57 protein-coding genes and 3 pseudogenes (1 of these 60 cut by a window edge) are annotated in these 56,197 nt (G+C 56.4%); 35 read left to right on the top strand and 25 right to left on the bottom strand.

What is annotated here, in order from left to right; all coding sequences use genetic code 11:
- From TSA66_RS26635 to TSA66_RS00485, 4 genes are all read left to right on the top strand, one after another.
- On the top strand, window positions 1–411 hold a 411-nt coding region (locus TSA66_RS26635), incomplete at its 5' end, for a hypothetical protein (RefSeq protein WP_157691532.1).
- A 316-nt stretch (window positions 412–727) separates the two neighbouring features.
- Window positions 728–1,084: a hypothetical protein gene (locus TSA66_RS00475; RefSeq protein ID WP_052451962.1), complete on the top strand. Its 357-nt coding sequence runs from the start codon at window positions 728–730 to the stop codon at window positions 1,082–1,084.
- 22 nt (window positions 1,085–1,106) lie between these two features.
- The gene (locus tag TSA66_RS00480; RefSeq protein WP_157691533.1) at window positions 1,107–1,748 is read left to right on the top strand and encodes a hypothetical protein; all 642 of its coding nucleotides are present in this window, start codon (window positions 1,107–1,109) and stop codon (window positions 1,746–1,748) included.
- 407 nt (window positions 1,749–2,155) lie between these two features.
- Entirely contained in the window at window positions 2,156–3,613 is a 1,458-nt protein-coding gene (locus TSA66_RS00485) for a Ppx/GppA phosphatase family protein (RefSeq protein ID WP_040038544.1), read from the top strand.
- Between the two features lie 284 nt (window positions 3,614–3,897).
- Here TSA66_RS00485 and TSA66_RS00490 read toward each other — a convergent pair whose 3' ends face one another.
- Window positions 3,898–4,920 carry a DUF5996 family protein gene (locus tag TSA66_RS00490; protein ID WP_232429362.1) on the bottom strand — a complete coding sequence of 341 codons (1,023 nt, stop codon included), beginning with the start codon at window positions 4,918–4,920 and terminating at the stop codon, window positions 3,898–3,900.
- A 170-nt stretch (window positions 4,921–5,090) separates the two neighbouring features.
- On the opposite strand from TSA66_RS00490, the gene TSA66_RS00495 reads away from it, so the two are divergent.
- The 7 genes from TSA66_RS00495 (at window position 5,091) to TSA66_RS00525 (ending at window position 10,333) form a co-directional block, all read left to right on the top strand.
- Window positions 5,091–5,570, top strand: coding sequence for a HipA domain-containing protein (locus TSA66_RS00495; protein ID WP_332309920.1), 480 nt, complete (start codon window positions 5,091–5,093; stop codon window positions 5,568–5,570).
- Window positions 5,571–5,655: 85 nt separating this feature from the next.
- A complete protein-coding gene (locus tag TSA66_RS00500) occupies window positions 5,656–5,847 on the top strand; it encodes a hypothetical protein (RefSeq protein ID WP_040038546.1) in 192 nt (63 codons plus the stop codon).
- Between the two features lie 183 nt (window positions 5,848–6,030).
- Window positions 6,031–6,432, top strand: a complete 402-nt coding sequence (locus TSA66_RS27505; RefSeq protein WP_040038547.1) for a hypothetical protein — start codon at window positions 6,031–6,033, stop codon at window positions 6,430–6,432.
- A gap of 323 nt (window positions 6,433–6,755) precedes the next feature.
- Window positions 6,756–7,610 carry a UDP-2,3-diacylglucosamine diphosphatase gene (locus TSA66_RS00510; protein ID WP_040038548.1) on the top strand — a complete coding sequence of 285 codons (855 nt, stop codon included), beginning with the start codon at window positions 6,756–6,758 and terminating at the stop codon, window positions 7,608–7,610.
- On the top strand, window positions 7,592–8,629 hold the full coding sequence (locus TSA66_RS00515; protein WP_040038549.1) for a glycosyltransferase family 4 protein: 1,038 nt from the start codon (window positions 7,592–7,594) through the stop codon (window positions 8,627–8,629). The genes TSA66_RS00510 and TSA66_RS00515 overlap by 19 nt, the downstream gene beginning before the upstream one ends.
- An 83-nt stretch (window positions 8,630–8,712) precedes the next feature.
- On the top strand, window positions 8,713–9,867 hold the full coding sequence (locus TSA66_RS00520) for an MGDG synthase family glycosyltransferase (protein WP_040038589.1): 1,155 nt from the start codon (window positions 8,713–8,715) through the stop codon (window positions 9,865–9,867).
- Window positions 9,854–10,333 carry a hypothetical protein gene (locus TSA66_RS00525; protein WP_040038550.1) on the top strand — a complete coding sequence of 160 codons (480 nt, stop codon included), beginning with the start codon at window positions 9,854–9,856 and terminating at the stop codon, window positions 10,331–10,333. The genes TSA66_RS00520 and TSA66_RS00525 overlap by 14 nt, the downstream gene beginning before the upstream one ends.
- A 149-nt stretch (window positions 10,334–10,482) precedes the next feature.
- On the opposite strand, the gene TSA66_RS00530 is transcribed toward TSA66_RS00525, so the two are convergent.
- Window positions 10,483–10,950 (bottom strand): SixA phosphatase family protein, encoded by a 468-nt coding sequence (locus tag TSA66_RS00530; RefSeq protein ID WP_040038551.1) that lies wholly within the window; start codon window positions 10,948–10,950, stop codon window positions 10,483–10,485.
- 25 nt (window positions 10,951–10,975) lie between these two features.
- On the bottom strand, window positions 10,976–13,063 hold the full coding sequence (gene ppk1, locus TSA66_RS00535) for a polyphosphate kinase 1 (RefSeq protein ID WP_040038552.1): 2,088 nt from the start codon (window positions 13,061–13,063) through the stop codon (window positions 10,976–10,978).
- Window positions 13,064–13,329: 266 nt separating this feature from the next.
- Between ppk1 and TSA66_RS00540 the strand changes: the two genes are divergently transcribed.
- From TSA66_RS00540 to TSA66_RS28150, 3 genes are read left to right on the top strand one after another with little or no spacing between them, the layout of a single operon-like run.
- A complete protein-coding gene (locus TSA66_RS00540; RefSeq protein ID WP_084199133.1) occupies window positions 13,330–15,693 on the top strand; it encodes a putative bifunctional diguanylate cyclase/phosphodiesterase in 2,364 nt (787 codons plus the stop codon).
- Window positions 15,686–16,330: a phosphate/phosphite/phosphonate ABC transporter substrate-binding protein gene (phnD, locus tag TSA66_RS00545; RefSeq protein ID WP_052451963.1), complete on the top strand. Its 645-nt coding sequence runs from the start codon at window positions 15,686–15,688 to the stop codon at window positions 16,328–16,330. The genes TSA66_RS00540 and phnD overlap by 8 nt, the downstream gene beginning before the upstream one ends.
- Window positions 16,323–16,607 (top strand): PhnD/SsuA/transferrin family substrate-binding protein, encoded by a 285-nt coding sequence (locus tag TSA66_RS28150; protein ID WP_157691534.1) that lies wholly within the window; start codon window positions 16,323–16,325, stop codon window positions 16,605–16,607. The genes phnD and TSA66_RS28150 overlap by 8 nt, the downstream gene beginning before the upstream one ends.
- On the opposite strand, the pseudogene tnpA reads toward TSA66_RS28150, so the two are convergent.
- Window positions 16,532–17,023 (bottom strand): annotated as a pseudogene (gene tnpA, locus TSA66_RS28100) (IS200/IS605 family transposase). The gene TSA66_RS28150 and the pseudogene tnpA sit on opposite strands and share 76 nt — an antisense overlap.
- A gap of 23 nt (window positions 17,024–17,046) precedes the next feature.
- Between tnpA and TSA66_RS00555 the strand changes: the two are divergent.
- Window positions 17,047–17,844 carry a hypothetical protein gene (locus tag TSA66_RS00555; protein WP_052451964.1) on the top strand — a complete coding sequence of 266 codons (798 nt, stop codon included), beginning with the start codon at window positions 17,047–17,049 and terminating at the stop codon, window positions 17,842–17,844.
- A gap of 28 nt (window positions 17,845–17,872) precedes the next feature.
- Here TSA66_RS00555 and TSA66_RS00560 read toward each other — a convergent pair whose 3' ends face one another.
- The 5 genes from TSA66_RS00560 to TSA66_RS00575 all read right to left on the bottom strand — a co-directional run bounded on the left by TSA66_RS00560 (window position 17,873) and on the right by TSA66_RS00575 (window position 23,425).
- The gene (locus TSA66_RS00560) at window positions 17,873–18,433 is read right to left on the bottom strand and encodes an IS630 family transposase (RefSeq protein WP_232429364.1); all 561 of its coding nucleotides are present in this window, start codon (window positions 18,431–18,433) and stop codon (window positions 17,873–17,875) included.
- Window positions 18,379–18,882 carry a helix-turn-helix domain-containing protein gene (locus tag TSA66_RS25935; RefSeq protein ID WP_084199137.1) on the bottom strand — a complete coding sequence of 168 codons (504 nt, stop codon included), beginning with the start codon at window positions 18,880–18,882 and terminating at the stop codon, window positions 18,379–18,381. The genes TSA66_RS00560 and TSA66_RS25935 overlap by 55 nt, the downstream gene beginning before the upstream one ends.
- Window positions 18,883–19,027: 145 nt before the next feature.
- Complete coding sequence (locus TSA66_RS00565; protein ID WP_040038593.1) at window positions 19,028–20,335, bottom strand: ABC transporter ATP-binding protein; 1,308 nt, start codon at window positions 20,333–20,335, stop codon at window positions 19,028–19,030.
- Between the two features lie 10 nt (window positions 20,336–20,345).
- Window positions 20,346–22,079 (bottom strand): ABC transporter permease, encoded by a 1,734-nt coding sequence (locus TSA66_RS00570; RefSeq protein WP_040038553.1) that lies wholly within the window; start codon window positions 22,077–22,079, stop codon window positions 20,346–20,348.
- Window positions 22,080–22,096: 17 nt separating this feature from the next.
- Complete coding sequence (locus TSA66_RS00575) at window positions 22,097–23,425, bottom strand: carbohydrate porin (protein ID WP_052451965.1); 1,329 nt, start codon at window positions 23,423–23,425, stop codon at window positions 22,097–22,099.
- Between the two features lie 880 nt (window positions 23,426–24,305).
- On the opposite strand from TSA66_RS00575, the gene TSA66_RS00580 reads away from it, so the two are divergent.
- The 3 genes from TSA66_RS00580 to TSA66_RS00585 all read left to right on the top strand — a co-directional run bounded on the left by TSA66_RS00580 (window position 24,306) and on the right by TSA66_RS00585 (window position 26,149).
- Window positions 24,306–24,917: a DUF4337 domain-containing protein gene (locus TSA66_RS00580; protein WP_040038554.1), complete on the top strand. Its 612-nt coding sequence runs from the start codon at window positions 24,306–24,308 to the stop codon at window positions 24,915–24,917.
- Window positions 24,918–25,203: 286 nt separating this feature from the next.
- The gene (locus TSA66_RS25225; RefSeq protein WP_052451966.1) at window positions 25,204–25,401 is read left to right on the top strand and encodes a hypothetical protein; all 198 of its coding nucleotides are present in this window, start codon (window positions 25,204–25,206) and stop codon (window positions 25,399–25,401) included.
- Window positions 25,379–26,149 (top strand): hypothetical protein, encoded by a 771-nt coding sequence (locus TSA66_RS00585; RefSeq protein ID WP_052451967.1) that lies wholly within the window; start codon window positions 25,379–25,381, stop codon window positions 26,147–26,149. Before TSA66_RS25225 ends, TSA66_RS00585 begins: the two co-directional genes overlap by 23 nt.
- 152 nt (window positions 26,150–26,301) lie before the next feature.
- Here TSA66_RS00585 and TSA66_RS00590 read toward each other — a convergent pair whose 3' ends face one another.
- Together TSA66_RS00590 and TSA66_RS00595 are read right to left on the bottom strand one after the other, a co-directional pair.
- Window positions 26,302–26,589 (bottom strand): PsiF family protein, encoded by a 288-nt coding sequence (locus TSA66_RS00590; RefSeq protein ID WP_040038555.1) that lies wholly within the window; start codon window positions 26,587–26,589, stop codon window positions 26,302–26,304.
- Between the two features lie 48 nt (window positions 26,590–26,637).
- On the bottom strand, window positions 26,638–26,901 hold the full coding sequence (locus tag TSA66_RS00595) for a hypothetical protein (protein ID WP_408639465.1): 264 nt from the start codon (window positions 26,899–26,901) through the stop codon (window positions 26,638–26,640).
- Window positions 26,902–27,185: 284 nt separating this feature from the next.
- Here TSA66_RS00595 and TSA66_RS00600 point away from each other — a divergent pair, with 284 nt between their 5' ends.
- From TSA66_RS00600 to TSA66_RS00610, 3 genes are read left to right on the top strand one after another with little or no spacing between them, the layout of a single operon-like run.
- Window positions 27,186–28,007 (top strand): DNA/RNA non-specific endonuclease, encoded by an 822-nt coding sequence (locus TSA66_RS00600; protein WP_040038557.1) that lies wholly within the window; start codon window positions 27,186–27,188, stop codon window positions 28,005–28,007.
- A gap of 2 nt (window positions 28,008–28,009) precedes the next feature.
- A complete protein-coding gene (locus TSA66_RS00605; protein WP_052451977.1) occupies window positions 28,010–28,261 on the top strand; it encodes a hypothetical protein in 252 nt (83 codons plus the stop codon).
- A gap of 15 nt (window positions 28,262–28,276) precedes the next feature.
- Complete coding sequence (locus TSA66_RS00610; protein ID WP_084199139.1) at window positions 28,277–28,795, top strand: chlororespiratory reduction 6 domain-containing protein; 519 nt, start codon at window positions 28,277–28,279, stop codon at window positions 28,793–28,795.
- Window positions 28,796–29,397: 602 nt separating this feature from the next.
- On the opposite strand, the gene TSA66_RS00620 is transcribed toward TSA66_RS00610, so the two are convergent.
- The 3 genes from TSA66_RS00620 to mgtA form a co-directional block, all read right to left on the bottom strand.
- The gene (locus TSA66_RS00620) at window positions 29,398–30,036 is read right to left on the bottom strand and encodes a hypothetical protein (protein ID WP_157691536.1); all 639 of its coding nucleotides are present in this window, start codon (window positions 30,034–30,036) and stop codon (window positions 29,398–29,400) included.
- Window positions 29,996–30,487 carry a poly-beta-hydroxybutyrate polymerase N-terminal domain-containing protein gene (locus TSA66_RS00625; RefSeq protein WP_040038562.1) on the bottom strand — a complete coding sequence of 164 codons (492 nt, stop codon included), beginning with the start codon at window positions 30,485–30,487 and terminating at the stop codon, window positions 29,996–29,998. Before TSA66_RS00625 ends, TSA66_RS00620 begins: the two co-directional genes overlap by 41 nt.
- A gap of 111 nt (window positions 30,488–30,598) precedes the next feature.
- Window positions 30,599–33,181 carry a magnesium-translocating P-type ATPase gene (gene mgtA, locus TSA66_RS00630; protein ID WP_052451968.1) on the bottom strand — a complete coding sequence of 861 codons (2,583 nt, stop codon included), beginning with the start codon at window positions 33,179–33,181 and terminating at the stop codon, window positions 30,599–30,601.
- A 165-nt stretch (window positions 33,182–33,346) separates the two neighbouring features.
- Between mgtA and TSA66_RS00635 the strand changes: the two genes are divergently transcribed.
- From TSA66_RS00635 to TSA66_RS00645, 3 genes are all read left to right on the top strand, one after another.
- Window positions 33,347–34,819, top strand: a complete 1,473-nt coding sequence (locus tag TSA66_RS00635) for a phospholipase D-like domain-containing protein (RefSeq protein WP_084199141.1) — start codon at window positions 33,347–33,349, stop codon at window positions 34,817–34,819.
- 146 nt (window positions 34,820–34,965) lie between these two features.
- Window positions 34,966–35,775: an ATP-binding cassette domain-containing protein gene (locus TSA66_RS00640; protein WP_040038597.1), complete on the top strand. Its 810-nt coding sequence runs from the start codon at window positions 34,966–34,968 to the stop codon at window positions 35,773–35,775.
- Window positions 35,732–36,586, top strand: a complete 855-nt coding sequence (locus TSA66_RS00645; RefSeq protein ID WP_232429365.1) for an ABC transporter permease — start codon at window positions 35,732–35,734, stop codon at window positions 36,584–36,586. Before TSA66_RS00640 ends, TSA66_RS00645 begins: the two co-directional genes overlap by 44 nt.
- A gap of 273 nt (window positions 36,587–36,859) precedes the next feature.
- Here the strand turns inward: TSA66_RS00645 and TSA66_RS00650 are convergent, their stop codons facing one another.
- Entirely contained in the window at window positions 36,860–39,055 is a 2,196-nt protein-coding gene (locus TSA66_RS00650) for a heavy metal translocating P-type ATPase (RefSeq protein ID WP_232429366.1), read from the bottom strand.
- 448 nt (window positions 39,056–39,503) lie between these two features.
- On the opposite strand from TSA66_RS00650, the gene TSA66_RS00655 reads away from it, so the two are divergent.
- Both TSA66_RS00655 and TSA66_RS00660 read left to right on the top strand, forming a co-directional pair.
- Window positions 39,504–39,866, top strand: a complete 363-nt coding sequence (locus TSA66_RS00655; protein ID WP_040038563.1) for a hypothetical protein — start codon at window positions 39,504–39,506, stop codon at window positions 39,864–39,866.
- Between the two features lie 68 nt (window positions 39,867–39,934).
- Complete coding sequence (locus tag TSA66_RS00660; RefSeq protein WP_040040454.1) at window positions 39,935–40,999, top strand: lysylphosphatidylglycerol synthase transmembrane domain-containing protein; 1,065 nt, start codon at window positions 39,935–39,937, stop codon at window positions 40,997–40,999.
- A 37-nt stretch (window positions 41,000–41,036) separates the two neighbouring features.
- Here the strand turns inward: TSA66_RS00660 and TSA66_RS00665 are convergent, their stop codons facing one another.
- The 4 genes and pseudogenes from TSA66_RS00665 to TSA66_RS26640 all read right to left on the bottom strand — a co-directional run bounded on the left by TSA66_RS00665 (window position 41,037) and on the right by TSA66_RS26640 (window position 43,249).
- Entirely contained in the window at window positions 41,037–41,936 is a 900-nt protein-coding gene (locus TSA66_RS00665; RefSeq protein WP_040038565.1) for a GGDEF domain-containing protein, read from the bottom strand.
- Window positions 41,933–42,570 (bottom strand): annotated as a pseudogene (locus TSA66_RS27510) (ABC transporter permease); the annotation flags it as partial. The gene TSA66_RS00665 and the pseudogene TSA66_RS27510, both read right to left, overlap by 4 nt.
- A pseudogene (locus tag TSA66_RS27515) lies at window positions 42,564–42,683 on the bottom strand (ATP-binding cassette domain-containing protein); the annotation flags it as partial. The pseudogenes TSA66_RS27515 and TSA66_RS27510, both read right to left, overlap by 7 nt.
- 119 nt (window positions 42,684–42,802) lie before the next feature.
- On the bottom strand, window positions 42,803–43,249 hold the full coding sequence (locus TSA66_RS26640) for a hypothetical protein (protein WP_198358654.1): 447 nt from the start codon (window positions 43,247–43,249) through the stop codon (window positions 42,803–42,805).
- 204 nt (window positions 43,250–43,453) lie between these two features.
- Between TSA66_RS26640 and TSA66_RS25950 the strand changes: the two genes are divergently transcribed.
- Window positions 43,454–43,804 (top strand): TCP-1/cpn60 chaperonin family protein, encoded by a 351-nt coding sequence (locus TSA66_RS25950; protein ID WP_040040453.1) that lies wholly within the window; start codon window positions 43,454–43,456, stop codon window positions 43,802–43,804.
- Between the two features lie 97 nt (window positions 43,805–43,901).
- On the opposite strand, the gene TSA66_RS00695 is transcribed toward TSA66_RS25950, so the two are convergent.
- A complete protein-coding gene (locus TSA66_RS00695) occupies window positions 43,902–44,741 on the bottom strand; it encodes a universal stress protein (RefSeq protein WP_040038570.1) in 840 nt (279 codons plus the stop codon).
- An 84-nt stretch (window positions 44,742–44,825) separates the two neighbouring features.
- Window positions 44,826–45,521 carry a hypothetical protein gene (locus TSA66_RS00700; RefSeq protein WP_052451973.1) on the bottom strand — a complete coding sequence of 232 codons (696 nt, stop codon included), beginning with the start codon at window positions 45,519–45,521 and terminating at the stop codon, window positions 44,826–44,828.
- Window positions 45,522–45,808: 287 nt separating this feature from the next.
- Between TSA66_RS00700 and TSA66_RS00705 the strand changes: the two genes are divergently transcribed.
- Together TSA66_RS00705 and TSA66_RS00710 are read left to right on the top strand one after the other, a co-directional pair.
- Window positions 45,809–46,036, top strand: coding sequence for a hypothetical protein (locus tag TSA66_RS00705; RefSeq protein WP_040038571.1), 228 nt, complete (start codon window positions 45,809–45,811; stop codon window positions 46,034–46,036).
- On the top strand, window positions 46,037–46,384 hold the full coding sequence (locus tag TSA66_RS00710) for a hypothetical protein (RefSeq protein ID WP_040038572.1): 348 nt from the start codon (window positions 46,037–46,039) through the stop codon (window positions 46,382–46,384).
- Between the two features lie 105 nt (window positions 46,385–46,489).
- Here the strand turns inward: TSA66_RS00710 and TSA66_RS00715 are convergent.
- Window positions 46,490–47,628 (bottom strand): IS3 family transposase gene (locus TSA66_RS00715; protein ID WP_408639464.1). Its coding sequence is split into 2 segments (ribosomal slippage): window positions 46,490–47,370 and window positions 47,370–47,628, totalling 1,140 coding nucleotides; the frame shifts between segments, so codons are not numbered across the junction.
- Between the two features lie 259 nt (window positions 47,629–47,887).
- Between TSA66_RS00715 and TSA66_RS00725 the strand changes: the two genes are divergently transcribed.
- Window positions 47,888–48,364 (top strand): NuoB/complex I 20 kDa subunit family protein, encoded by a 477-nt coding sequence (locus TSA66_RS00725; protein ID WP_040038601.1) that lies wholly within the window; start codon window positions 47,888–47,890, stop codon window positions 48,362–48,364.
- Between the two features lie 338 nt (window positions 48,365–48,702).
- Entirely contained in the window at window positions 48,703–49,104 is a 402-nt protein-coding gene (locus tag TSA66_RS00730; RefSeq protein ID WP_040038575.1) for a GYD domain-containing protein, read from the top strand.
- Here the strand turns inward: TSA66_RS00730 and TSA66_RS26645 are convergent.
- The 3 genes from TSA66_RS26645 to TSA66_RS00740 form a co-directional block, all read right to left on the bottom strand.
- Window positions 49,098–49,361 carry a hypothetical protein gene (locus tag TSA66_RS26645; protein WP_157691539.1) on the bottom strand — a complete coding sequence of 88 codons (264 nt, stop codon included), beginning with the start codon at window positions 49,359–49,361 and terminating at the stop codon, window positions 49,098–49,100. The genes TSA66_RS00730 and TSA66_RS26645 overlap by 7 nt on opposite strands.
- Before the next feature lie 396 nt (window positions 49,362–49,757).
- Window positions 49,758–51,041, bottom strand: a complete 1,284-nt coding sequence (locus TSA66_RS00735) for a c-type cytochrome (RefSeq protein ID WP_084199153.1) — start codon at window positions 51,039–51,041, stop codon at window positions 49,758–49,760.
- A gap of 14 nt (window positions 51,042–51,055) precedes the next feature.
- Window positions 51,056–51,565: a c-type cytochrome gene (locus tag TSA66_RS00740; RefSeq protein ID WP_332309919.1), complete on the bottom strand. Its 510-nt coding sequence runs from the start codon at window positions 51,563–51,565 to the stop codon at window positions 51,056–51,058.
- Between the two features lie 670 nt (window positions 51,566–52,235).
- On the opposite strand from TSA66_RS00740, the gene TSA66_RS00745 reads away from it, so the two are divergent.
- The 4 genes from TSA66_RS00745 to TSA66_RS00760 all read left to right on the top strand — a co-directional run.
- Complete coding sequence (locus tag TSA66_RS00745; RefSeq protein ID WP_040038577.1) at window positions 52,236–53,897, top strand: nitrite/sulfite reductase; 1,662 nt, start codon at window positions 52,236–52,238, stop codon at window positions 53,895–53,897.
- Window positions 53,898–53,916: 19 nt separating this feature from the next.
- On the top strand, window positions 53,917–54,432 hold the full coding sequence (locus TSA66_RS00750; RefSeq protein ID WP_040038578.1) for a DUF934 domain-containing protein: 516 nt from the start codon (window positions 53,917–53,919) through the stop codon (window positions 54,430–54,432).
- An 80-nt stretch (window positions 54,433–54,512) separates the two neighbouring features.
- Complete coding sequence (gene ccoG, locus TSA66_RS00755) at window positions 54,513–55,910, top strand: cytochrome c oxidase accessory protein CcoG (RefSeq protein ID WP_040038579.1); 1,398 nt, start codon at window positions 54,513–54,515, stop codon at window positions 55,908–55,910.
- A gap of 46 nt (window positions 55,911–55,956) precedes the next feature.
- On the top strand, window positions 55,957–56,197 hold the beginning of the coding sequence (locus TSA66_RS00760; protein WP_198358648.1) for a cytochrome c oxidase subunit 3 family protein. The gene runs 407 nt beyond the window's last position; only the first 241 of its 648 coding nucleotides appear in the window; its start codon is at window positions 55,957–55,959; its stop codon lies off the right edge, out of view.

The following is a 56,197-nucleotide window of genomic DNA, read 5'->3' on the forward strand; positions in this document are numbered from 1 at the left end:
TCCGGCGAATATCTTGTTGATTTCTTCTTCATGGCTCCATTTTCTCAAATATTGGAGCCTCCTCGATTTCCGGGGCGGTTCATAGCGAGCGGCGACCGTCAAATGCGTTCCATCTCGCGGCAAGGCGCGGGCTACGGCCTCATGCCCCACCCAACTGTTGGGCTATTCGGCGCGACAATACGCTTCCCAAGACTTGCGATGCAGGAACGTAACGGCCACTTAGGCCAAGCCGATGATCAGCAAGGCGGAGACCACCCTTCCAAGGCGGGATGTCATGTCGACCCTGGCAGCAAGACCAACGCATCGCAAGAGTTCCACATCGCGCATTCGCCGTTGGGTGACAAGCCTCATGAACAGAACACAGGAAATCCCTGCCCCACCGTGCGAAAGGAACAGGAATCGCTGAATTAGTTGCGCGGCCGTCATTCCGATCAACAGGAAAGCCGCTATGCAGGTGGACCCGGCCAAGGCCATCATCGACAACGTGTCCGGTTCTGGTCGGATGACACGCTAATGTGATCCGAGCAATGCACCTAATGCAATGGAAAGCAGCACTCTGAGCAAGAGCGCAACGTCCTCGTCGAGATTGAGCACGGGAAGCCTGGCCCAAGCCCTTTGATGCCTGCGCTTCGCAAAGATCGGAAGGCTTATCCGGTTGCGAGATTGAATTCTTTATGGCACCTCTCGGTATAGGGCGGTCATATGGAAGAAATATTTCCAAAATACAATGACCTTCATATTGTGCATCTACCGATGCTTCCTTGAGTTGAACGCAAACCTTACCAAGATGCGCGCCCATCTGCCGGTGGTCACTACAGACTATGTATTGAACGACGGTGACATTATCGTCACGAAGCCAGATTTAAAAGGAAAGCGTACTTACGTTAATCGTGACTTCTTGAAAATCAGCAGGTGTGCTGTGCTGGAATCGATAGGTGCGCCACACAGTCTCATGCGTCATTCCGACATGCCGCAAGACACCTTCGAAGATGTGTGGCGCTCGCCCAAAAGCGGCAAGTCTTGGAACGGAGGGAGAAAATTCGCGGTAAAAATGGTGACTGCTACTGCGGCGAGGCGACGGTGACCGTGCATGGGCAAGAATAATCATGGTGATGACCGAAGATCATTCATTGCGACAAGCACGTACCCGGGCGGACAGGTTATTTTTCTTCCTGCTTGCGGCATTAAGCCCACTGATTAGCAGCGTAGCTTATATTTACGGACACGGCCAAACGCTGCCACCGGCCTGTTCTGATACAGGCGCTTCCCCGATGCTCATCGCCGGTAATTGGACTGACGCCTTGCTCTTCACGAGCCCTGTTGCATTCGTGGCCGCGCTGCTCTGGCGATACCGTCCAGGACGGGCAATAGGAGGCATATATAGCGCTATGGCGAGCGCATGGTTTTCGACACTGTTGATCCACTTTAGCGGCGGACACGTCCTGGCATATTTTCTGTTCTTTATCATTACCTTGCTTTTGCTGCTTTACCGAAGCACGTGGCCCCTCGTCACAGCCTGCAGCCTGATGACTTCCTGCTATCTCGGTGGGTATGGACTGCAAGGGCTCGGCTTTCCCGTGGTTGCCTTTTCGTGCCTCAACAGCACGAGTTTGTGGATGAATGTCCTTGTCGTAATTGGATATTGTTTACTGCTCATTTACATGGTCGCGAAAACGCAAGCGCGGGATGCGCAGGCGGGAGATTGCCCCCCGCCGAGGCATAAAGTTCCATCGTGGCGCACTCACTGATTGCACCGCACAGAACAGCGCATGTCAGACCGAATGCCCAGGAGGGGCGGGGCTGCGTCCATACCCGCGGCGACGGAAGATCACGCGTGCTTGGCAGGGCTGAACAAATTCCGCCGGATACTGATGCGCTAGTAGGATAATGGCCATCGTTTTATCGGCGTCGTTCCTGTCGCGTGTTTTATGATTGTGCGCCGTCGCTATTGATGAATGAGTTCTTGTGGCAAACGTTGCATGCAGCGCGGCCCCTATCCAAAGGGAGGCATGGCCTCCGGCCAGGCAAGCGATCAATGTTCGCGATAGCCCCCCGGGGGTACATCAGATTTGATGGTAGAGTCGCCATATTCAGGGCTCGAGTTATTCAGGTATTTCCGCAGCGGTATCGCTGATCGCTAGAAAGAGGAATTGGGATGTTTGCTGCAGTAGATTTAGGTTCCAACAGTTTTCGCCTGCATGTTGGGCTGTACGATGGAGAGGCAATCCGCATAGTCAAGAGCGCACGGGATCCGATTCGCCTTGCTGCAGGTCTCGACAATGACGGAAACCTGACTGGTGAGGCGATGCAGAAGGCAGTGCAGTGCCTCGCAAATTTCAAGTCCATTCTTGACGGCTACAAGCTCGATGCGGTGCGAGTCGTCGCGACCAATACCTTGCGTATCGCGAAGAATGGCGTCGCATTCCTGCCCGCGGCGGAACGAGCAATTGGATATCCGATCGAGATCATCTCGGGCGAGGAGGAGGGACGGCTGATCTACATGGGCGTTGCAAGCACGCTTGATTCTTCGAGCGAGACGCGACTGGTCGTGGATATCGGTGGAGGTTCGACGGAATTAATTCTTGGTCGTGGCCATGATGTGCTTCAGGTCGAATCATTTAGCATCGGAACCGTCGGGCAGGCGCAAGCGTTCATCAGGGATGCGCAGATCGACGCTGCTGGGCTTAATGCGGCGGTTTTGTCGGCACGTTCAGTGTTTGAAGATGGGGCAGAGCCATTCCGCCACCAACAATGGGGCCACGTTTACGGTTCCTCCGGAACGATACGGACGATATCCGACGCCTTGTCAAAAAATGCGATCGGGGATCGCACGCTGTCGCTGGACAATCTCGAGGCACTGAAGGTCCGTCTACTACGAATTGGCCATGTCAGTCAGGTCGACCTGCTGGGCATCAAGCCGGAGCGTGTCACTCCAATGATAGGTGGGTTGACCATTCTGATCGGCATAATGCAGGAACTTGGTATTGAATCCCTTACGGCCGTGGATGCCGGCCTTCGCATGGGAGTGCTGTGGGACTTGCAGCTGCGCGCCACGAGACGGGACCGACGCGAACAGTCGGTGCTTGAGTTCATGCACCGTTTTCATGTCAATGAGGATCGCGCCTCGCGCGTTGCGACGCTCGCAACCACGTTGTACAGCCAGCTCAAGCCGCAGGACGATACGTTCGCGAAATATCTTTACTGGGGCGGCTTGCTACATGAAATCGGACTTGCGGTCTCACATACCGGGTACCACAAACACGCAGCATATATGCTCGAGAATGCCGACCTTCCTGGATTTACGGCACGCGAGCAGCGATTTCTCAGCACATTGGTTCTTGCGCACAAGGGCAACCTGCGCAAAGTATCGGAGGCCCTGCGTGATGCCGATTTCACCAAAGCGGTTCTGGCATTGCGGCTCGCGATCACTTTCATGCATGCACGGATCGACACTGAAGTGAGCGGCCTACGTCTAAAAATGAAGAGCCGCATCGAACTGGAGTTCAAGCGAGAATTAGCTGTCCAGCATCCGACGGTTTTGTATTGGATTGAAAAAGAGAAAGGTTGGTGGAACGAGGTGGGCATGGAGATGACGGTGAAGTCCGGCGGATAATCAGTCACTTCCATTCTGGCATGACACCAGGCCGACGCAGCCCTGCACGTGGAAAGAGTTCGGCACATTTATACCCGGCGACAGGAAGTGACGCTGATGACCAGAAGCGTGGCAAGCCGCGGCGTTCAGGGCTTGTCATTACCCACAAATCCTGATCGCAGGGGATACAAGGCAGTCCTGATAACTGCCCGCTTTCTATCGATCACTCTGGGCGTGCCGTGTCAACGCGGGTTCGGGGGCAGCCGGGGAACGTGAGCGACTACTCGGTGATGGCACGCTTTTCGTCAAGTATGGTAGATGGGCTCAGTCGTTTCTAACGCCTGACGGTCCCACTTACCCAGCGTAGCTGCCGCGGCATAGGCATCCTCCAAAAATTCCAGCAACATCTGATCCGGCGAGGATGCATGCCTAACCTCTTCGTAGGGCAAGATGAATTCGCGAAAATTGGGGTCATACCGTGCCGTTTCTGGCATGACCCGATGGGTATTGAAGCCGGCCGGCTCAGGGTAAGCGTAGGTGTAAAAGATCGGCAAAGGCAACGCATCGCTGCCTGGCCAGAAGCCACAACTGCAGACTTCATGCGAATAGGCTTCGCGCATCACCCAGTCCGGGCAGTTCGGCACGCTGCCGGAGAACGCGGGCGCCCGCCGCCCGGAAAAGCGCGTCAATGCCAGATCGAAGCTGCCCCAGAAGAAATGTACCGGACTGCATTTGCCAATGAAGCGGCCACGGAATTGCTTGAATACCCGATCCGCTTGGGCCAGAACCTGCCAGAACCGATTGGCTGCCTCCGAATCATAGGAGGCGTGTTTGGTGTCTTCCTGGAATGGAACCGGATTCAGAACTTCATTGGGAGCGCCATGAATTTTGATGTCCAGGCCAAGTGCTGACAATCGGGAAAACAATTGGTGGTAAAAATCCGCTACCGAACGGGGCACCAAGGGTATCACTTCGGTAGGGGCATCGCTGCATTGAATCGCAAGTTGATGGTCTACAAAGTCGAAATCGATCTGGAAGAGGCGATTCCCGTAGGGAATCGGTGAGGTGGTTAAGCCATGGGCCGTCACATACAGCGGGACATTCCATGAGTGATTGACCCAGGGGGATTGGACCTTACGGATTTTGCCGACGATCTGCGTCCACATATGCAAAGTTTCGCAGGTGTCTCGCCAGGCTTCGTATGGCAACTCGGGCCAACCTGCGGGGCCGGTCGGACTGGATAATGAACGTATGGGCATTACAATGGCCTCCGAGCAGGTAACGTTGGGGTACAAAGGTGCCTGGGCGAGTCCGATGCGGACGATCATTAAGACTGCTGAGCGTCGTCGCGGTTTCCACGTCTGAGCGTGAAATGAAGGCGATCCGTAGCAATTCGTGAGGTGAACGCACGTGTCATCATCACCTTCATGACCCTGCCAATGTCGATATTGCGTCGTACATGACCGCTCAACTGTCTAAGATGTGATCGCCGAAAACGATAGATTGCAATCAGCTGTTTCGCCGCATGGTGTTTAACATCCTGGTCGGCAACGTCGACGGTCACATGCGCCATCATGCGCGGCTGATGCGCTACCCCAGCCGGTTCGTGTTGTCGCCGGCATTCGATATCGCCCCCCACGTGGACGCCAGCGCGGCGGCGCAATCCATCGGCGTGGGCGCTTATGGCCCGGCAAACAATTGGGAGAACGCGTTGTCCCAATGCGGCCGGTTTTTTCTCACTCGCGACGAGGCTGGCATGAACATGCGCGACATCCACACGCTGGCCGCGTGCTTTACTGCTGCCGAAGAGGTCGGACGGATGGCGATCTCGATACCGGGGGGGCGCAATCGAGCCGAAGCGGGTGCTCAGCACTCCCAGACCGACGGAGCCCAACCGGGGACCTCCCGCCCAACAACATCCAGCATCCGCCTGCCAGAAGCTGCGCATGCTCAACAGAGTGCCTATTGCTGCGCCTGAACGGCGTGCGGCGGCACGCCGCAATAGATCTGCAAGCATGAGTGATCGGTTCATTCCCGCCACACAAACGGACGATGGCGACTGATTGATCGTCAGCGGCCTTGATCGCTTTCGTGAACAACTTGACGAATACGGCAACGCTGAGGTGTATTCGGCCAACGGCAACGGACGATTGTTCGTGCACGAGGTGGGTGACGAAGTTGTTTCGCTAAGTGCTACGTCACAAGCGACCCTGGAAATGGCTGCGGCAGAGATTATCCATCGCGTCAAATATTGACCCCAGGAGCTCACGCCGGTCGTGATGGAGCGTTGGCGCAGCAGATGCAGTCCGATCCTATTGGTTGGTATGGTTTTATGGGGGCTGCAGATGTTGTTTGTTATGCCATGCTCAATTCCCCGATTTGAAAAAATGAGATAAACGATATATATTATTTATACAATTTAAAACTAGAGGAAAATTATGGCAAAGACATCTGCATCCACACCTGTTGCTGCAACCGAAAAGAAGCCAGTGCGCAAAAAAACCGAAGCTGCGGCCGACCTGGCAACGCCGGCCAAGGCCGTGAAGGCTGCTACACCCGTTAAGCCCGCTGCAAAGGCGGTAGCCACGGACAAGGCGGCGCAAAAAGAGAAGGTCAAGAAAATCAAGCTGGTCCGGGATAGCTTCACCATGCCGGAAGATGAATATGCCATTCTTAGCGACGTAAAAAAGGCGTGCCTGAAGGCAGGCATTGAAGTCAAAAAAAGCGAACTCCTCCGTGTTGGCGTCGCATTGATTCGTCAACTGCAAATCGAAAAGCTTAGGGAAGTGCTGACCGGTCTGCCAGCGTTAAAAGCAGGACGGCCGAAGAAAAGCAAGTAACACTCGGCGGTGCTGCCGGGGCGCCCGTTCCGGTTTTCTCCTGGCTGCATGTCATCCAGATGACATGCAGCTGTCATTCGCATGCAGTAATCCACAGTTACGCTTCCATTGTCGAATCAATGAGGACATTGGATGCGATCCCATCCCACCGCAGTTGACAGCGTGCAGTTGGTCTCGAGACTTGTTCGAGGCTGTGCGCTCGCCCATGGAAGTCAGCACGAAGAACATCGATCCGGCTTGCCGCAGTCGCTTTGGCTTGCAGGCGGGTGCCTTGCATCGGATGAGCGCAAGGCGTGCCATGCATTCGGTAAAGCGAGGTCGCGATGAAACCGGCAGACGATTTCCTCGATCCGCACTTCTTGAAATCGCGCGGGAAGCGGGCGGTAACGCGATTCAGAGCCATCTGGATATCCGACGTGCACCTTGGGACGACAGGATGCCAGGCAGCGCGCTTGCTGGAGTTCCTGCAACATACCGAATCCGACACGCTCTACTTGGTCGGAGATATTGTCGACGGCTGGCAATTGAAACGTCGTTGGTACTGGGACCAGATACACAATAACGTGGTGCAAAGCGTGCTGAAGAAAGCAAAAAAAGGCACCGAAGTCATCTTCATCCCCGGGAATCATGATGAAGCGATCCGCCAATTTATCGATCTTGATTTTGGCGGAATCCGGATTCGCGACGAACTGGTGCATGTGACAGCGCAGGGGAAACGGATGCTGGTTCTACACGGTGACCGCTTTGACGGCGTCATCGCGTGCGCAAAATGGCTTGCGTACGTGGGCGATACCCTCTACACCCTGATCCTGAAGATCAATCAGGTATTTAACAAATGGCGAGCACGTGCTGGCTTGCCGTACTGGTCGCTCTCCCAGTACCTGAAGCTGAAAGTCAAGAACGCCGTCAGTTACATCAGCTCGTTCGAGCATGCGCTTGCAAGCGAAGCGCGGAAGAGAAATGTCGATGGCGTTATTTGCGGCCATATACACAAACCGGAAATCCGGGATATCGAGGGCATTACTTATTGCAATGACGGTGACTGGGTCGAGAGCCTAACGGCGCTCGTCGAGGATCTTTCCGGCGAACTTCGCCTGGTGACTTGGCACGAAATCGTCATGCCGCCGATTCACGCTAAACAAGAGGAATTAGGTGAAGTATGCGTATTGCCATCGTAACGGATGCCTGGTCACCGCAAATCAATGGGGTCGTTAGCACGCTGGTCGCTACGCGTCAGTGCCTGCGTAACGCCGGACACGAGGTCGAAGTGGTCAGCGCAGCGGGTATGAAGACGTTCGCTTGCCCAACCTATCCTGATATCCGCCTCGCATGTAATCCCTACCGCAAGGTGGCGTCAATCCTGGAGAATCTTGAACCGGATTGTATCCATATCGCGACTGAGGGGCCAATCGGGCTGGCTGCGCGCCGCCATTGCCTGAAGCACGGGCTGGCCTTCACCTCCTCTTACCATACGCGCTTTCCGGAATACGTGCGGGCCCGTTCGCTCATTCCCATGACGCTCACCTATCGCTGGCTCAAGTGGTTTCACGGGCCATCTAAAGCAGTGATGGTGCCCACTCCCGGTATCCTGCGCTCCCTTGAAAAACGGGGCTTTCGCCATCTCGTCCTGTGGGGGCGTGGCGTCGACACCGGCTTGTTCCGTCCAGCCCAGGTGGACCAAACCGGCATTGCGCGTCCGCTTTACCTGTATGTCGGCAGGATCGCGGTGGAAAAGAATGTCGAGGACTTCCTGCGGCTCGACCTGCCTGGTTCCAAATGGGTGATTGGTGACGGGCCCATGCGTGAAGAGCTGCAGCGCCGCTATCCCGGAGTTCGCTTCCTTGGCGCGCGTAACAACGACGAGCTTGTGCCGTATTACAACTGCGCCGACGTCTTCGTGTTCCCTAGCCGTACAGACACGTTCGGCCTTGTCATGGCTGAAGCGATGGCATGCGGCACACCGGTGGCTGCGTATCCAGTAGACGGGCCTCTCGACGTCGTCTCGCATGGGCGGTCCGGCGTGCTGGACCACGACCTGGAACGCGCCTGCCTTGCGGCACGCCAACTGTGCCGCAAGGCTGTGCGACTACATGCGCTGCAGTATTCGTGGAGCGCCGCCACACAGCAATTCCTGGCCAATCTGCATCTCGCCCGTACTGCCCAGGGGGGTGAGGCGGCACAGTCGTCGTTGGCTTGAGATGGAAGACCATGCAAACGATATATCGTAAGCAGTGCTTGTCAGATGCCGCACCGAACGTGGGAGTGCTTGCCCCTGCTTCGCTGCGCAGGAGGCGGATCTTGCTGTTGAGCGTTTCCGCCGGCGCAGGCCATGTGCGTGCAGCCGAATCAATCCGTGCGCATGCCGCGATGTATGGGGCTGATATAACGGCGATGCACCTCGATGTGATGAGCGTCGTGCCATCGCTCTTTCGCCGCTTGTACACGGATTTCTATATTTTTCTTGTTCAGCGGTATCCGGCTATCTGGGGATATCTGTACCGGATAAGCGATAAAGTGCCGTCGGACAGCCCGTGGCAAACCGTGCGACGGGCAATCGAGCGGATGGCGTCGCGCCGCCTGATGGAAAAAATCGCATTATTTCGGCCGGATGCGATCATTTGCACGCATTTTATGCCCGCAGAGTGGCTGGCGAACCCCGGAGGGAAGCGACATTTCGGCTCTCCGGTATGGGTACAGGTAACTGATTTCGACTTGCATGCAATGTGGGTGCAACCGAATATGGCGGGCTATTTTGCGGGCAACGAGGAAGTGGCCTTTCATATGCGCGCACAAGGTATCGCGCCAGACGCCATTCATGTCACTGGTATTCCAGTCATGCCGGCGTTCGGGCAGCATCATAGCCGAACCGAATGTGCTGCAGAATTTGGACTTGTTCCACAGAAAACGACGCTCTTGCTGATGGGAGGAGGCGCTGGGCTTGGGCGTTTGGATGAGACCGCGGCCGACCTGCTAGCGCTCGATCCGGATCTTCAACTCATTGTCATGGCCGGAAAAAACGCGGTCGCCTTGTCCGCTCTGCAGCGCCTGGCGGTGCTGCATCCCGGTCGCATACTGGCACAGGGATTTACCGATCGTGTCGAGCGCTTGATGGCTTGCGCCGACCTGGCGATTACCAAGCCGGGCGGGTTGACTACATCGGAATGCTTGGCCATGGGGCTGCCAATGATTCTGACGGCCCCGATCCCGGGGCAGGAAGAGTGTAATGCCGATTTTTTGCTGGAGCAGGGCGTCGCCTTCAAGGCGAACGACGCTGCATCGCTCGCCTACCGCGTCCGTTATCTGCTGCAGCATCCCGAAAGACTCGCGGAGATGCGCGACAAGGCCAAGGCAATCGCCCGCAGTGCGGCGGCCGATCATGTACTGGATGTCGTTCTCGGAAAATCAATGCCACGCGATTCACATGCAACGCACTAATCGTCGCCTGCACCTGGTGCTCACGCTGGCATGGGTCATTCTTCTCGCCTATTTTTTTGCAAATATCGAAATTCAGATCGAAGGTGCCGCCGGCTGGGCTGCCAACCTGCCGACCTGGCGTATCGAGCAGCACTGGTTGCTTGATATCTTCTGGGGCGGCCGTCCTATGACCGGCTATCACGCCTGGGTATTCCCCTTCGTCGCGCTGTTCTTTCATTTCCCACTGTTTTTTATGGGACGCTGGTCGTTAAAGGCAGAACTCCGTGTCCTTGCCTGCATCATGCTGTTTTGGATTGTCGAAGACTTCCTTTGGTTCGTGCTCAATCCTGCGTATGGATTGTCACGCTTTCATCCGGAGTCGATTGCGTGGCACAAGCATTGGTTTTGGCGGGCACCGATCGATTATTGGATTTACAGCGGTATCATGCTCGTAATGCTGTGCCTCTCCTGCAGGAAATTGAAATAGGAAGGCGTTCGCCATTGTTCGCCATAACGAACGCTGCAGGGAAATGGGCCTGCCGCATCACGGCGTCAACCAATGGCCAATGGCTTCTGTGTTCGGTGTTGCAAAGAGCTTCATGACGTCCCGGGGCTATTTCTTCTGCATCGTGGGCATCACTTTCCGACCAAGTCGGGACCCATGACCGCCCTGATGAAATTGGCATCCGTCTCATCTTTTACCCGCTGCGCGATCCAGCAGATGGCCCCCTTACGCAAGGTCCACTCATCGCGCTGACCTGTAATCAGCAACGCGGCGATTTGGCCAAGAAACGGCTGATGTCCGACTATTAATACCGGCTCTCGGCTGGTCGGCCAGTGAGCGGCTTCTAATACCTCTTCGGCCGTGGAATCCGGCCCGAGGTGAGGCATGATCTTGAATTTGCGTCCCAGCGCTGATGCGGTTTGTACAGTCCGCGTGGTTGGGCTGGTCAGGACGCGGCAGGTATTGGGTAAAACGCGATCCAGCCATTCGGCCATCTTTGCTGCCTGCTTCTGTCCTTTTGGCGTGAGAGCCCGCGCGGCATCGGGTTGGTCGATGTCGCCTGCTTCAGCCTCAGCATGACGCCATAAAATGAGTTCCATCGCATCTCCTTTCTCGCCATACGCTTTAGGCGCCGAGTGTCTGCGCGAGGTATTGCTGCGCGCAGAAAGCACGTTGCTTGCCGATGGGCTTGCGCTTGCGGTAGCTTCCGTCGGATACCAATTCCCAGGAGTTGGTGTTGTCCTTCAAGTAGGGATTCAAGCCTTGGGCGATTACTTGCCGTTTCAGTTTCGGATCCAATACCGGAAATGCCACTTCAACGCGTCGGAAGAGGTTGCGGTTCATCCAATCGGCACTGGCAAGATAGACGTCATTCTTTCGATCGTTACGGAAAAAATAGATGCGGCTATGTTCCAGAAACCGGCCGACAATCGAACGTACGCGTATGTTTTCCGATAGATGCGGCACTCCGGGGCGGAGTGCACATGCGCCGCGTACGATCAAGTCGATTTTGACGCCGTCGGCAGAGGCTGCATAAAGCGCTCGGATCACTGACTCGTCCAGCAGCGCATTCATCTTGGCAATAATGCGGGCAGGGCGACCTTCGCGCGCAATTGCCGCTTCATTTCGAATGGCGCGGATGATTTCCTTTTGCAAGTCAAATGGCGCCAGCCAAAGGTAGTTCAGTTTTTTCGGCTTGGTAAGGCTGGTCAAGTGGATGAAGACTTCATTGACTTCCGCCGTCAGCGCCGGATGTGCAGTCAGCAAGCCAAAATCCGTATAAAACTTGGTCGTCGTCGGATGGTAGTTGCCGGTGCCAAGGTGCGCATAGTGACGCAATTCGCTGGCTTCGCGGCGCAAAACTAGTGCGAGTTTGGCATGCGTTTTCAGCCCTACCACCCCATAAACCACCTGGGCACCGACGCGCTCGAGCCGCTCGGCCCAGTTGATATTTGCCTCTTCATCGAAGCGCGCCATCAACTCCACAATTACGGTCACTTCCTTGCCACGCTGCGCCGCGATGATGAGTGACTCCATCAGCGAGGAATTCATGCCGGTACGATAGATGGTCTGCTTGATTGCGACGACATTCGGGTCGAGCGCGGCGCAACGGATAAATTCGACAATCGGCTGAAACGACTGGAACGGATGATGCAGCAACACGTCGCGCTTGCGCAGCAATGCAAACATGTCACCGTCAACCAGCGTCTGCGGCAGCCCGGGCTGGAAAGCGGGGAAATGCAGTATCGGCTGCTGGACGCTATTGATCAATTCCAACAGGCGGACCATATTAACAGGACCGTCTACGGCGTATAACCGGCTCTTGTCGATGGAGAATTGTTCGAGCAGGAAGGAAGCCAAATGCGGAGGACAATTCCGTGCGACCTCGAGGCGGACAGCAAAACCGAATTGACGACTTTGCAGCTCACTCTGCAATGCCTGTCGCAAGTTCTTGACCTCTTCCTCGTCGACCCACAGGTCGCTGTTGCGCGTCACACGGAACTGGGAATAGGCAACGACTTCGCGCCCGGTAAATAGATCTGCAATATGTGCATGAATGACGGACGACAGGAGGCAAAATACAACACCGTTCGTTGATAGATGGTCAGGCAGGCGAATTACCCGCGGCAATACTCGTGGAGCCTTTAAGATGGCAATGCCTGTGCCACGGCCGAAAGCATCTTTTCCAGATAACTCGACAATAAAGTTAAGACTCTTGTTAACGACTTGCGGAAAGGGGTGTGCCGGATCGAGGGCAATTGGTGTTAGCAGGGGGCGTACTTCGCGATCAAAGTACTCTTTTACCCAGGCGCGTTGCGCATCATTTCTCTCGTGATGCCGTAATAAATGCACTCCCTTTTCAGACAACTGCGGCAGGATATCCCGATTGAGCAACTCGTATTGGCGTTCGACGAGTTGGTGGCATTCGATGCTCGTTCTCTCCAGTGCGGCAGTCAACGCCGGGGGCTCGGACTTTCTACCCTCCATGCGATCATGGGCCAACAGACTGGCGATACGAACCTCAAAGAACTCGTCCAGATTGCTACTGACAATACACAGATAGCGCAGGCGTTCGAGCAGAGGAAGAGTCGCATCCTCTGCTTGCGCTAAAACCCTGCGGTTAAACGCCAGTTGCGAAAGCTCCCGGTTTAAATATATGTTGGTAGACGGTAGAGTCAGCACTGGTGCTACTGCTTTTATTTTTGCGCTCATAGAAGGAATGATCCCTAGGGCCCTACAGTTTAGGATGCATATATGACAATTCAATGACAAGCCAAACACGTGTTCGTGTTTTTGTCATATTCCTCCTGCTTAAGCCTGGATAGGCTCCATCACATTGCCGCGCCGAAGCAGCGGCAATCTGTCCGCTTTACACGTGATTGATGACTATTTGCGCTGCTACGGAGATGGCAATAATGTAGTCCTCCGGAAATATTTCAAAAGTAAAATCGACTGCATTTCTGCTTCTCCCTAGGGCGATGATTTTGTATCAGCCGTTCAAGTTCAGTACCTTAAAATCAATTGCGCAAGAGGGGCGCTGGCTTGTCGTCGGCACTATCCTCCTCGCCGTACTTTGTCTTGCAATCATATGGCTGATCACCATTTCTTTAGTGCTGGGCGAAAGGCGGCAAGCGGTAGAGCAATCGATTCTGGCGAGCCAAAATATCTCTTCTATTGTCGCCGCCGACATCGACGAGGTCTTTGGACGTGCGCTTCTGTACGCACAGTTAAGCAGCAGTGCACTGAAACCGAATGGCGACACGCCATCGATTCCTGCACCCCTTACCTTTGGGGACTCCGCGTATTTGCGGCTTGCGGTTTTCGGTTCGAACGCCGAGCTGAAGTACGTATCATCACGTGGCGAGATAGAGCCTGAAATGCGGGAGCTAGTCCGTGTCGTCCTGCAGGACAGCAGCGCGCTCCACAGGCAACGTCGTCCTTTCATCGGGCGGCCAGCGGCAAATTGGACCATTCCCGTCGCGGTACCAATTGTCTCCGGCGACGAGCCAATCGGTGTATTCGCCGCAAATATCGATCTTGGCTATCTTCTACGCTTATATAAAGAGTCGACCAGTAGTAAAGATACCGCATTGGAAGTGCTGGATTTTCATGGGCAGCAGCTGTTTGAAATACGCGGTGGAATGGTGTCAGATAGCGACCATGATGCCCTGTCGAGTTACAGCGGCGTCATTGGCCGCGGCAAGAAATTGGGACGCATCGAAGTAGCATCGCAGGCAAATAATATTACCCGCATTGGGAGCTACCACATATTGGATCGGTTTCCGATCGCAGTTGCCATTACACGAGACAGTGTTGCCGTGGAGGGGGAGTTGACGGAGCGTCACCGAAGCTACCTTTGGCGAGGCATACTTATGTCGGTCGTAACCATTCTGCTTTCAGCGGGCCTGACAGTTTTGGCTCAACGCCAGCGCAGGCTGTATCAGGAACTCACAGAGTCGGAAGTGCAAAAGCAGGCGCTCATCGAACAGCTTGAGCAGGAAAAGGCACGAGCCTTCCAGCTTGCGTCGCATGATTTTTTGACAGGCCTTCCGAATCGCATGATGTTTTATGAGCTTGCGACAGTTGAGCTGGCGCGCGCGCGGAGAAGCCGAAATTTATATGCGGTCTACTTCCTGGATTTGGATAAATTCAAGGCAATTAACGATACGCTTGGGCATGCCGTCGGTGATCTTCTTCTCAAGGCAGTGGCAGAACGCCTGCGTGGCGCATTGCGCGAGTACGATTTGGTGGCCCGATTTGGTGGAGATGAATTCATCATCCTCGTTTCTGAATTGAACTCGGAGGAGCGGGCGAGCAAGATTGCGGAAAAGCTGGTTGATTGCCTGTCGGCGCCATATCTTGAGATGAATGGACATAGTGTTGATACGACACCCAGTATCGGCATTGCCCTCTGCCCAAGGGATGGACAGGACATCGATACCCTGATTTTGAATGCCGATGCGGCAATGTACAGTGCGAAGCGGAGTGGTCGAGGAAAATATCGCTTCTATGACGATTCACTTAATACGTCCTCCGCACGTTCCCTGGAACTACTCACGCGTTTCCGACGTGCGATCAGGGACAACGAGTTCTGTCTTCATTATCAAATGCGCATTTCCCTTAAGGATCTTCGCCCCGTCGGCATGGAGGCATTACTGCGCTGGCAGCATCCCAAACATGGCCTGATTTTTCCTGGCGATTTTATCGGCATTGCAGAAGAGCATAATTACATTACGCCGTTGGGGCATTGGATCGTCACGGCAGTGTGCACACAGCTTGCGCAGTGGCGTGACGCCGGAAATCCTCTCTTACCAGTTGCCATCAATATATCCGCCAGGCAGTTGTCTGATGACAGCCTGGTGGACGTCATCTTGAGCAATATCCGGGAAAAAAATATCCCGGTAGAGCTAATTGAGATAGAAGTGACCGAAAGCTGTTTTCTGGAGTGCCCGGAGACGGCGCAACGCGTATTGGAAAAGCTTCAGCAAGCAGGCATTCAAATTTCTCTGGACGATTATGGCACGGGTTTTTCCGGCCTCAGCCATTTGAAGCAGTTGCCGATCAGTGCGGTGAAAATTGATCGGTCCTTTATTCGCGACATCCGTAACGATACGAGCGATGCGATGATCGTCTCCTCAACGATCGCCCTGTCCCACAATCTCGGCTTGAAAGTCGTCGCTGAAGGTGTTGAGACAAAAGAGCAAGTCGTGCATTTAAAAACGGCCGGTTGTGACGAAGTACAGGGATTCTATTTTCATCGGCCCGCTCCGGCGTCAGATGTTGCTGTGAGCTTGCAAAATTTCGGCCGTCTTCCTGTAGAGAGTATGCGTGCTTATGCATAAGCCGTTGGTAAGGTTCCTTTTCTCTTTTTTCATGCCGCTAGTGCTGATGGGCGTGGTGGGTTCTAGCGCCTCTGGCTGTGAAAGGCCAAAGCGTCTCGTTTATTCCATGGTGCCTGAAGGTAGCGTCGAACAGGACCTTACGCGATTCCGGCCGCTGTTGACGGAATTAAGTGAATCTCTTGGTGTGCCGGTGGATGTTGTGACGCCAGCTTCATACGGCGCAGTGATTGAAGCGCTCACCAGTGGCGCGGTCCATGTCGCACGGCTTGGCCCGGCAGCGTATATTGCCGTAAAGGGAAGAAACTCAAAAATCACACCTTTCGCCACTTTCTCTCAACAGGCAAGTACATTTCAGGAAGAGGGCGCATTCTATTATTCGATGCTGGTTGTACTGGCCAAGAAGCCTTTCCGGACGTATGACGACTTGAGGGGAAAGCGCCTGGCACTAGTGGACCCTGAAAGCACTTCCGGGAATAAAATACCACGACTGTATTTCGGCCGCGTTCTACAAGGGCCATTGCACACCCATTTTGCAAGCATTTCATATGCTGGAAGTCATCAACTTGCGGCGGAAGCGCTACTAGACGGTCGGGTAGACGCTGCCTTCATATCCAGCTTGCACCTTTTACTTGGTTAATAACGGAACAGCAAGAAAAGGCGATTTTCGCGTGCTGTGGCGTTCGGCCCCCGTACCGATGGATCCATTTGTCTACCGCGGTGAATTATGTCAGGACGTGAAGGAAAAAATTCGTGCCACCTTCTTTCGCCAAAGTGAGCCAAGTAAAACCGTTCTCGGCGACATGCATGGCATTCGCTTTCTACCCATTGACGATAGCGATTACGACGTTATCAGGAACTTGAACATAAAGGTTTCACGCATTCCCCTGCCTGGGCGCCAGCCGGGAGGGGGGTAGCGGGACCGCGGGCGTTCCACCTGACTCTGGCTGGCGACGTACTGTTTCACCCCCTCCAGAGAAGCGCCGCCGACGCTGCCCACATAATAGGCCCGGTGCCAGAAATACGGCTTCCCGTAGCACTGCGCGAGATGCTGCGGAAACCGGTTGCGCGCGCCTGGCGGTAGCCGTCTTCAGGTTGTTCATCAACGTCGAGATATTGAGCGCCGGGTGAATGCTCACCAGCAAATGGACATGATCCTCTCCGGCGCCAAATTCGAGCAGCGCCATTCCAGGAGAATCTCCTCGAACGTACCGCGCAGGGAGTCCTGCGTCTCGGGATGCAGGATCTTGCGCCGGTATTTCGTGACGAACACGATAGGTAGCTGAAGCGCAAATACGGCATGCGACGCCGATGTGATGGCTTGAGGTTCCATGCGGCCCAAGATCGCATCGCTGCATGCAAACCGGAAAACGCCTGCGCTGCTATCCCGCCCCCGCGCTGCAAGACACTCTCTGGCAGTGGATCGGCGCGCAGGAATTCATCGACACCGCCCACAGTGGCGAGGACCGGTACTTCCGCACGTTCGCGCGCAAGTGCCTGGCGCTGGCGGGACAGCATCCTCCGGTTGATCAGGTCTACTGCCACTTCCACGCGAACGCAATTGACTGGATCCGTAGCATGCCCAGCCAGATCCTGCGCAATGGCGCAGCAACGTGGTACCAGGCCTATCAGCGCTTCTTCAAAAAGCTGGCGGGCCGCCCAGGGTTCAAGCAACGCCATGGCAGGCGGGCGGTGTCGATCACCCGTGAACTGTTCCGCCTGCCAGCGGTGGGCAAGGGCGAGGTGCCCGCCGGCGACTATGCGCTCGAGATCGGCACGCAGAAACACCCGGTCGGCACCATCCCGTTTCACGTGCACGTGCCATTCCAGCCGCCGAACAGCGTTCATCTTTCCATTGAGCACGGCCGCTGGCATCTGTCTTTCTCGTACGACGATGGCGCCATCGAGCCAAAGGACGACCACACGGCAGCCTGGTTGCGCCAGCACAGCTGGCGTCACCACGAAGCAGCAACAGAAGAAAGAGGTAGGGGCGGGATGCTCCGAACCGGCGGACCTCGGTTCGCCCACGCTCGTGGAGACGCGCGTCAGACGCACGCGAAAGCAGTCTGGTTCGCGTGTGCTGCAGTCTGTGAAACGAGAAACCGCCTACGACAACGCGAAGCGTTCAGAGGCGGGTATATTCATGGCGTGTAGATAGTCTTCTTCTAGAGCGGTTTTCAAATTAGTGTAGGGAATAGCCGCAATGGGCAAACCAGCCTCTGGCGTCGCTATTACTGATTTTGTTAATGACTTTCGTCAGTGCCATATCTAGCGCTTCACGGGTTCGGGCTTTCATGCCGCGCAGGCGCGTTTTGATTTTGGACCAGCAGGGTTCAATCGGAGACCAATCGGGAGAATATGGCGGCAGGTAGACTAATTCCGCGCCAGTAGCCGTAATCATGGCTTCAATGTCCTGGATTTTATGCGCGCTCAGGTTGTCCATCACCACTACATCGCCAGGTCGCAGGGTTGGAGCCAGAACCTGCCCCACGTAGGCACGGAATACGGCGGCATCGGTAGCGCCTTCGACCGTCATGACGGCATGCATGCCATACCAGGACAACATGCCAAGAATGGTGACATTGCGTCCGAAGTTCTTGGGAACCGCATCATGCACGCGCCTGCCGCGCTCGGCCCTTCCATAGCGCCGGCTCATAGCAATGTTCAATCCAGACTCGTCGACAAATTTCAGCCTTTTGACCGAGTATTTTGCGATTTTCCTGCGGTATCGGCGGCGTGCCACACGTACGCGCAAGCTGTCCCGTTCTGTGGCATGGACAGTCTTTTTTTTCGACGCATGCCCATCTGATGCAGCACTCGGCACATAGTCGGCTCGCTCACGGTCATGCCTGTGCAGCCGTGCAGACGCTCGACCAATTCCTTCAAGGTCATGTCGGACTGTTCGTGCAGCCAGTGCCGTAATCGTTCACGGCACGCATCGTCAAGTAGAGCGTGCCTGCCGCGCCGGCGCTGCGGCCGAACCAACTCACCCCCGCTGCGACGGTAATATTGCAGAAGAGATTCAACGAAGGACAGGCTGACATTGAAAAACTCTGCCACCTCGCGTTGCGATTGCGTTCCTCTTTCACACGCCTGCACAATTCTGCGGCGTAAATCCACTGAATACCGAGCGGCCATGATTGCACCATGACTGTTGCAAAGTTGGCCGTACGACTCTACATAAAGCCTCATGTTCCCTTTGCATTTATGAAATGCGCTCTAGCTCGCCAAGGCCATTGCAGAACTCGTCAGTCGCTATATGACGTGGCTGTGGCGCCAGCCAGGCCGGCTCAGTGTGGTTTCATCTGCCATCGACAGTGTGCGCCGCGGTCGACGCCTATTCCTCCGCTTGGTCAGGAAGCTTCAGCCGACCGGTATGAAAGTCGTATTCGTAGGCTTCGCCGTAGCGCCCCCATTCAATGGCAATTTCGAGTACACGCTTGGCTTCATCGGCTTTTAAAAATTCTTCCAACAACTCCAGAAATTGCTTCTCCGGCAATGCGCCGCTCGGTTCTGCTTCCAGTTGCTGCCGGATATGTGAAGCCAGCGGGACGTGCGTCAGCAATTGCTGGCCAAAGATTTCCTGCCTGAGTGTGTGCTCAGCCTCCGCATAGCGCACACCAAGCGGCGTGAGTGTAATGTCTCCCTTTTCGACTTGCGCCAATCCAAGCATACCAAGTGCTTCATAAGTGGGAAACAACTCTTCATCCTGCAGCTCCGATTCCTCCGCGAGGTGTGGAAGGTCGGCCCGGCCGTTAAAAGGCGTATTGGCCAGCAGGTCGAGCACGCCTTCAATACGAGTGACATCGGTATCGGGCAAGCGATAGCCGGGATGCGTAATGGGTGGCGAGGTGCCAGTAACAGGCTCTTGCACCGGGCGCATCGTCATCAGTCCGTACACTTCATCGATGAGGCTGCGAACTTCCGGTGAATCAACATTGCGTGGCCGTTCAAGCCCAATGGTGATTTCATTGCGTATGCGCCCCGGGTCGCTTGCCAGGATGATGATCCGGTCCGCCATCATCACCGCTTCCTCGATATTGTGAGATACAACCAGGAGGCCCTTGGTCGGAATCCGGTTGCTGTCCCATAGGTCGAGAATATCGCTGCGTAGCGTTTCGCCAGTCAGCACATCCAGAGCCGAGAAGGCTTCGTCCATCAGCAGGACGTCCGGGTCGGTGACCAGCGCTCGGGCGATACCGACGCGCTGCCGCATCCCGCCTGACAGCTCCCTGGGCAGCGCGCCGCCAAAACCGGCCAGACCGATTAGTTCGAGCATGGCGTCCGCGCGCTTGGCGCGCTCTTCCGGCGCAATGCCCTGTGCTTCAAGACCCAGCGCGACATTTTGCTGCACCGTCAGCCATGGGAATAGCGCAAATGACTGGAATACCATCGTAATGCCGGATGCCGGGCCCTGAATCCGTTGTCCACGATAGGTGACTTTTCCAGCATCGGCGGGAATCAATCCCGCAATAATACGCAGCAAGGTCGACTTGCCCGATCCTGACTTTCCGAGCAAAGCGACAATTTCGCCTTCGGCCAGGGAGAAGTTTACGTCGTCCAGTACTTTGCGCGGCGCGCCGTCCGCGCTGCGGAAGGACTTGGCAACGCCATTCAATTCAACCAATGCACTCTTGTTGTTCATCTTGCCTGCCTCAATGGCTACGGTCTTCGGCAAGCAGGTACAGCTTGCGCCAGAAGAATCGGTTCAACAACATCACAAACACGCACATCACACCAATGCCCAGTGCGATCCGGTGGAAATCACCGGCGTCGGTCATTTGCTTGATATAGCTTCCCAGTCCGTCGGCAACGAGAGAAGTTTTGCCCCAGGTTACGTATTCGGCGACGATGCTGGCGTTCCAGGAACCGCCGCTGGCGGTGATGGCGCCGGTGATGAAACTCGGAAATACCGCAGGCAAGTACACCCGTTTCCACTTGAGCCAGCCTTTCAGTCCCAGGTTGTCGGCTGCCAATCGCAATTCATTGGGCAGCGTCGATGCACCGGCCACCACATTGAACAGGATGTACCATTGAGTGCCGAACACCATCAGCGGGCTGAGCCAGATGTTGGGGTTCAGCCGATAGGTCACCAGCACATAGACCACGAGCGGAAACATCAGGTTGACCGGAAATGCCGCCAGAAATTGGGCGACGGCCTGCACTTTTTGCGAGTATTGCGGGCGCAAGCCGATCCAGACCGCGATGGGAACCCATACAGCAGAAGCCAGCGCAATCAGCAACAGTACACGGACCAGCGTAATGAAACCGAGACCAATGACATGGGCGGCCTCGCCCCAGCCAACGTCGCTGTGTACAAAGACCACAAAGCGCCAGGCCGCGAATACAGCGACAGCCAGAATCAGCGCGTCCCAAGCCCTGGACCACAAGATATTTCGGGGTTGCGATTCGCGTTGCTTGATGGGGCTGTCCTGACGGCGGCTGAACCAGCCAAGCGTGCGGCCCAGCATGGTCCAGAAGCGATCGGTCACCGCGCGTAGCCACACGCTGCGCCGGCCCCAGTCGAGCAGCCAGGACTGTTGCGCAGTGTCGCCCTGTGACTCCTCGAAACGGAACTTGTCTGCCCATGCGAGCAAGGGCCGGAAGAACAATTGGTCGTACAGGAGGATTCCAGACAACATAGCCCCGATCGCCCAAGCAATGGCGGCGCCACTTTTGCCGTCGATAGCGACGGCAATGTAAGCACCGATACCCGGCAGCTTGATGTCCTGATTGGCAACCGAAATCGCCTCTGCCGCCACGAGGAAGAACCAACCGCCGGACATCGACATCATCATGTTCCACAGCAGTCCGGGCATTGCAAAAGGAAGCTCCAGTCGCCAGAAGCGCTGCCAGGCGGATAGCCGGAATACACATGCTGCTTCATTCAACTCCGGTGGAATCGTCTTGATTGATTGGTACAGACTGAACGCCATGTTCCACGCCTGTGAGGTAAAAATGGCAAAAATCGCCGCGCATTCGACCCCGAGGAGATTGCCGGGGAACAGCGCAATAAATGGTGCTATTGCAATCGCCTGAAAGCCGAGAATCGGGACCGACTGCAGAACGTCGAGCAATGGAATCAAAACCTTTTCGGCCGTACGGTATTTTGCTGCAAGAGCTGCAAACACAAACGTAAACAGCAGCGCGAATCCCAGCGCCGTAAACATGCGCAGCATGGTCCGCAGCAGGTAATAAGGCAGATACAGCGGGTCGAGGGAAATTGGCGTCGGCTGACCTACCGTAAAGGGCCGGCTCATCTGCATAGCACCGAAAGCCAGGGCGGCCAGCACAGCAAGCACCAGCGGCAACAGCGCCCAATCCCAACGGTTGGGCGTTGTCGTCAGGAAGGACCGGCCAGTTCGTCCGGGAGTGAAGAGCTCGAACATGAAGTCGTCTCGTTTTCTTAATATTGGGCATGCAGGCGGATCGAGCCGACATTCACGGGGCCGCGCTCGGCGTTATAGGCTGGATTCACGATGTGTTGCGCATCCAGCGACAAGGTGACGGCTTTGGCCAACTTGAAGCTGTAATAAGCCTCAGTTATTGATTCTGGCCGGTAATTCAACCTGCCATCACCAATAAACGCACCGACGCCACCCGCCGCCAGATAATCCCGGTGCGCCTGCGATAGCCCGTTGCGGACCCACGCAATTCCTAACGTGTCGTCGGCTCGATTCCAAGCACCTCCTCTGACAGCGGCACCGACCGAGAACGAACGCTCGATTTCCGTAAAAGCGTATGTCTCTGAAGCGCCGTCGTTCCAGCTCGCCCGTGCAAAGACGCCGATATCGGAAGTCAAGCCTTGCTCTGCGCTAAAGCCAAATCCAATCTTGCTCCGCTCCGTGCGGACACGCGCGACATCCGGCACGCCGCCATTATTCGGAGCCTCCGCTAAGGCATCTCGGAAGCCCCCCATAGTGGCACGATTGCGGAAGACCAGTACACGTGCCTTGCCCGGTTGGTCGCCCCAGACATGCCCATGCTCAACTTCAACCTGGTCACCATAATGGGTGAAAATCCGTTTATCCAGAGCCAGGCCGTTGGATTCAGCGGGCTGCATGAAGCGCCCGGCGCGAATCGCCCAATCATCGTCAAAATATTCGATGACCGCCCCCCAGGTATAGCCACGCGCATCGGCGGCAAAATCATAGGCACCGTGCGCGAGCAACGCCCAGTTCATAAATTGGGTCCTCGCATCATGTGCATAAGCGCTATTGTCAAAAATGTCGGTGACCGAGAGATTGCCAGCGGTAACGACGATGCGCCGCTTGTCTAGCAGGCCTGCCATCTGGTTGAAATCCGATTCGACGGCTTCCTTTTCTCCTCCCAGGTTCCAGGTTTGGCGCAGAAAGAGTCGTGCGCGGTACAACGTGGGGTTCGGGCCGCTGGTCTTCTGCTGCTCGCCATTGGTCATGCCGCCCAGGCCACGCAGGTTCGACAGCGGCACGCCCTGGACCGCCTCCGGGTCGAAATAGAGCTCGCCGCCGGTCCAGGGCCTAAACCCGAGGGCCGCCGTGGCGCTGAAGGAATAACCCTTTTCGCGCTCGGGGCGTAGGCTGAACTCGCCAGTATACGGAGCGGAAAACGGGGCTTTTGCCTCCCAGATGTACGTTGTCTGGAAGTGCGCGCTCCAGGCCGCTTCCTGGATATCGTCCCCATAGGACAGCAGTGGCAAACCCGCGAGGGCTGCCAACCAGAGAGCGCTTGCGGTATTGGCCTTCGGTTGAAACATGGGTACCTCCGTCAGAGTGAACGGGTGTGCCTTTCATTTGCGCTTGCCAATGCCATCGATCCCGCAAAAGCAGGATCACTGTCCTGCTGCAACTGCCCTTAGCAAGACAATACGGGGAACGCTATCACGACCACCGGAAATGAGAACGGCGCCCCTGACATTAATGAATTGCTTGTTGGAATTCAGACTATCCGGAACAGGCCGGAATCGGGATACCATCATCAGCCTACGGCGCAATGACGGCAGGAGGATGGAAACCTGCGTTATCTTGCCGAGGCGGAACCGGACAAAATCCGGCAACAACTATCACTCGAACAAGTGCCCATTAAAGGGACTCCATATAGATGAAAACAGGCGGATTCTAAAAGGGCAGACTTTATTGCGTCAAGAAAAATATCAATCAATCTATTGCATCGTCCGAATAACAAGCGACAAAGGAATTGTTCTTGATGCCGCAGTCCAAACGATGCGCTTTCAGATCGGGGGCGGGAGCACTCATTGAGCAGATACGATCTGGGTCGTTCACTGGAGGAGCCTATATTTCCAAGACATCCACCGATCGCACGCATGGCGTTATTTTCTGGAAAATGAATCACCGACTAAGGGGCGATCGACACATAGGCTCGTTCCAGTGCATGTACGCTGTGTATCGCCTGAAACGATCTCTCGGAGTTGATTACCGCATGTCCTCAAAAAAGGACTCCAGGCACTTTCACGCAGCTAGCCGACGGTGATTATCATCACCAACGTGGCAGCTTACGTCGCCGGACGGGCTGCAGCCGAACACTGGACTACACATGCCGGCGTAAAAATGTTGCCAGCGTGACGCCACATGTGTTCTTCAGTATGATTCCTGCGTCACATCGTATCGGGAAGAGAAATGGATGTCGATCCACTGGAAGCTGTTGCACAAGCGAATGAGCGCAGCGTCGCGCAAGCCGCCGAAGACCGAGCCACCTCGAAGCTAAACACGCTGGTAGCGATCACGGTCGCTATTCTTGCGACTTTCATGGGGGTGTGTAAGGTAAAGGATGACAATATCGTGCAATCCATGCAGCAGGCCCAGGCAAACAAGATCGATCATTGGGCGTTCTATCAGGCGCGCAATATACGCGAGGAAATTGCGAAAGCAACCTTGGTGCAATTGCAGCTTGGTGCCGCCAGTGCGCCGGACAGGTCGCGATACGACGAGTCAATCGCTTATTACCAGAAGCTGGTCGATGAACAGAGTCGCAAGAAGGAAGAATTGAAGAAGTTGGCTGATCAGGATCAGAAGGCATACGACGACGCAAACTTCCGTGATGATCAGTTCGACCTGTCCGATGCGTTGTTAGCGATTTCCATATCGCTATTGGCCGTAACATCGCTCACACGTAAGCGTTGGTTGTTTGTCGTTGCGATGGTGCCGACAGGCTTCGGAATATTGATGGGCTTGGCCGGCTTATTAGGCTGGACAATTCATCCGGCGGCCCTGATTCGGCTATTGTCTTAGCGATTGTTTGTTAAAAGGGGCGTCAGCCTTGCTCGACGTCACGACAAGCGGTATGGCTGCCATAGCGGCACGTTGTCCTGATCCGCCGGCACCTGGTCCGCTCAAAGAGCAGGCAGTGCACTTCGTGTCGTATTGCATTCCCGCTTCGGGCCGACTGACTGTCAGCCCCGGTCATTTTGGAGACCAAACATGCGCGGGGCTATGCGTAATCGTGGCATGCCTGGCCATCGCAGCGGGGTTGCGAGACAGCGTCAATTACGGAAATTGGTTGCTTCCGGTAGCGAGGATGATTTGCGCGAATCGCTGTCGCCGATCGGTTGTCGACCCGACGGCTGGCAGGAGCGGCAACTGCACCGCTTCGTGTTCAATTGCGCTGGCGCTGCAGCAGGAACGCCGTGCTCTGGGCGACAGCAAGTTCGGCTACGCCGGCCTGTACAAGCGGCTGACGCAATGGCGCCAAAGTGCGCACGGCCTGGCTATCTGAAGCGCCGGTGCACCCGCTGCAGCAGGCGCTCGCTGACCTGGAACACGCGTATACCAATTTCTTTGCGCAGCGCGCTGCATTTACCCGCTTCAAGAAGAAGGGCCGCCACGACAGCTTGCGCTATTCCGACCTGCAGCAGATCCACCTCGATCAGCGCACCGGCCGCCTGTTCCTGCCCAAGCTCGGCTGGCTGCGAGTGCGCTTCAGCCGGGGTGTGCTGGGCACGGTGAAGAACTTCACCGTGTGCCACTCTGCCGGATATCGCACCAGACCGAGGGCGAGGTCAACCACTCCGTTCCCAGGATCGGTGCGGCCGGTATCGACGTGGGCATTGCCCGCTTCGCCACGCTGTTGGCAGGCATGTCCTACGCGCCGGCCAACAGCGTCCGGCACCGTGCAGCAGGCGATGAGCCACAAACAGAAATTCAGCCGCAACTGGAAGAAGGCAAAGGTGCGCGTGCAGCGCCTGCATGCCCACATCGCCGACGTGCGCCGCACCTGCCCGTGCTGCGACCACCGGTCGGCCCACAATTGGACCACGCAGGCGCGGTTTGTATGTACCGCCTGCGGGCATGCAAACAACGCGATATGGTCGGCACAAAAAAAGACGAAAAAAAACCCGCTGACCTTGCGGCAGCGGGTTCAATCCAAGTCAGGGAGGGTTGGAGGAGACAGAGAAAATAATACTTATATGCAAGCGAAATGTCCGATTCAGTTAACGAATAACAGATATTTTCATTGCGAATAAGAGGGTGGTAAGAAAAAATCTTGTGACGCCTGTGGCGTGCGGACTCGTGGCTCTCGTCTTCCCCTGGCTTGAATTTTTGTGCTAGCCGTAAAGTTTACTTCCTTCAGACAAGGAAGGGAAAGACCCCCAGCTTTATCGCGGGTGCCAGCTCCTTATGCCTTCTTCAGGCATGCGCTCATGAATTTCTTGCGCTCGTCGCCTTTCTTATCTTTGGCTTCGGCGTTGCACGTCTTCATCTTGTCTTGTTGCGCCTTCTGCGCGTCGCTGACCTTTGGCTTGGCGCTTAGGCATTCCTTCATGAAGGCTTGGCGCTCGCCCCCCTTTTTGTCGCCGGCTTCCTTGTTGCAGGTGGTCATCTTGTTTTGCTGTGCGGTCGCGGCATGGGCAGCGTTCAACAGGAACGGCGACGCCAGTATCAATGCGGCAAACAGTTTTTTCACGGTATCTTCCTTGAAAAGATTGAAAATTCTGGTTCAGGAGCAGGACGATTACTTGCCGATCTGCTTGCTGACCGCATTTTCTTGCTGGTTCAGCACGCGTTGTTCGGCGCGGGTGATATGACCGTGGTTCTGCGCTGCCATATCGCGCTCTTCCTGGCGAATCTGGCGATCTTCCTTGCGCAGTGCCTGTGCTTGCTGTTTCGTGATCTCGCCTTCCTTGCGTTCTTGTGTAATCCGGCGATTCTGTCGCTCTAAGCGGTCATTCACTTGGTCACGGCGCGGATGATTTTTTTCCCACTTGGTTTCAGCCATCGCACTGCCAGCGCTGGCGGCAAATGCGGCGATCAGCACGGAGGCGAGAGCGGCTTTTTGCTTGGAGGTCAACATGATGGTCCCTTTCAGTCGGTATATTGGTTGCATGGTGCTGCCCCTCCTTAACGAGGCCCAGCATTGTCTGGACGACAGGAAGTATGTGGATTTTGTAACAAACTGTGTCTGACAGCAATCATTCGATAAGTAGCCCCGGCTCGCAGTCCCGGCTCGCATAGAATGACACGATTGCGTGTCATCCAGCTTCTGCTGAAACCGTGACCTCGATGAAATTCCGATTAGTGCTTGGCATCGCTGTGCTCCTGCTGGCGACCTCCGGCTGCACGACAAAGCCGACCTCCTGTGCAGACCATTTCCTGGACGGGCAGGCCCCTGTCATTACCAGCCCCAATCTGGCAAAGAAAACCACGATGCTGTGCTTCGAGGGGTACGCTGTCACATACAGTGGTGTGTCACGTACGCCGTTATGGTCGGCCGAACATCTGACCGAGAAGCGGGTGGATGAAGCGGGGCGGCTGAAGCGCAAGAATGCATTTCACATGGAAGAGCAATTGCCGCCGGCGGATCGCTCGGAGCTGGCGGATTATGTGCGTTCCGGTTTTGACCGCGGCCACATGGCGCCGAACGGCGATATGCCGACCGAGAATGCGCAGTACGAAAGCTTTTCGCTGGTAAACATCATCCCGCAGAATCCGAAGAACAATCAAATCCTGTGGGAAGGCATTGAAGAGGCCACCCGCGAGCTGGCACGCGAAGACAAGGAACTGTACGTGGTGACAGGGCCGATCTTCGAGGGCAATGACCTGGCGCGCATCAATGGCCGGGTGCTGGTGCCGACTTCCGTCTACAAGGCGATCTATGATCCGGCGCAAAAACAGGCAGGTGCTTATGTGACGCCGAATGCGGAAGGCATGGAATATCAGACGATGTCGATTGCAGACCTGGAGCAACGTATCCACATCACGGTCTTCCCGAAACTGGCGCCGGAAGTCAAGGCGATGAAAATGCCCATGCCGGTGCCCACGCCGCATGGCCGGCGCAGCGCAAAGAGCAAACCCGTCGAAGTCGATCCCCCTGAAAGGCAATGATCATGGCATCCATCAAACCGTTTCAGAACGAGGAAGAGGCACTCGCCATCGGCGACCTCAATATCGAAAACCGCTTGGACCGGGTATCGGTCTACGGCTCGGTCGAATTCACGAAGGACAAGGCCGGCTTGGCGCAGGCGAGGGCATTGAAGGAGGTCGTCGATGCCGTCGTGGCCGCGCTGGAAAAGGAAAAATCCTTGCCCGAGCATGTGCAGGTGAAGCCGACCGAGAAGGTCAAGAACCCGTTCGGCTGAGAAAAGAGTGACGGCATGAGTATGCGCAATCTGTACGGTGGCTTGGTCGGCACCAAGGTCGTCGTGATTACCATTCAACGGGAGGATATCGAACGTCGTGATCTCGAACAGGCACTGGCATCCCTGAACCGACTGATCGACTCGCGGGAAGCACTGGAGGCCAGCAATGGCACGATTTCGCTCATGGTGAGCGGCTACGACAACGATCCGCGAGAACTCCACCTGATTCCCGAGGTACGCGCCTTTTTTCAGGAGCTCGACGAGCAATTCCCGTTCTGGTTTCATGTCTGCACGCGCATCGAGCATTCACTGCGCATGATCTTTGCCATGCTGGCCGACTTGGAACCTGTTGCGCTTGATGACCCGCCCGGCGCAATCGGGTATCAATTTTCGAACGACGATCTGAACGATTTCGTCGGGCAGCGCATGATTGCGATGCGCGCTTTGCATGCAACGCACAAATTCGACGTGGATGAAAGTGAGCGGATTGCGGATTTGGTCATCAGCTATTTTTCCAATGTCGCTGGCGCGTGAGTAGCCAGCAGAACTTCAGCGCTTCATTGGGAAAATTTTCCTACAACGTGGGAAGTGACGCCTCCCAAAAGGGGGCCACGTCAGCGGTAATGGTTATGTCTGCATTCCAAACTGCATATGCCAACGTGAGCACCTATGCTGGCTGTTCAGTATATTCCACTGCAGAAGGGGGAACACCAACTTCAATTGATTTTGCGACACTCGACGACGGCGCACTTATACAGAACCTACCCAGTCAAGTTCAGTTCCCGCTACCGACTTTGCGAGGAGTCACGTTTTACGACGCTTCTGTTACCACAGCATGTTCTTGCTGAATTACCCAGCGCCTGTAATTCAGGTCGACCTGCCAAACGGCACAGCGTCGGTGGGCACCGATGTCGGTCCGCTTTATGCAGTCCCAAGCCAGTTCAAGATGACCTTGTCAACAGGTGAGGCGATTACCGCGAAGACGATGTCCGGCGTCGAAATCACCGGTTTGGATGCGCGACGCACGCTCGGATGTAAATAGGCCTTGGTAACCTCTCTAGGCATGAACCCAGCGTGCTGCCATCCCCCTGCGAAAACACGGTTCATGCAACCACGTCGAGCAGGAGCGGTGCCAATCAGGCACTCGCATCCAGAAGGCTGCCGATGGACACGCTGTGTTGGACGTTCAGGGCCACGGTTTTCAGGAAGGACTGCAATGATGCCTCGCTCGGGTTGCCGCCACTCGAGGTAATCAGCTGATTGAACGATTGCTTCAGATTCCCGAGCCCGGGCGCTGCTTCCGTGCCAGGCAGCTCGTCGCTATTGCTGTTGCTGTCGAGTTGGGAAATTAGCTTCTGGATCGCCGTCTGCAGCTTGATTGTCGGGCTTGACTGGTTTAACGCGACCGACGCGCCAGCCTGCGCCGACGTATATGCGGACAGGGCAGGCAAGGAATTTGCCGATGAGCTACTCAATGAGGCGGGCATCGGTAGCGCCGCAAGCAGGCTTCCCATGAAGTCGGAGCTGGCTTGCTGGGAATCCTGGGGCAGGAGACTGGTTAAGTCTGCGCCCGCATTCACCTGGGCCAGCGCCTGTTGAATGGCGGCGGAAAGCGAACTATTGTTGACCGCATCCGTTGCCGACGCCATGGTCTGGTTTGCGCTCGTCGTGCTTCCCATATCAGAAAGGATGGACGTTGTCTTTTGAGACGATTGGGACGATGTGGTCAAGTTGCTATTTAACCAAGTAGCTATCCCGATAGATGATGTTGACATGCTCCTCTCCCTTTGCATGAGCGAAACCTAATCGTACCAGATAGATATCGGCGGGATATTGGATAACTGGTTCAATGGAAAAATCCGATGAGCGCCGCACCGTCGCCATTCCATCGTTTGCCCATCCTGGATGAACGCACGCCCATCGATCCGGCAATTCCTCTGCGCGAGGCAACTGTGCGAATGTCGCCAGTTCGTACAGCCACTGCAGCACATATCGGGCAAAGCGCATGTTCTTGAACACTGTCTTGCGCACGAGTTGCTGATGCTTGCCAGGTGCGGCAGCAAGATGCGTGGCCCAGTCTCCAAAGTCGGATGCCAGCGCAAGGGGAAAGACGCCGAGCGTGAGGCGCGCCAGGTTCGCATTGGGTGGGCTGGTCCAGGTTTTCCAGAAATTCGGATGCGAGACGGGAGCGGTCTCCGATGCGCTACCGCGCGATGAGGCGTTCATGAGGTCGTTGCTGCGGATCCGACGATTTCGTGGTAATGATTTCTCACAAAATCAGTTACTGCGTCAGATAGTGTGTCTCGACAGGCGCCGGGTGGATGACTTCGCAGCAGATCAGGCAATGCGATCGGGATCGCCAGGCTGCACGATCGGCTTTGCCGTCGAATACCAGCGATAGAAGCCCTGTTTGGCTACTTCGACAACAAAGAGATAGAGCAGCACCATGCCCCCGAGGAGGAAATAGAACCGGGCGGGCGGGGGCTCCAATCCGAAATACCTTCCCATCGGTGTGAACGGCAACACCACCGCAATGCCCACGACCGTCAGCGAGGTTGCCGCCAGCCACGGATGGGCTCGGCTTTTCAGCGGATTGCCGCGGGTACGGATGATAAAGATCACCAGCACCTGTGTGCACAGCGATTCAACGAACCAGCCGGTATGAAACAATTTCTCGCCGGCCTGAAGCACCGTCAGCAGGATGTAGAAGGTCAGGAAATCGAATAGCGAACTGATCGGCCCGATCACGAGCATGAAGTTGCGGATGAAGTGCAAGTCGAGCACGCGCGGGTGGCTGGTTTCCCCCGCATCGACCTTGTCCAGCGGAATCGGTACCTCCGATATGTCGTAGAGAATGTTGTTGAGCAGGATCTGTGTCGGCAACATCGGCAAGAATGGCAAAAACAGCGATGCGCCGGCCATGCTGAACATGTTTCCGAAGTTGGAACTGGTTCCCATCATGATGTATTTCATGATGTTGCCAAAGGTACGTCTCCCTTCCAGAACGCCAGCGTGAAGCACATGCAAGTCCTGCTTGAGGAGAATCATGTCTGCCGCTTCCTTGGCTACGTCAACGGCCGAATCGACCGACAGGCCGACGTCGGCGGCGTGCAGCGACGGTGCGTCGTTGATGCCGTCGCCCAGATAACCCACCACATGGCCGCGTGCCTTGAGCGCCAGGATCACCCGATTTTTTTCCGCCGGATTGATTCGGCAGAACAGGTTGGCCGTCTCTACCCGCGCGCGCAGGGCGTGATCATCCATCCGCGCGATCTCCTTGCCAGTCAGAATCCCCACGACCGGAATCTGCAATTGGGTACAGACATGGCGTGTGACCAGGTCGCTATCGCCCGTGACGATCTTGATCGCGACGCCGGCGTGCTTGAGCGCCTGAAGCGCGGAGGCAGCGCTCTCCTTGGGTGGGTCGAGGAAGGCAGCAAACCCGGCCAGCACCAGCGCTGCTTCGTCGCTCACGACAGCATGCGGATGGTCCAGCGGCACTTGGCGCCAGGCGATGCCCAGCACGCGTAGACCTTGTTCTTCCAGCGCATGGTACTGATCATGAATGTTGACCAGCGCCGTTTCATCGATGGGCTGCTGGCGCGCCGCACCTTCCATTTCGTAATGGGTACAGAGCCCCACGATTTCATCGGGTGCGCCCTTCACCACCAGCCAACGCGTTTCGCCATTGTCGATCAGTACGGAGACGCGGCGCCGTTCGAAATCAAACGGCACCTCGTCGATCTTTCTCCAGTGGCCGATTTCAATATGCTGGTGCCTGAGGATGGCGTCATCGAGCGGGCTTTTCAGGCCGGTTTCAAAATAACTGTTGAAATAGGCCAGTTCCAGCACCCGCCCGCTGGGCCGGCCATTCGCGTCTACATGCCGCTCCATCTGGATGCTCGCCTCGGTCAAGGTGCCGGTCTTGTCCGTGCACAGGATATCCATCGAGCCCAAGTCCTGGATAGCAGTCATGCGTTTGACGATCATATGCTGCTTTGCTATGCGCAGCGCGCCGCGCGCCAACGTGACCGAGACGATCATGGGCAACAATTCCGGCGTCAGGCCGACGGCAAGGGCCACCGCGAACAGGAAGGACTCCAGCCAAGGCTTGTGAAACAAGGTGTTCACCAGCAGAACGAACATCACCATCAAGATCGTCAGTCGCATGATCAGCATGCCGAAACGGCGGGTACCGAGCTCGAACGATGTTGGCGGCGACTGGCGGGAGATGCTGTCGGCGATTGCTCCAATTGCGGTGGTGGTCCCAGTCTTGACCACTAGTATGCGGGCGCTGCCGCTGATGACCGATGTCCCCATGAACACCGCGTTGGTCGCTTCCTCCAGCTCCGTGGCCGTTTCCGGAAGCGCGCCCGGACGTTTTTCCACTGGGTAGGACTCTCCGGTCAGCAGCGCCTGCTTGACGAAGAAGTCATGCGCGTCAAGCACGAACCCGTCGGCCGGAATCAAATCTCCGGCCGATAGCAGCGCGACGTCACCAGGTACGATCTGGGTCACGGCAATGTCCGATGGCTTGCCATCGCGTATGACCGTGGCCCGTACGGAAACCGTTTGACGCAATTTCTCTGCCGCCGCGTTGGCACGGTACTCCTGGACGAAATCCAGCGTAACGCTGAGCAAAACGATGCTACTGATAATGAGGAAGTTGGTGACCTCCCCGGTTGCTGCCGAAACTGCACTGGCGGCGAGGAGAATAAGGACGAGAGGATTCTTGAACCGGGTGAGATACTGCAGCAGGAGCGGTTTGTCTTTCCGTTCGCGGAACAGATTGGGGCCGTATTGGGTGAGCCGGGCTGCGGCCTGCGCCTCCGACAGGCCGCTCGCCTCGACCGCACGCTGCGTCGTTTCTACTGACGACGGCGCAAGCCACCACGGTACCGGCGTCTGGTCTATCGGCATCTCACGGCTCCCGGTGGGTTCGGCTCGCAAAGGCCGGGTAAGGAGCATGCAGCACCATGTCACTCACTGTGCCGCAGAACCCGGTTCAATGCTGTTCTGCATGGTGTGCAAATTGCAATTGCCGGCTTAGAATGGTCATTCTATGGGCCGCGACATGCGGTCGCAATGACAGGGCGGGATGAGACGAGAAGAAAATGCAATTGGCTGATCCATGTCAACCGGCGAGCCGTTCGCGTGGCAAGTAATATTGGCCCGGATATTCGCTGGATCGTCTCGCTGTCGGCACTGGCGCATGGCGCTTTCGTGTTCAGTGGATTGCTGCTTTACGTGCTGGTGACCCGGATCGGCCGTCAGCGCCGGCATCCCTCTGCGGCATTTGCCTGGGTTCTGACCATTGCCGTCATTCCCTATATCGGCATTCCACTATTTTTGCTGTTTGGCGCGCGTAAATTGGTGCGCCCGCATCGCCCCGATCATCCTTCGTTTCCTCTCGATGCCGATCAAGCGGGGCCGGTATGGGCGACCAGACTGCTCGCAGTATTGGCTGCGCCGCCGCAGACGCATAATCAGATGGTCCGCTTTCATGAAGATGGTCTTGCATCACAGCGCGCGGTATTGACGTTGATTGAGCAGGCACGGCAACGCATTGACCTGTGCACCTTTATTCTTGGCGACGACGCGCTCGGCAACGCTTTGGTCGCGGCGATGGTGAAAAGTGCTCAGGGTGGTGTGCGCATCCGCGTATTGCTTGACAGGATTGGCGGGCTGCGGTGCGCGCGGTCGCAGCTACGCGCGATGCGCGACGTCGGTATTGATGTTCGCTGGTTCATGCCGTTGCTGCACACGCCTCTACATGCACACATTAACCTGCGCAATCACCGCAAGCTAGTGGTCTGCGACGGGGAGTCCCTGTGGAGCGGCGGGCGCAACTTTGCTTCCGAATATTTCACAGGCAGTCAAGGGCATTCCGCGTGGCTGGATTTGAGTTTTGTCGTCACGGGGCCGCTTGCCTCGCAAGCGGCGTTGCTGTTCGAGTGCGACTGGCGTGCGGCCGCAGGCAATGCACATTCCATATCATTTGGCAGACCGCCTGCTGCGACAGGAAGCCTCGCGCAACTTGTGCCGAGCGGGCCAGATTATGCGGACGACACTGTGTATGCATTATTGCTGACGGCGGCGTATCAGGCTCAACAGAAAATTGTAGCCGTTACCCCTTACTTTGTGCCGGACGAGGCGCTCCTTGGCGCGTGGTGCATGGCGTGTCGCCGCGGTGTGCGCGTCATACTGCTGATACCCGTGCGATCGAATCACCGGCTGGCGGATTGGGCTCGGGAGCGGGCATTGCGCGATCTGTGCCTCGCAGGCGCCGAAGTGTATTTGTTTCCCGCCATGTTGCACGCAAAGGCGGTCATCATCGACGACGATCTTGCGCTATGCGGGTCAGCCAATCTGGATGGGCGCAGCCTGTTTCTGAACTTTGAATTGATGACGGCATTTTATGGCCGAACGGAAATTCAGTGGCTTACCGCTTGGGCGATGCGGTACGTGCAACAATCTGATCGTTATGAAGCACAGGAGCCATCCTGGTGGCGCGACCTGATAGAAGGCATTGTGCGCGTGGTCGGCTTTCAACTCTGAGCGCCGGATGAGGAGATTCGATACGGCGTGTCGAGGTGATATGGATCAAGAGCCATCTAAGTGCTTCGACTAGAGTGGCCATCAGTGCGCCTTGTGTTGGGAATACAACGAGGATGCCATGTCCTTTCAAGATCGGGGCCTCGGAAATGCCGTTCATCTTGACCACGCAATCGTTGACGCGCCGCTTTGGCGACATCGTGGCCGTTGATGGTGCGACATTCTCGATTGCCGCGGGCGAGACGTTCGGCCTTCTCGGACGTAACGCCGCAGGCAAGAGCACGCTGATCAAGATGCTGACGACGCTGCTGCCTCCGACGTCGGGCAGTGCAACGGTATCAGGATTCGACATTGTGCGCGAGGCTGCACAGGTTCGCCGTGTCATCGGCTACGTTCCGCAAGCGCTGTCCGCCGATGGCGAACTTACCGGCTATGAGAATCTGGATGTGTTCGCGCGGCTCTACGACATCCCGCGCAGTGCCCGCAAAGCGCGTATCGGCGAAGGGCTCGCCTTCATGGACTTGAGCGACGCTGCCGATCGGCTGGTGAGCACGTATTCCGGCGGCATGATACGTCGTTTGGAAATCGCGCAATCGATGCTGCACCGGCCGCGACTTTTGTTTCTGGACGAACCGACGGTCGGCCTTGATCCGGTGGCGCGTGACGCTGTATGGCAGCATATCCAGAGGTTGCGCGCCGAATATGGCATGACGATTTTTCTGACCACGCATTATATGGACGAAGCCGCGCGCCTCTGTACGCGGGTCGCTATCATGCAGCATGGCGCGATCGTTGTTGCTGGATCGATCGACGAATTGCGCGCGTCCCTGCATCAACCGGAGGGTAAGAAAATTACGCTTGATGACGTATTCGCGCACTACACCGAAGATCATCTCGAAGCCCAGGGAGACTATCGTGACACCGCCGACACCCGGCGCACCGCCCAGCGGCTCGGCTAAGCCGCGGGCACGCGATGCGCGGTCGGGCTGGCTTTCGGCGCTCGTGCGCTATGGCGCGAAAGTGTACGCGATCGCCGAAATGGAAACGCGCAAGCTGCGCCACGACCCGACTGAATTACTGACACGCGCGATACAGCCGATGCTGTGGTTGCTCGTGTTCGGCCAAGTTTTTGCGCGCAGTCACGCCATTCCAACCGGTAATCTCAATTACGTTGATTTTTTGGCACCCGGCGTGCTCGCGCAGAGTGTGTTGTTCGTTGCGATCTTCTATGGCATCTCGATCATCTGGGAGCGCGATCTGGGCATCGTGCACAAGTTTCTCGTCAGCCCTGTGCCGCGCACCGCGCTCGTGCTTGGCAAGGCGATTTCCGCCGGCGTACGGGCTCTCTCGCAAGCAGTGATCGTCTACCTGCTCGCGCTGGCACTCGGCGTCAAGATGCAATGGCAGCTTGCGCCGATGCTCGGCGTGATCGCGCTGGTGCTGCTGGGCGCCGCATTGTTCTCCACGTTTTCCTTGATCATTGCTTGCATCGTCAAGACCCGTGAACGCTTCATGGGCATTGGCCAAGTATTGACGATGCCGCTCTTTTTTGCGAGCAACGCCATTTATCCAACGGCGATCATGCCGGACTGGCTGCGATGGGTCGCCCACGGAAATCCGCTGACCTATGAAGTCGACGGTTTGCGCGCGTTGATGCTGGCTGGCGGCACCAGTCCGCTCGGACTCCCGGCCGATTTTACCGTTCTCACAGTGGCGCTCATGGTCCTCGTGATGATGGCAGGCTGGATCTATTCACGCATCGCAACGTAAAGCCTGCCTGACCTGCGATTCCGTTCGGTCCGGCTGCGCGCCAACCTATCGATTTTGGATGGTAAGGCCAAGCACTGTCAGTCCGACTGTTTCGTGAAGCCGACGAACAAAATCGCGACCGGGGTCGTAAATCCGCTGTTCGGATCCTTCCGGGCCGAAAATGACTGCAGTCAGCACAAGTATCGCGGTAATCCAGGGCAAGGCCGGTGCCGTTAGATTAGCGCCTGCAGTTGGGCGGCGGGTCATGGTTTTTCCATTCAAATGCCGGTTTGCTCACGAGGACAAGCCGTGATAAATCTCTTCTTCCTGCGCGAAATGCAGTCGCAGAATGGCATCGAGCGCATACAAGGTTCGGCGCATTTCCTGCATGGACGCTTTGTCGCGCTTCTCGCTAGGCATCTTCGTGGCGAGCCGATCGACGGTGCGACTCAGGCGGTAAATTTCCCGGTGCGTGCTGCTCATGGATGCCATCGGATCCTGGCCGCCGATCAAACGCGCGACGCGCGGATAAAGCGTGGCATCGTCCGTCGATTCGTGCGGCAAGATCTGGTCTTGAAGTGACGTGCTCAAGGAAGCCAGTTCTTCCCTGATCGTCGAAGCCGGTAACTCATCAGCCCGATCTGCCAGCCATCTCAGGCGGTCAATAACGGGCAACAGGCGAGCATGCTCTTCTTGCAGTTTGCTGACATCGTCCGCCGAAAGACGTTCTGCCGCTTTTTCTTTCTCCAGGCGAAGAACACGAAGTGCATTCAGGATGACAGTGACGTCGATCACCTCTTGAAAGATGGCTCCGGCCACGGGCGGTAAATAGCCGAAGGCGGCGACCAGCATCGCGAACATCGAAAGCCCCATGCCTGCCGCGACGCATTGCAAGGCGATGGTCCGGGTCTGCTGCGCAATACGAACTGCAAATGCCAGTCGATCCAGGCGATCGACCAACAACACGACTTGTGCAGACTCGGCCGCCGCAGCCGCACCTCGTGCACCCATGGCGACGCCGATGTCGGCGGCGGCCAGTGCCGGCGCATCGTTGATTCCGTCACCGACCATCATCGTCACGCTGTTCCTGCGTGCATCTGCAATTGCGGCAAGTTTCGAAGCAGGCGTCTGCTCCGCCATGACGGTATCTACACCCAAGGAATTGCCAATGGTGGCGGCCACGTCACGCCGATCTCCGGTGAGCATGATGATGCGTTCTACGCCGGATGCCCGCATCAGCCGCATGGCACGCGGTGTGTCCAAGCGGATTTCGTCTGCCATGTGAAGCACACCGCAGAACCGCCCATCAATGGCGACATAGACGCCTGCGGTGCCTTCGTATCCAACGCGCTCGCCCAGGCCCATCGACCACGATGGCATCGCCGCGCTGCCCAAAACGTATTCGATTCCGCCGACACGGACCTCTATGCCGTCTACTCGACCGGACAGTCCGGCACCGGGCTGCTCGGACGCATGCTCAGGAATGGATAGCGCCAGTCCGCGTCCGATCGCGGCGCAGACCACAGCTTGCGCGATGGCATGGTTGGACATTTGTTCCAGCGATGCCGCCAACCTGAGCACCTCTTCATGCGGCACCGTCGGTGCGGTGGCCATGGCAGTCAGGCGAGCCCTGCCAACGGTGAGCGTACCGGTCTTGTCGAGGAACAAGGTCTTGACCTGTGCCATTTTTTCGAGTGCGCCGCCGTGTTTGATTAACACCCCACGTTGTGCGCAGCGGGACATGGCACAGACAATCGCAACCGGCACCGCCAAAATCAAAGGGCAGGGCGTGGCGACCACGACGACGGCCAAAGCGCGATTCGGATCACCGGACAACAGCCAGGACAAGCCTGCGACCCCTAAAGCCAGCGGGACAAATAGCAGCGCATAGCGATCAGCCAGTCGCGCTGCAGGCGCTTTTGAATGTTGCGCGGCGTGGACAAGACGAATGATGTTGGAAAATGTGCTGTCTTGGGAAGTGTTGGTGGCCAGCAAATCGAATGCATCCCCGGCATTGATGCTGCCGCTGGCTATTGCATTTCCCGCAGAATATGACACCGGCAAAGATTCGCCGGTCAGGCTCGATCGATCCACGACGGCCGCAGCAAGAAGCGTCCCGTCAACCGGCACCGTTTCCCCGGATCGCACAAGGATGCGATCGCCGGGGCGAACAGCTGTCATCGGCACCTGAGCGATGACGCTGCCGTCATATCGATTGGCAAATTGAGGTGCTTTTGCCAATAATGCGGACATTTCTTCCTGCGCGCGTCTTTCCGCAAGTCCTTCCAGCGCACGGCCCCCGGCAAACATCAATGTGATCACGGATGCTGTTAGATATTCCTGCAACGTGATCGCGCCGGCGATTGACACCAAGGCGATGAGGTCAAGCCCAAATTTCCTTTGCCATATCGCGACCACGGTATCGATCAGCACCGACAGGAGAACGAGGCTGGCACCGCCGCACCACATCCAATCGGCAATGTCTTCCATCCCCTGTAGATGCAAGACGCTACCGGCAGCCAAGGTAATGGCGCATACGGTCACTTGCAGCAGATTAAGTCGATTTCCAGACATCATGGAGGCGTCCCATGGCGCTGCTGATGAAACCGGTTTCGGAAAGGCGGAATGATGGTCGTGATGCCTGATAAGCATGCTAGGAGCGGGTACGTTCCATATGCATGATCCAAGTCAAATGGTTTTGGATACGTTTGTTCCAAGACGCCGCGGCGGGTGTGGCGCAGTCACGGCGTAGCGGCATCAGATCGGAAACATACTCTTTCCAGCGGCATGCATGGTCCAATGTGCCGTTACGCCCAAGTTGTCCTGACGGAGATGTTTATGCGCACGACCAATGAATAGCTTGGCCATCGGGCCGGCATTGTCGTACGATGTTGGCGCAGTTGGTGCAACGGCCCATCGCGTCGCGTAGGCTGAAGCCTTGGCCGATGTCCTACTGACGCAGTGGCGCGCAAGCAGGCTGACGCTGATAAGCAATACCGTGCTGCGGGCATTCGCGCAGGTTGCATATGTGCTTCAGGCGCTGGCAAATGAAGCGACGCTGCTCGAGGCGCAACGCAAGGCCTTGGATGCGGCGCAATCGACACGGGACCTCACGCAGCAAAGTTACCAGGCAGAGCAGACCTGCTTCCCGCAAGTCATCGAGGCGCAGCGCCTCGATCAGCAGGCCAGGCTCGGCGATGCGCGCGCCAAGGCTCAGCGCTACCTAGACACGCTGCAACTGTTCGCCGTCGTCCTGGGCGACGCGCAAGCCGAGGCAGCTCCGCCAGGCACTGCGCCGTGATGCGTTGCCGTCGCACGCGCCAATATCACGTCATCAAAAAAAAGCAAGCATGTGAGGATATCCCAACGATGAGTGAGGAAAATGCAAAAGGTACCACTTCGATAACTTTGCATGTGAACGGCAATGGCGCAGAAGTTGGACCGGGCACCGGCCTTGGAACCGGCGAGCACCGGTCAGCATTGCGTGCTGCTCGCTGGTTTTCCTGGATTTTCGGTTTCGCAATGCTTGCGGCGGTCATCATCGCCGCGCTCCACTTCTCGGAAGAACAGGAGTTCTTGCGCCTCGCAGAGAGGGCGCAGCCATGGTGGCTGGCCGTCGCGATCGTTCTGCAAGTCGGAACCTATCTGGCGCAGGGCGAGACTTGGCGCGTGGTCACGCGGGCGGCCGGAATTGTGCTGCCGTTGTGGGTGGCCTTCAAACTCAGCCTCGCCCAGCTGTTCATCAGCCAGGCTCTTCCATCTGGCGGCGTCAGCGGGACGGTGGTCGTCGCCCGGGCGCTCGAGCTACGCGGAGTTCCGCGTAGCGTTGTCATGGCTTCGGTGCTCGTCGATGGCGTCTCATACTATGCCGCCTATGTCCTGACCCTTGTTCTCGCGCTTCTCATCTCGATGGTGGAGGGCCGAGTGAACCCGCTCATTCTCGCGGTCGCCCTATGCCTGGTCGTCTTCAGCGTCGCGCTGACCACAGCCGCCCTTGCCCTTGCGGGACGACGGCGCACGACGCCTGCTTGGCTCGGGCGCGTTCCGCTGCTGGCGAACATGCTTTCGCTACTCGGCGAGGCCGACCCGACGCTTGTCCGTAGCTTCCCGCTCATTCTCAAGAGCGTATTGTTTCACCTCGCCATTGTGCTGCTTGACACAGGCACAGTATGGGTTCTCATTCGCTCGCTTGGCGAGGTGGCGTCACCTACCGGCGTATATACGAGCTTCATCGCTTCCTCGTTGCTTCGGACCATCAGTATCGTGCCTGGCGGGCTGGGTGTATTTGAAGCGACCTCGGTCGTGGCGTTGCAGCACGCGGGAGTGTCGATCCCGGCGTCGCTCGCGGCGACCTTGTTGTTCCGAGGGGTGAGCTTCTGGCTGCCAATGGTGCCAGGCCTGTTCTTCTCCCGCGACATAAAGAAGGCGACATGACATAGTGGAACGTACTTGCATTTTGAAACGGTCGAATTCATTGTGGCTTCGTCGCGCTGTGCGCAGTCATGGCTTCATATTCTTCGACAAGGACGTTGTTTTTTCCATGACGCTTGACTTCATACATCAATAGGTCTGCCGCCTTGATTGCGCTATGGGGATCGGGGATGAAAGAACGGAACGTCACGCATCCGATACTGCAAGTCACCGCCACCCGCTCCATTTGAAAGGCCCGATGAAGCGCAACGCGGAGTTTTTCAATGAGAATCACGGCCTGATGCCGATCGACTCCGTGAAGGAGCAGCGCGAATTCGTCGCCGCCAAGCCGGGCCGCAACATCGCTATGGCGAACAGACTTTCCCAATAGGCTTGCAGTGAGCCGAAGAACCCTGTCTCCCTCGTCGTGGCCGTACTTGTCGTTTATTTTCTTGAAGTCATCAAGATCGATATACACCAAACCGAATCCTATCTGCTGGCGTGCCATCAGGTTGACGCTGAACTCCAGGCGCTCAAAAAAGCCAAGGCGGTTAAAAACTCCGGTGACGGCATCAACGCGCGCGAGCGCGGCTTCATTTCGCAAGTGAACTACAAGCACGTCGAGCAAGTACACGATGACCAGCAAGGTGCAGACATGCATGAACAGATTCCAAAAGAACAGACCTTGGCGATTTACGAAATAATGTGCGTTGACTTGTTCCATCATCAACGGAGTGCTTGACAGGATGGCGAGGAAGATCCCGCAATGTTTTCCTGCATACCACGTGCCGATACCGACTGGCACGATATAAAGAATGAAGAGGGAAATATCGACTCCAAACAGGTAGTCTGGAATGCCGATCGCAATAACGCTGGCGAGCGCCAATAGAAAAGTTGTGCTGAACGACGCATCTTGAAGCCAGCGATCAGCATTGGACAGTGCGGACTTGAGACTCATCATGCGTGGAAATTGATTTTGTGCGACGACCAAAGCAGATTGGCTGCGTACTCCCACCCGCTGAAAATATCGAACGGCGCGATCTTGAGCACCTTGCGAATGCCGATGTAACTGGAGCTGGTCGCGATCAGCATCACCATGCCAAATGCTTTCCCGAAGTTGTAGAACGTGATCAACGATGCATAATCCGGTAGCCGGAGCTTCGCCACGCCAATCAAGCGCGTGCATCAACCCACTTCGATGCCCTAACCCGTCAATGCCTTAATCGTTGCCGGGAACCGGATCATGTAGACCAGTTCCCGGCCCTTCGCGTCGATGGCTTTCAACGCGCCGAACTTCTCCAGGTTCTCCAGAGTGAAAGTGTAAAAAGCCTGTCCCGACATCGACGGTCCGGCAATGACGCTGATGATCGTCATCAGAAAAATATTGGTGCCGATGGCGGTCTGGCACTTGTAGAAATTGCTGATGCGTTGAATGAACTCGCCCTTGGTCAACGCGAAGTAGGCAAGGCGCGCCACTTCTTTCTGTATCGCTGGTGCGTCGGCCGGGTCTTTCAGCTCGGCCAGGATGTAGGAAATCGTAATCGAGTTGACGGAAAGTACCGGAGCGCCCGGCAATAGCTAGCGTAGAGCGTGGGCACATATCGGTTTCCTCCACCATGACACTGCCTTCATTCGGGAACAAGATTCCCGAGAGGATGCGCAAGAACGTCGTCTTGCCGCTGCCGGAGGGGCCGACGATAGAGAGCATTTCACCAAAGCAGGTGACGATGCTGGCGCGGTTGAAGGCGACCGTCCTGGCTTCACCTTTGCCAAAGTACTTCACGATCGTGTTTGCCCGAATCGCCAGCGCTGGCTTCACCACCGTGTTCACGGCGGAGTCGCTGGCACGGCGCGCCAATTGACGCGGCACTGTGGCACGTAGGGGTAGTAGCCGGGAGGATCGGCACAGTAGTACCAGTATTGCGGCATCGCCGACGGGTCGCTCGGCGGGGCGATCGACGCCATGGGCGGCGGTTGATAGGGATTCGGATAGGGGTAGATTGGTGCCGGATAAAAGTACCAGGTCGCGCCGACGATCCACCACCAACCTGATTGGTCACCATGTCGTCCATGGAGCCAGCGGCCGCCGCGCCAAAGCGCCAGGTCATGTTCATGAAAGCGCCGGATATCGCCGCTCCAGTGCCGTGGGGTATGACTGCGTCCGGGTGCTGCACGACCCCGTTCGGCACGCTCGACATCGTGCTCTTCATGTTCCAAACGTCCATGGCGCTCCTGTGCCACGCCGGGAACTCCCAACAGCATTAAGAGCATCATTGGAAAAACTGGAGGCATGATTCTGAAGTTTTTTTTCATGTAAGAATCCCCATGCCACCTTGGCGCAATCAAGACAACGTATCTCATTCAGAAGTGGGCATGTGCCTGCAATTCAGCATAGTCATGCATGCCGTACGGGGCTTGAGATCGCTCATTCCCGAGGAGTCTTAACATTTTCAAGAGCAAGTATTTCTTCGCGCACGTATGCGGACATGCGACGCGCGCGCAGTCGAGGAGGGCATCGGTGCCGCTGGCGGAGTGGCCTCGCTTCGTGCTCGCAGCGCTCTTGAAAATCTTCAGCTCCATAACCTGGCGCAAGATTCCGGGGTAAAGATCGTTCACCGTGCGCTGGAAGAGCCGTTGCGCCAAATTGTTTTCAATGCTGGTGGCGACCCTGACGCGGTGATCGAGGCAGTAACCGACGGCACCGGTGATTTCGGGTACAACGCGGCGGATGACAGGTACAGGAATCTGATGAAAATGGGAATCATCGATCCCACCAAAGTCACGCGCCTCGCGCTGGCCAACGCGGCCGCGATCGCAAGCCGGTGCTGACCACGGATTGCATCGTCATGGAAGCACCATCGCAGGCAAGGGCATCGCCCGAAGCAATGCCAGGGGAAATGGGATTCTGATGCCGCTTTCCTTTTCCTCAATGCGACATGAAAACGGGAATTGTCATCGCGTTCAGCATCGTGCGCGTAACGCCCCCCAGTAGAATTTCGCGAAAGCGTGAATGCCCGTAACACCCCATCACCAGCAAGTCGCTATTCAAATTGGCAGCGAGAGACAGGAGCGCTTCGCCGACATCTGTTTCTGTCCTTTCTTGCATCACGTCCACTCTGATGTTGTGGCGTGCAAGATATAACGCGATATCGGCGCCGGGCTGTTCACCGTGAGCATCGGATGGACGATCCGGGTTGAACACGGCTACTTCCACGATCTTTGCCCGGCGCAACAAAGGAATTGCATTGCGCACGGCTTTGGCGGCCTCGGGGCTGCCATTCCATCCGACCAAAATCCGTTCGCCACAACTCGTTGTCGTAGCCGCATAAGGAACTACGAGGACAGGGCAACCGCTCGTCATCGCGACGTATTCCGGCAGATTGGCATAGACCGATGGCGCCGCTCCCTCTGGATCGTATTGCCCCAGAACGGCCAAGTCACAGTATCCCGCCTGAAGAGCCAGGCCGCCGGCGGCTTCGTCGTCACTCAGGCGTTGCTCATAGGATGCAAGTCCCGCCTGCCGGATGATTTTTTCAAAAGGAACGAGTGACCGCTCGGCGCGTTGGCGCAGGATATCGAGATATGGCTGAAGGCTCTCAGGGGTGACATCGATGGCGACAGCTTCGATCAGAAAGCGGGACACGCCTGTCATGGCGACGCCGATGAGGTGTGCATCTTCCAGCATCGCCAGCCGGGCCGCCAGTTCGACACGGATGTCACAATTCCGGCCATCGTCGACATGTACCAGAATCGTTTTATAGGACATAACACCACTCTTTTCGCAGCGCTGATGCGAGGTTTTTTCAGCTTACGTCATTTCCTTCCAGTCAGAACGAGCAATTCCATCCTCCTAATGCGTGGTATGCCCGTGCTGTGCAGCGCCGCCACGACGTGCGGGAACGGCGGCAGACTCACTGATCCCGCCCCGGATGCCTGTTAATACATCTTGCACCGCCTGGACGGCCATATTGCTGATGTGTGCCGCTTCTTCAATGGCACCTTCGGCAGACTTTTTGCTAATTTCTGCGACGTTTTCCCCAACCTCGGCAGTGGCTTCGATAATTCCGTCCACCGTGCGCTTCGCTACCGCACCAATGTCGGCACCTATGGTCGCTGTCTGCCTGATGATTGTGCGAATAGTTTCTGTAGACGCTTTTGCGACATCACCCCCAACGTCATGCACACCCATCACGATTCCCGTAGCGACGCTTTTGGCACTCATTGTCAGCCCCGTGCCGACTTTTTCGGCAGCCTGGATTGCGCCTGTTACGGTATTCTCCACGACGTTGGTCAGCTGGGCTGTCGCATCTCCGCCAGCGCGCAAAGTATCGGATACGGTCGTCCTGACAAGCTTGGTGATATCTGCTTCAATATCGTTGATGTCGGAGAGCCGTCGTGCGATGCCCTCTTTGACCTTCCCGGCTACTGGAGAAGATGCTTTCGATGCATCGGTGGATGCAGGGGCCGCGTGACGCCTTTGTTTCGTCGCATCCGATCCCGCTTCATGTGAGTGCGCTGTGCGCGACTTCGTCTCACGCTCTGCCATATTGCACCTCCATTCGTTGACTTTGCAACTTATCGTATCGCGCCCATCGCGAGCGCAGCGCCATACGTTGCAATCTTGTGGTGAAAGTTTTTTGCGCGCCTATGCTAATTCGCATCAGTGTTTCCAGGCTACTTCGTCGTGCTATATACCCTGTTGTTGTAGTTGCTGGAATCGCGTTTGGAAATGGATTTGAGCCGAACCACTGATGCACCACAAACGTTTTTACTAGGCGCACTGCACTGTCCAAAATCAATTGGTGCAGAAGCGTTTTACACGCAAAACCCTGTATGCATGAAATCGGGATCATTGATAATCAAAGGCAAACTTTGAATCGAGTGGTAGAGGCCATTTTTCTGGAATTTGGCGCATCGAGAGCAAAGATGCTGACAATGAATAAGACTTCCCCGGCACGCCAAAGCCTCATCGACCTGGGCCGCTCACTGGAGCTTGTTAGCATCGCCATTTGCCCTCCCTGTAGCGACGTGTCGCTGCTTGGTGAAATGGAAGTGGCCTAGATGCAATTGATCAACCCGGTCCTGGTCGGTCCGCCCACGAAAATACATGCCATTGCCAAAGGCTCAGGCATCGATATTTCGTCTTGCCGGCTCGTCACCACGGAGCACAGCCATGAGGCTGCAGCACGGACGATGGCGCTCTGCCGGTCCAGCGAGTGTGAAGCACTCATGGGAGGCAGTCTGCACACCGACGAACTGGTGCATGACGTCGTCAACGCTGCGCCCCGTTTGCGCACTGCCAAGCGCCTCCGCTATGTGTTCCTGATGGAAGTATCCACCTATAACAGAATTGACCAGTTGCGGGTGCTGACGAGAGAGGTGGCCCCGTTTTGTTGGACACGAATTTGACTTCGTTAAGTGGAGCTTTGCGGATGTAGGGTTATCCACGGCGCCGCTCGCCGCCCGATGGGCAGGGCAAGAGCGTGCGGCGCGGTGGGGAACCCGGCCTGCCATCTACGCCGCCTGTTGCCACGCGGGCAGGTTGGCGAAGTAGAACGCATCCGGCGTGCTGCCGTCAAGTGCGCTGTGTGGCCTCCGAGAATTGTAAAAATCCAGATACCGACCGATCCCGCTCTTTGCCGCGCTCACCGTTTCATACGCGTGCAAATACACCTCCTCGTACTTGATCGATTTCCACAGCCGTTCGACGAACACGTTGTCGCGCCAGCAGTCACGGCCGTCCATGCTGATGGCGATGCCGTTGTCCTTGAGCAGTTGCGTAAATTCGAGACTGGTGAACTGGGCGCCCTGGTCGGTGTTGAAGATGTCCGGTACGCCGTAGCGGTGAATCGCCTCCTGCACGGCCTCGATGCAGAAATCCGTCGTCAGCGTGTTCGACAGACGCCATGACAGCACCCGCCGGCTGGCCCAGTCCATCACCGCGAACAGGTACACGAAGCCGCGTTTCATCGGAATGTAGGTGATGTCGGCAGCGAACACCTGGTTGGGACGATTGATCTCCAGATTGCGCAGCAGGTACGGATAGACCGGATGTGCCGGATGGCGGCGGCTGGTATTGGGCTTCTTGTACAGCGCCTCGATGCCTATCTTCTTCATCAGCGTCGCTACGTGCTTGCGGCCGATCTGATGACCCTCCCGACGGAGCATGTCGCGCAGCATGCGGCTGCCGGCGAATGGATGCTGCGTGTGCAGCTCGTCGATCCGCCGCATCAATTCCAGGTCCGCTTCACTGGCTTGCTGCGGCCGGTAGTACGCCGTCGAGCGTGCCAGGGACAGGATCTGGCATTGCCGGGACACCGGCAGTTCATGGGTTCGGTCGATCATTTCTTTGCGCTCACCAATCCCGCTTTGGTGAGCGCGCCGCTTAAAAAATCGATTTCCAATGCCTGCTGCCCGATCTTGGCGTGCAACTCCTTCAGGTCCGGCACGCTCTCTTTCTCGCTGACCGCAGCGCCACCGTCAAATACGTCGGCAGCCCGCTCCAGCAACTGCCGCTTCCATTCGGTGACCTGGTTGGGATGGACTTCGTACTGCTGCGCTACCTCGGTCAATGTCTTGTCGCCGCGTAGCGCTGCCAACGCCACCTTTGCTTTGAAACTCCCTGAGTGGTTGCGCCTTGTTCTTTTGGTCATGCTTTTGCTCCTGTAATCGGCCTTGCGGCCCAGATTGTGAAGCAAAGCTGCCACTTATCCTACTGTCCGAAATTCCGGGGCCACCTCTGAGCACCGAAAAATACGTAGCCCGCCGTTCGCTCATCTCATCATGGCGGGCGCTCGAAACGAATGACTAAATTGCGGTTCATCGGGTGCCATGCATTTTCTGCCGAGTTGCATTGTCAAATAAATGCGGGATGTCGGCCATGCGGGAAATGTTCCGAATCAGGAGCGCATCATGTTAATCGAAGGCGTGTTAAACGAAGGGTTCGTTACAACGGAAGTGGACAAGCTTGTCAACTGGGTCCGTACCGGCTCGATGTGGCCAATGGCGTTTGGCTTGGCCTGCTGCGCAGTGGAAATGATGCATGCTGGTGCGTCGCGTTACGATATGGACCGATTCGGTATCATGTTTCGCGCGTCTCCACGGCAGTCCGATCTGATGATTGTCGCCGGTACTTTATGCAACAAAATGGCACCGGCTCTACGTAAGGTGTACGATCAGATGGCTGAGCCACGCTGGGTGGTATCAATGGGGTCGTGCGCGAATGGAGGTGGCTATTATCACTATTCATATTCCGTTGTGCGTGGTTGTGATCGCATCATCCCAGTCGACATTTATGTGCCGGGCTGCCCGCCGACTGCAGAGCAGCTGATTTACGGCCTCATCCAGTTACACAGCAAGATCAAGCGCACCAACACGATCGCACGTTAACCATTTTTTTACCCCTATTCAGCAGCTGTACTAGTCTGTGCGAAGGACAACGAGTTTGACGGACGTCATGCAGAGATCCGTTCAGTCGTATCGGATACCCGACAATTTGAAGGCCGGTGACGATCGTGGGCGCCACTTCGGCAAACCCGCTACTACTGCGCCTCCGGCTCGATGGCGCTTGTGCCAGCGATCAGGAAAGCAGTGTTGACCATGGCGGGCGAGCTGGCCTTCGCGCGTCAACAAACGCTGTAGCGTTTGACGCGCGCTGACGAATTGACCGATTGGCGTTGTCAGACTGGTGTCCCAGGAAGGTGCGCAAAACCTGGAAGGAGATTCAAATGCCAAAATATCTCATTCAAGCCAACTATCTCACCGACGGCGTAAAGGGCCTGCTCAAAGAGGGGGGGACGGGGCGACGTGATGCTGTTGATGAATTATTCAAATCGATGGGCGGAACCGTTGAAGCATTTTATTTTGCCTTTGGCAACGAGGACGTTTTCATCATTGCCGATCTCCCTGACAATGCTACTGCCGCGGCACTTGCTATCAGAGTCAATGCCGCTGGAGTAACCCAGTGCAAAACGACTGTGCTGCTTACCCCTCAGGAAATTGACGAGGCTGTGACGAAGACCGGCACTTATCGACCTCCCGGGTATGAAATTGACCAAGCCGAAGTGGCCAAGTGGGATAGCGAGGGCGGACATCTTGCTCGAGATTCGACTGGTAAAAGAAATCAATGAATAAAAATATGCCCGTCATAAATTTGATGACTCATTGAACGCGGATGCGGCATTCGCCTTGGCCGAAATCGACAGGCCACGCCATGGGATGGTTGTGCATTCCAATAGAACGGCCTCAATCGAAAGCCGATTATCGACGACGCCACGACCGGTTTCGATTTTCCTTCTTGGAGAAAGGCATCCCGATGTGCTGCCATGGCGCGTCGCACATCATGAGTTCCAGCTGTGGCATATCTATCTTCCAAAACGATGATCATGAGTCGCCTCCGTTTTCTTATTTGGAAAGCGAGGACCTTTCTGTGTTCACAGCTTTCCCCAGAAAAAAGCATAGGGCTGGCTTTTCTGTGAAGTGAGAACAGCACAATCAGTGGGGCGGCACTTTCAACATTATGAGCATAATGTCTAGTACCGCTGCCAGATAGTCCGATAGACGGAGTAGGGGCGTATTACGATGTTTTCCGAACGCAGGACGATCGGAATTATTGCGGACACTAACATTGCCTGCGCCCCCCCCGGGAGCGCCAAGCGTCCGCCTTACGGCATAAACTCGACAAGCAAAGAAAAGTCCAGCTCGGCCACAAGCAGTCTCTCAACATCCAAATTTCTACCCGAAAGCGGACCGTTAATAACCGGATGTGGCAAAGCGAAGGTGATTATTCTATGGGAGCCCCGCGAAACCGGCCGACGTCGATCGGCGACACCATGTTTCCCTTATTCCCCCAACTCGTACGAATGTAAGACACAACTGCCGCCACTTCACTATCGTTTAACTCGACCGCAAATGGGGGCATACCATATGGTCGCGGATTTCCCTTTGTGGTTGGGGGATACCCACCGTTCAATACAATGCGAATCGGATTAATGGGAGAGCGCGCGGCCAGCGATCGCGTTCCGACCAGCGGGGGATACCCCGGAGGTGCTCCTTTTCCGTCCGACTTGTGACATTCTGCGCAATATTTCTCATAGAGCTTTGCGCCTTGTTTTAATACTGCCTCTTCTTGCTTCGATACTTCGCCCAACTCTGATTGCGCGATAGTGTCGACATGAGGAATGGACTTCAAATAGATGGCCATTGCGTTGATATCGCTGGCCGAAAGATGCTGCAGGCTGCCGCTAATGACTTCAGCCATCGGCCCAAACACCGCTCCCTTGGAGGACACGCCAGTCTTTAATAAGTCGGCAAGGTCTTTCGTCTGCCAATCACGACGAGCGGCCCCGGCGTCCAATGCAAGCGAAGACGCATACCAGTTCAGAGTGGGAATCATTCCCCCGGTGAGGGCCGCCGTGTCCGCCGATCCGCCAAGGAAGTTTCTACTCGTATGGCAGGCACTGCAATGTCCAAGTCCTTGGACCAGGTAGGCGCCGCGGTTCCATTCGGGGCTCTGGTTCCCTTGCTCCTGATAGGCGCCGGGACTGAAATAGAGCATCCGCCAGAATGCCAGCAAGATGCGCTGGCTAAATGGAAACTGCAGCTCATGCTGCCGGTTTTCCTGTGCCACGGGTGTAAGCGTCCTGAGGTACGCAAAGATGGCGTCGGAATCCGCTCGCGTTACCTTTGTGTAGCTGGTATACGGAAAGGCTGGATACAGGAAGCTGCCATCTTTCGATTTGCCGTTATGGATCGCCCGCCAAAAGTCGTTTGATGTCCATGTTCCGATTCCAGTCTTTTTGTCCGGCGTAATATTCGACGAATAAATATTGCCGAATGGCGTAGAAATCGCTCTTCCTCCTGCGTACTCCTGCCCGCCTCGTGTCGTATGGCAGGCCATGCAGTTCCCGGCGCGCGCCAAATACGCACCCCGCGCAATCTGACCGTTCGAGTCGGCCGCCAACGTGCTGACCTGGTCGCTGCCCGGCTCGCGGACCAACTCGAGGCCGATCACGCAGGCAGGCACAAAAATACCCATGGCAAGAACAATGAGGAAAAGGCGTTTCATGAGGTGACGCTTGGTCATTGCGGCACACTGCCGCAAGCGATAGGCAGCTTGATGGATGACGCTGGGGAAGGCGTCATGTCATTCGGAATCGGCTGCGAAGCGAGCCAACTCGACACGGCACTGATGTCTTCCGGGCTGAGCTGCCTGCTGATTTTTGCCATGCAGTCGGGCGCGGCGGCACGGCGGGTGCCTGTCTTCCACGCGCCGAACTGGGAGTTCAGGTAATCGCGCGGCAGACCCAACAGGCTGGGAATCGCCGGGAGCGTGCCACTCAGTTTTTGTCCATGGCAAGCCACGCATGCAGGAATATTCCTTGACCGATCTCCGGACATGACCAAGGTACGTCCGCGCTCCAGGGCAGTGGACGCCGCATTGGAGAGCTGGGGCGGCGGATAGGGCGGGTGCAGGCTGGCGAAATATTCGGCTAGCTCCTGCAGGAAGGCATTCGACATATGCCCGACCATATAGGTCATTTGCGGGTTCTGCCGGCGTCCGTCGCGGAAATTGACTAGCTGGTTATACAAGTACCCAGCTGGTTTTCCCGCTATGCGGGGAAAGAAGCCATCATTCGTGGCCCGTCCTTCTTTACCATGGCAGGCGGCACAAGCAATGGCGCGCTGTGCGATCGTGTCGGGAATTTGCGACTGCTGCGCCTGGACACTTTGCGCGCCCGATGCAAGGACGCCTGCGAAGCACGCGCAAATCAAATTTATGCGGCCTGTGGCGAGACGGCGGGGCCGCTCTCGGTCGTGTGAACTCCTTGAAGTTCTCTTCATAACGTCAAAATTGGGTTAATGCGCTCAATACATTGGAGCTCACCATTAGTAACAAGACAACGCTTTTGGTATCAGCCGACATTTTGCTGTTCGAACGCCCTCCAAAACAGTGTCAGTAGCGCCTTCTTTTTGCATATCAGACGGCCTTCTGATCTGGCACGAACCAAATGTTGGCGGACTGCGCTCTCCACATCACCTCTCCAGGCTTTTGCTCTCTGGATGTTGGTTACGGCCACGGCATCAACTGCCTCGCTGACACATCGATCTGATACGGTGTTTTTTCAGGGTTCTGAATCTGTTTTGGACATCGTTAAAGACAGACAATCAGATGCAACGGACAAGAACAACGAAATGTCTTGATTTCCTGAACGCCACCTGGCGCCGCGATTCAGGCATTGGTTGAAACAGGGGTAGGTAGATGTATCAATACGATGAGTACGACGCGATTCTTGTGAACGAGCGCGTGGCAGAGTTTCGCGACCAGGTTGCCCGCAGAATTTCGGGAGCTTTGTCGGAGGAAGAGTTTCTGCCGCTGCGATTGCAGAACGGGTTGTACATGCAAAAACATGCGTACATGCTGCGCGTGGCCATTCCTTACGGCGTGCTGTCTTCTACTCAGCTCAGAATGCTGGCGCATATCGCGCGCAAGTATGACCGCGGCTACGGCCATTTCACCACGCGCCAAAACATTCAATACAACTGGATCAAGCTGGAGGAAGCGCCCGACATTCTTGCCGAACTCGCGACTGTCCAGATGCATGCGATTCAGACGTCCGGCAACTGCGTACGCAACATCACGACAGAGCAGTTTGCTGGTGTCGCAAAGGATGAACTGATTGACCCGCGTCCTCTCGCCGAGATATTGCGCCAATGGTCGACGCTGAATCCGGAATTCGCTTTTTTGCCACGCAAGTTCAAGATTGCGCTTTCTTCTTCGATGGAGGACCGCGCCGCCGTGCGCATGCATGATGTCGGTATCTATCTGTACAAGAACGAGGCCGGGCAAAAGATGCTACGCGTATTTGCCGGCGGCGGCTTGGGTCGCACGCCGATTCTCAGTTCGCAGATCCGGGATAACCTGCCATGGGAACACCTTCTCTCCTATGTGGAGGCCATTCTGCGGGTGTATAACCGGTATGGCCGCAGGGACAACAAATACAAGGCCCGGATCAAGATTCTGGTCAAGGCGCTTGGCGTCGAAACGTTTTCCGCCGAGGTGGAAGAGGAGTGGCGCCATCTTAAGGATGGTCCGTCTACCTTGACCGAACAGGAGTACGAGCGCGTCGCCCAATTTTTCCAGTACAAGCGATATGAACCGCTCGACGACGAGGACGTTGCATTCGCACAGTATCTGTCGGAAAACAGGCGCTTCGCCCAATGGGTGAAAAGGAATGTGCGCGAGCATAAGGTGGCCGGATACGCATGCGTGACGCTGTCGACCAAGCCGGGCGTTGCAACGCCACCAGGCGACGTGACGGCCGGTCAAATGGAACAGATCGCGGCATGGGCGGAAGAGTTCGGATTCGGCGAAATCCGGGTCGCGCACGAACAGAATGTCATCCTGCCGGACGTACGCAAGCGCGATCTGTACACGCTCTGGGTGAAGGCAACAGCAAATGGCCTTGGAACGGCCAATCTTGGCCTGCTGACCGATATTATTGCCTGCCCTGGCGGAGACTACTGCTCGCTCGCCAATGCCCGGTCGCTTCCTGTTGCGGCAGCCATTGCGCAGCGCTTCGAGGACCTGGACTTCCTGTGCGAGCTTGGCGATCTGTCCCTCAACATTTCCGGCTGTATTAATGCATGCGGCCATCACCACATAGGAAACATCGGCGTTCTCGGGGTCGATAAGGATGGCGAGGAATGGTACCAAGTCACCATCGGCGGCGCCCAAGGAATGGAATCGGCGCTCGGCAAAGTCATCGGTCCTTCGTTCCGCGCCGAAGAAATGTCGACGGTCATAGAGCGGCTAGTCGAAACGTTTTGTCGGCTACGCGTGCACGATGAGCCTTTCATTGAGACATTGGCCCGTGTCGGCGCCGAGCCGTTCAGGTCCGGTGTTTACCGCGAGGCGGCCTAATCAATTTTTCAGTGCTTTTATGCCGAAGATAATCAAGCTGGTCGGTGGTTCTCCGCACATCGTGGATGACCTTTGGGGAGTGATTCGAGACGTCGAATTGCTCGATGAAATCAACTTATCCAACAAGATCGTGCCGCTGTCGTATTTTCATACTGCTGGCATCCGCGCCGACACGTCGAAGTGTCGCGCGGTCTGGATTTCGCCGGACGACGACTTTGAGCCACTTGCGCCGCATCTGCGCCAGCTCGACCTGATTGCCGTCGATTTTCCCAGCTTCCGTGACGGCCGCGGCTACAGCATTGCTACTCTGCTGCGCTCCCGATACCGGTGGACCGGCGAATTGCGCGCCATTGGCGATGTGTTACGGGATCAGCTCAACTACATGCGGCGCTGCGGGTTCGATTCCTTTGCGGTGCGCGCTGACAAGGACATCCACGATGCGCTCCTGAGTTTCAACCACTACTCGGTCAAATACCAGGGCTCGGTCGACGAGCCGCTTCCGCTGTTCCGGCGCAGAAGCGGGAACCACGGATAAGCGCAGTTCTTTACCCGTTGCCCCTGTCCATATAACCGGCCTTTGAGCCCGTCTCCATCCCGATCAAGCGAATAACGATCATGAGCCAATCCGCCCAGACAGTGTCAGTTGTGAAGATGTATGCGCCACGCGAGCAGATCTATGCGAGAGCGGCGAACGGTGTGTATGCAAACTGGCGCTGGGCCTGCGTCTGGCTGACGCAACTCATCTTCTACGGGTTGCCATGGCTATCATGGAATGGGCGCCAAGCCGTGCTGTTCGATCTCGCGGCGCGCAAGTTTTATCTGTTCGGCATTGTGCTTTGGCCGCAGGATCTCATCTACCTGGCCTTGCTGCTGATTATCGCTGCCTTTTCGCTCTTTCTGTTTACTGCGGTGGCCGGTCGCGTCTGGTGCGGGTTCTCATGCCCACAGACGGTATATACGGAGATATTCATGTGGTTCGAGCGCAAGATCGAGGGGGAGCGCAGTGCCCGCATGCGCCTGGACCGGCAACCGTGGTCAATCGCCAAGTTTTCAAGGAAGGCGTCCAAGCACGCGGCCTGGGGGCTGTTTGCGTTATGGACGGGATTTACCTTGGTTGCCTACTTCACGCCGGCTCGCACGCTCGCGCTCGAGGCTGCCACTTTGGCGCTCGGGCCTTGGCAGTCGTTCTGGATTCTGTTCTATGGCTTCGCGACCTATGGCAACGCCGGTTGGCTGCGCGAACAGGTCTGCCGCTACATGTGCCCGTACGCGCGCTTCCAGAGTTCGATGTTTGATCCGGACACGCTCATTGTCAGCTACGACCAGAAGCGCGGCGAGCCGCGCAACGCACTTGCGAAGGCCACCGCAAAGAACCTGGCCTCGGGTTCGTGCATCGATTGTTCACTGTGCGTCCAAGTCTGTCCGACCGGGATTGATATTCGCAATGGCCTCCAGTCCGACTGCATCGGATGCGCCGCTTGTGTGGACGCCTGCAATTCGGTGATGGACAAGATTGGTGCCGCGCGTGGCTTGATTCGTTTCACGACGGAGAATGCCTTGCGCAACAATCTCGCTCCCAAACAGATTGCACGGCGCGTCCTGCGCCCGCGCGTGCTCATCTACACAGGCATTCTCGTACTAGTCATGAGCGCGTTCTGGGTCTCGCTGCTTACCCGGACGCCCCTGAAAATGGATGTCATTCGCGACCGCGGTGCAATGGGGCGCGAGGTGGAGGAGGGCATGATCGAAAATGCATTCCGTCTCCAGATCATGAGCACCGACGAGCATCCGCACCGCTACAAGATTTCGGTCACTGGAATTGAGGGCATTTCCCTGGTGACGCAGGACGAGGTTCAACTGCAGGGGGCGGAATCGCGCGCGGTCCCGGTGACGGTTCACATTCCCAAGGATAAGGGAAAGGCGGGATCCAACACGGTGACATTCGGCTTGCAAGCGCAGGATGACGTGCAGCTTCAGGTGAAAGAAAAGGCCGTGTTTTTCGTGCCACGATAAGCCCCTCATTATCGATATTCAAGCTGTAACATAAAGGACGTTCAAGATGATGATGGAAGCGACTTACGCTCCCGCGCATGCGGCGGCAGATGCGGAGCACTCCCCGAAGCCTACGTCGGAAGCCATTACGCGGCAGCTGGCGGGGCGCATACCAGGAAACAAGGGGATATGGGTTGGTATTACCTGCGAATTCGTCGAGTTCGCCCTGATGTTTTCGGTGTACTTCATCGCCAGGTATCACTACCCGGAGGCGTTTCGGAAGGGGCCGGAGCTGATCTGGACCACGG

Source organism: Noviherbaspirillum autotrophicum, from assembly GCF_000818395.1.
GTDB lineage: Bacteria > Pseudomonadota > Gammaproteobacteria > Burkholderiales > Burkholderiaceae_D > Noviherbaspirillum > Noviherbaspirillum autotrophicum.

Coding starts and splice junctions, on each gene's coding strand:
- TSA66_RS00475 (WP_052451962.1), top strand. CDS start 728: ATGACCTTCATATTGTGCATCTACCGATGCTTCCTTGAGTTGAACGCA.
- TSA66_RS00480 (WP_157691533.1), top strand. CDS start 1,107: ATGGTGATGACCGAAGATCATTCATTGCGACAAGCACGTACCCGGGCG.
- TSA66_RS00485 (WP_040038544.1), top strand. CDS start 2,156: ATGTTTGCTGCAGTAGATTTAGGTTCCAACAGTTTTCGCCTGCATGTT.
- TSA66_RS00490 (WP_232429362.1), bottom strand. CDS start 4,920: ATGATCGTCCGCATCGGACTCGCCCAGGCACCTTTGTACCCCAACGTT.
- TSA66_RS27505 (WP_040038547.1), top strand. CDS start 6,031: ATGGCAAAGACATCTGCATCCACACCTGTTGCTGCAACCGAAAAGAAG.
- TSA66_RS00510 (WP_040038548.1), top strand. CDS start 6,756: ATGAAACCGGCAGACGATTTCCTCGATCCGCACTTCTTGAAATCGCGC.
- TSA66_RS00515 (WP_040038549.1), top strand. CDS start 7,592: ATGCGTATTGCCATCGTAACGGATGCCTGGTCACCGCAAATCAATGGG.
- TSA66_RS00525 (WP_040038550.1), top strand. CDS start 9,854: ATGCAACGCACTAATCGTCGCCTGCACCTGGTGCTCACGCTGGCATGG.
- TSA66_RS00530 (WP_040038551.1), bottom strand. CDS start 10,950: ATGGAACTCATTTTATGGCGTCATGCTGAGGCTGAAGCAGGCGACATC.
- ppk1 (WP_040038552.1), bottom strand. CDS start 13,063: ATGAGCGCAAAAATAAAAGCAGTAGCACCAGTGCTGACTCTACCGTCT.
- TSA66_RS00540 (WP_084199133.1), top strand. CDS start 13,330: ATGATTTTGTATCAGCCGTTCAAGTTCAGTACCTTAAAATCAATTGCG.
- phnD (WP_052451963.1), top strand. CDS start 15,686: ATGCATAAGCCGTTGGTAAGGTTCCTTTTCTCTTTTTTCATGCCGCTA.
- TSA66_RS00555 (WP_052451964.1), top strand. CDS start 17,047: ATGCAAACCGGAAAACGCCTGCGCTGCTATCCCGCCCCCGCGCTGCAA.
- TSA66_RS25935 (WP_084199137.1), bottom strand. CDS start 18,882: ATGAGGCTTTATGTAGAGTCGTACGGCCAACTTTGCAACAGTCATGGT.
- TSA66_RS00565 (WP_040038593.1), bottom strand. CDS start 20,335: ATGAACAACAAGAGTGCATTGGTTGAATTGAATGGCGTTGCCAAGTCC.
- TSA66_RS00570 (WP_040038553.1), bottom strand. CDS start 22,079: ATGTTCGAGCTCTTCACTCCCGGACGAACTGGCCGGTCCTTCCTGACG.
- TSA66_RS00575 (WP_052451965.1), bottom strand. CDS start 23,425: ATGTTTCAACCGAAGGCCAATACCGCAAGCGCTCTCTGGTTGGCAGCC.
- TSA66_RS00580 (WP_040038554.1), top strand. CDS start 24,306: ATGGATGTCGATCCACTGGAAGCTGTTGCACAAGCGAATGAGCGCAGC.
- TSA66_RS25225 (WP_052451966.1), top strand. CDS start 25,204: ATGATTTGCGCGAATCGCTGTCGCCGATCGGTTGTCGACCCGACGGCT.
- TSA66_RS00595 (WP_408639465.1), bottom strand. CDS start 26,901: ATGGCTGAAACCAAGTGGGAAAAAAATCATCCGCGCCGTGACCAAGTG.
- TSA66_RS00600 (WP_040038557.1), top strand. CDS start 27,186: ATGAAATTCCGATTAGTGCTTGGCATCGCTGTGCTCCTGCTGGCGACC.
- TSA66_RS00605 (WP_052451977.1), top strand. CDS start 28,010: ATGGCATCCATCAAACCGTTTCAGAACGAGGAAGAGGCACTCGCCATC.
- TSA66_RS00610 (WP_084199139.1), top strand. CDS start 28,277: ATGAGTATGCGCAATCTGTACGGTGGCTTGGTCGGCACCAAGGTCGTC.
- TSA66_RS00620 (WP_157691536.1), bottom strand. CDS start 30,036: ATGTCAACATCATCTATCGGGATAGCTACTTGGTTAAATAGCAACTTG.
- TSA66_RS00625 (WP_040038562.1), bottom strand. CDS start 30,487: ATGAACGCCTCATCGCGCGGTAGCGCATCGGAGACCGCTCCCGTCTCG.
- mgtA (WP_052451968.1), bottom strand. CDS start 33,181: ATGCCGATAGACCAGACGCCGGTACCGTGGTGGCTTGCGCCGTCGTCA.
- TSA66_RS00635 (WP_084199141.1), top strand. CDS start 33,347: ATGACAGGGCGGGATGAGACGAGAAGAAAATGCAATTGGCTGATCCAT.
- TSA66_RS00640 (WP_040038597.1), top strand. CDS start 34,966: ATGCCGTTCATCTTGACCACGCAATCGTTGACGCGCCGCTTTGGCGAC.
- TSA66_RS00650 (WP_232429366.1), bottom strand. CDS start 39,055: ATGGAAGACATTGCCGATTGGATGTGGTGCGGCGGTGCCAGCCTCGTT.
- TSA66_RS00660 (WP_040040454.1), top strand. CDS start 39,935: ATGAGTGAGGAAAATGCAAAAGGTACCACTTCGATAACTTTGCATGTG.
- TSA66_RS00665 (WP_040038565.1), bottom strand. CDS start 41,936: ATGATGAGTCTCAAGTCCGCACTGTCCAATGCTGATCGCTGGCTTCAA.
- TSA66_RS26640 (WP_198358654.1), bottom strand. CDS start 43,249: ATGATGCTCTTAATGCTGTTGGGAGTTCCCGGCGTGGCACAGGAGCGC.
- TSA66_RS25950 (WP_040040453.1), top strand. CDS start 43,454: ATGCGGACATGCGACGCGCGCGCAGTCGAGGAGGGCATCGGTGCCGCT.
- TSA66_RS00695 (WP_040038570.1), bottom strand. CDS start 44,741: ATGTCCTATAAAACGATTCTGGTACATGTCGACGATGGCCGGAATTGT.
- TSA66_RS00700 (WP_052451973.1), bottom strand. CDS start 45,521: ATGGCAGAGCGTGAGACGAAGTCGCGCACAGCGCACTCACATGAAGCG.
- TSA66_RS00705 (WP_040038571.1), top strand. CDS start 45,809: ATGCATGAAATCGGGATCATTGATAATCAAAGGCAAACTTTGAATCGA.
- TSA66_RS00710 (WP_040038572.1), top strand. CDS start 46,037: ATGCAATTGATCAACCCGGTCCTGGTCGGTCCGCCCACGAAAATACAT.
- TSA66_RS00725 (WP_040038601.1), top strand. CDS start 47,888: ATGTTAATCGAAGGCGTGTTAAACGAAGGGTTCGTTACAACGGAAGTG.
- TSA66_RS00730 (WP_040038575.1), top strand. CDS start 48,703: ATGCCAAAATATCTCATTCAAGCCAACTATCTCACCGACGGCGTAAAG.
- TSA66_RS26645 (WP_157691539.1), bottom strand. CDS start 49,361: ATGATCATCGTTTTGGAAGATAGATATGCCACAGCTGGAACTCATGAT.
- TSA66_RS00735 (WP_084199153.1), bottom strand. CDS start 51,041: ATGAAACGCCTTTTCCTCATTGTTCTTGCCATGGGTATTTTTGTGCCT.
- TSA66_RS00745 (WP_040038577.1), top strand. CDS start 52,236: ATGTATCAATACGATGAGTACGACGCGATTCTTGTGAACGAGCGCGTG.
- TSA66_RS00750 (WP_040038578.1), top strand. CDS start 53,917: ATGCCGAAGATAATCAAGCTGGTCGGTGGTTCTCCGCACATCGTGGAT.
- ccoG (WP_040038579.1), top strand. CDS start 54,513: ATGAGCCAATCCGCCCAGACAGTGTCAGTTGTGAAGATGTATGCGCCA.